Origin of the sequence: Glycomyces xiaoerkulensis (assembly GCF_002798405.1) — a bacterium.
Classification (GTDB): domain Bacteria; phylum Actinomycetota; class Actinomycetes; order Mycobacteriales; family Micromonosporaceae; genus Glycomyces; species Glycomyces xiaoerkulensis.
In genome coordinates, this window is the sequence record NZ_PGGV01000032.1 from 57,374 (window position 1) to 114,882 (window position 57,509).

General features: G+C 70.0%; 52 protein-coding genes and 1 pseudogene (1 of these 53 cut by a window edge). 16 read left to right on the top strand and 37 right to left on the bottom strand.

Translation table 11 applies throughout. The features are described from left to right. Nucleotides 1-125: 125 nt before the first annotated feature. The gene (locus tag CUT39_RS13145; RefSeq protein ID WP_100447316.1) at nt 126-557 is read right to left on the bottom strand and encodes a metallopeptidase family protein; all 432 of its coding nucleotides are present in this window, start codon (nt 555-557) and stop codon (nt 126-128) included. A gap of 79 nt (nt 558-636) precedes the next feature. On the opposite strand from CUT39_RS13145, the gene CUT39_RS13150 reads away from it, so the two are divergent. The 5 genes from CUT39_RS13150 to manA are packed head-to-tail and all read left to right on the top strand — an operon-like array spanning nt 637 to nt 5,061. Next, nucleotides 637-1,041 carry a DUF3499 domain-containing protein gene (locus CUT39_RS13150; RefSeq protein WP_100447318.1) on the top strand — a complete coding sequence of 135 codons (405 nt, stop codon included), beginning with the start codon at nt 637-639 and terminating at the stop codon, nt 1,039-1,041. A gap of 49 nt (nt 1,042-1,090) precedes the next feature. After that, complete coding sequence (locus CUT39_RS13155; RefSeq protein WP_100447320.1) at nt 1,091-2,470, top strand: phosphomannomutase/phosphoglucomutase; 1,380 nt, start codon at nt 1,091-1,093, stop codon at nt 2,468-2,470. Nucleotides 2,471-2,473: 3 nt separating this feature from the next. Next, a complete protein-coding gene (locus CUT39_RS13160) occupies nt 2,474-2,650 on the top strand; it encodes a Trm112 family protein (RefSeq protein WP_100447322.1) in 177 nt (58 codons plus the stop codon). Nucleotides 2,651-2,655: 5 nt separating this feature from the next. Further along, on the top strand, nt 2,656-3,852 hold the full coding sequence (locus CUT39_RS13165) for an SIS domain-containing protein (protein ID WP_100447324.1): 1,197 nt from the start codon (nt 2,656-2,658) through the stop codon (nt 3,850-3,852). Nucleotides 3,853-3,912: 60 nt separating this feature from the next. Next, the gene (gene manA / locus CUT39_RS13170) at nt 3,913-5,061 is read left to right on the top strand and encodes a mannose-6-phosphate isomerase, class I (protein WP_100447326.1); all 1,149 of its coding nucleotides are present in this window, start codon (nt 3,913-3,915) and stop codon (nt 5,059-5,061) included. Between the two features lie 7 nt (nt 5,062-5,068). On the opposite strand, the gene CUT39_RS20810 is transcribed toward manA, so the two are convergent. Continuing rightward, nucleotides 5,069-6,100, bottom strand: a complete 1,032-nt coding sequence (locus tag CUT39_RS20810) for a GNAT family N-acetyltransferase (RefSeq protein ID WP_198587112.1) — start codon at nt 6,098-6,100, stop codon at nt 5,069-5,071. A gap of 330 nt (nt 6,101-6,430) precedes the next feature. On the opposite strand from CUT39_RS20810, the gene ahcY reads away from it, so the two are divergent. The 3 genes and pseudogenes from ahcY (at nt 6,431) to CUT39_RS21835 (ending at nt 10,195) form a co-directional block, all read left to right on the top strand. Continuing rightward, on the top strand, nt 6,431-7,876 hold the full coding sequence (ahcY, locus tag CUT39_RS13180; RefSeq protein WP_100447330.1) for an adenosylhomocysteinase: 1,446 nt from the start codon (nt 6,431-6,433) through the stop codon (nt 7,874-7,876). A gap of 303 nt (nt 7,877-8,179) precedes the next feature. Continuing rightward, a pseudogene (locus CUT39_RS13185) lies at nt 8,180-9,763 on the top strand (pectate lyase family protein); the annotation flags it as partial. 54 nt (nt 9,764-9,817) lie between these two features. Continuing rightward, the gene (locus CUT39_RS21835; RefSeq protein WP_408611146.1) at nt 9,818-10,195 is read left to right on the top strand and encodes a carbohydrate-binding protein; all 378 of its coding nucleotides are present in this window, start codon (nt 9,818-9,820) and stop codon (nt 10,193-10,195) included. 107 nt (nt 10,196-10,302) lie between these two features. Here the strand turns inward: CUT39_RS21835 and moeZ are convergent, their stop codons facing one another. The 4 genes from moeZ to CUT39_RS13205 all read right to left on the bottom strand — a co-directional run bounded on the left by moeZ (nt 10,303) and on the right by CUT39_RS13205 (nt 14,914). After that, nucleotides 10,303-11,481, bottom strand: a complete 1,179-nt coding sequence (gene moeZ / locus CUT39_RS13190; RefSeq protein WP_100447334.1) for an adenylyltransferase/sulfurtransferase MoeZ — start codon at nt 11,479-11,481, stop codon at nt 10,303-10,305. A 72-nt stretch (nt 11,482-11,553) separates the two neighbouring features. Beyond that, nucleotides 11,554-12,417 (bottom strand): DUF3152 domain-containing protein, encoded by an 864-nt coding sequence (locus CUT39_RS13195; RefSeq protein WP_198587113.1) that lies wholly within the window; start codon nt 12,415-12,417, stop codon nt 11,554-11,556. Then, a complete protein-coding gene (locus CUT39_RS13200) occupies nt 12,414-13,415 on the bottom strand; it encodes an alpha/beta fold hydrolase (RefSeq protein ID WP_100447336.1) in 1,002 nt (333 codons plus the stop codon). Before CUT39_RS13200 ends, CUT39_RS13195 begins: the two co-directional genes overlap by 4 nt. Before the next feature lie 5 nt (nt 13,416-13,420). Continuing rightward, a complete protein-coding gene (locus CUT39_RS13205) occupies nt 13,421-14,914 on the bottom strand; it encodes a hypothetical protein (protein WP_100447338.1) in 1,494 nt (497 codons plus the stop codon). A gap of 179 nt (nt 14,915-15,093) precedes the next feature. On the opposite strand from CUT39_RS13205, the gene CUT39_RS13210 reads away from it, so the two are divergent. Further along, nucleotides 15,094-15,726, top strand: a complete 633-nt coding sequence (locus CUT39_RS13210; protein WP_100447340.1) for a TetR/AcrR family transcriptional regulator — start codon at nt 15,094-15,096, stop codon at nt 15,724-15,726. A gap of 152 nt (nt 15,727-15,878) precedes the next feature. Next, nucleotides 15,879-16,106 (top strand): DUF3107 domain-containing protein, encoded by a 228-nt coding sequence (locus CUT39_RS13215; protein ID WP_100447342.1) that lies wholly within the window; start codon nt 15,879-15,881, stop codon nt 16,104-16,106. 46 nt (nt 16,107-16,152) lie between these two features. On the opposite strand, the gene CUT39_RS13220 is transcribed toward CUT39_RS13215, so the two are convergent. The 9 genes from CUT39_RS13220 to CUT39_RS13260 all read right to left on the bottom strand — a co-directional run bounded on the left by CUT39_RS13220 (nt 16,153) and on the right by CUT39_RS13260 (nt 25,838). Then, entirely contained in the window at nt 16,153-17,892 is a 1,740-nt protein-coding gene (locus tag CUT39_RS13220) for an LpqB family beta-propeller domain-containing protein (protein WP_100447344.1), read from the bottom strand. Further along, nucleotides 17,882-19,477 (bottom strand): MtrAB system histidine kinase MtrB, encoded by a 1,596-nt coding sequence (mtrB, locus tag CUT39_RS13225; protein WP_100447346.1) that lies wholly within the window; start codon nt 19,475-19,477, stop codon nt 17,882-17,884. Before mtrB ends, CUT39_RS13220 begins: the two co-directional genes overlap by 11 nt. Next, nucleotides 19,477-20,166 carry an MtrAB system response regulator MtrA gene (mtrA, locus tag CUT39_RS13230; protein WP_026924637.1) on the bottom strand — a complete coding sequence of 230 codons (690 nt, stop codon included), beginning with the start codon at nt 20,164-20,166 and terminating at the stop codon, nt 19,477-19,479. Before mtrA ends, mtrB begins: the two co-directional genes overlap by 1 nt. A gap of 73 nt (nt 20,167-20,239) precedes the next feature. After that, nucleotides 20,240-21,616 carry an NAD(P)/FAD-dependent oxidoreductase gene (locus CUT39_RS13235; protein WP_198587114.1) on the bottom strand — a complete coding sequence of 459 codons (1,377 nt, stop codon included), beginning with the start codon at nt 21,614-21,616 and terminating at the stop codon, nt 20,240-20,242. Between the two features lie 20 nt (nt 21,617-21,636). Further along, nucleotides 21,637-22,254, bottom strand: a complete 618-nt coding sequence (locus CUT39_RS13240) for a hypothetical protein (protein ID WP_100447348.1) — start codon at nt 22,252-22,254, stop codon at nt 21,637-21,639. Beyond that, entirely contained in the window at nt 22,251-23,606 is a 1,356-nt protein-coding gene (locus CUT39_RS13245; RefSeq protein WP_100447350.1) for a DUF58 domain-containing protein, read from the bottom strand. The genes CUT39_RS13240 and CUT39_RS13245 overlap by 4 nt, the downstream gene beginning before the upstream one ends. Further along, a complete protein-coding gene (locus CUT39_RS13250) occupies nt 23,603-24,640 on the bottom strand; it encodes an AAA family ATPase (protein WP_100447352.1) in 1,038 nt (345 codons plus the stop codon). The genes CUT39_RS13245 and CUT39_RS13250 overlap by 4 nt, the downstream gene beginning before the upstream one ends. After that, nucleotides 24,640-25,149 carry a hypothetical protein gene (locus CUT39_RS13255; RefSeq protein ID WP_100447354.1) on the bottom strand — a complete coding sequence of 170 codons (510 nt, stop codon included), beginning with the start codon at nt 25,147-25,149 and terminating at the stop codon, nt 24,640-24,642. The genes CUT39_RS13250 and CUT39_RS13255 overlap by 1 nt, the downstream gene beginning before the upstream one ends. Next, complete coding sequence (locus CUT39_RS13260) at nt 25,146-25,838, bottom strand: DUF4129 domain-containing protein (protein WP_157930676.1); 693 nt, start codon at nt 25,836-25,838, stop codon at nt 25,146-25,148. Before CUT39_RS13260 ends, CUT39_RS13255 begins: the two co-directional genes overlap by 4 nt. 257 nt (nt 25,839-26,095) lie before the next feature. Between CUT39_RS13260 and CUT39_RS13265 the strand changes: the two genes are divergently transcribed. Then, a complete protein-coding gene (locus tag CUT39_RS13265; RefSeq protein WP_100447358.1) occupies nt 26,096-26,644 on the top strand; it encodes a helix-turn-helix domain-containing protein in 549 nt (182 codons plus the stop codon). 504 nt (nt 26,645-27,148) lie between these two features. Here the strand turns inward: CUT39_RS13265 and CUT39_RS13270 are convergent. From CUT39_RS13270 to secA, 9 genes are all read right to left on the bottom strand, one after another. Then, nucleotides 27,149-28,150, bottom strand: coding sequence for a Fic family protein (locus tag CUT39_RS13270; protein ID WP_100447360.1), 1,002 nt, complete (start codon nt 28,148-28,150; stop codon nt 27,149-27,151). Nucleotides 28,151-28,212: 62 nt separating this feature from the next. Next, entirely contained in the window at nt 28,213-30,726 is a 2,514-nt protein-coding gene (locus tag CUT39_RS13275; protein ID WP_100447362.1) for a CHAT domain-containing protein, read from the bottom strand. A 10-nt stretch (nt 30,727-30,736) separates the two neighbouring features. Beyond that, complete coding sequence (locus tag CUT39_RS13280) at nt 30,737-31,270, bottom strand: carboxypeptidase regulatory-like domain-containing protein (RefSeq protein ID WP_157930677.1); 534 nt, start codon at nt 31,268-31,270, stop codon at nt 30,737-30,739. Beyond that, nucleotides 31,257-31,871 carry an RNA polymerase sigma factor gene (locus CUT39_RS13285; protein ID WP_100447366.1) on the bottom strand — a complete coding sequence of 205 codons (615 nt, stop codon included), beginning with the start codon at nt 31,869-31,871 and terminating at the stop codon, nt 31,257-31,259. The genes CUT39_RS13280 and CUT39_RS13285 overlap by 14 nt, the downstream gene beginning before the upstream one ends. A 9-nt stretch (nt 31,872-31,880) precedes the next feature. Continuing rightward, nucleotides 31,881-33,419, bottom strand: a complete 1,539-nt coding sequence (locus tag CUT39_RS13290; RefSeq protein ID WP_100447368.1) for a S8 family peptidase — start codon at nt 33,417-33,419, stop codon at nt 31,881-31,883. A 451-nt stretch (nt 33,420-33,870) separates the two neighbouring features. After that, entirely contained in the window at nt 33,871-34,149 is a 279-nt protein-coding gene (locus CUT39_RS13295) for a DUF397 domain-containing protein (protein ID WP_100447370.1), read from the bottom strand. A gap of 54 nt (nt 34,150-34,203) precedes the next feature. Continuing rightward, the gene (pruA, locus tag CUT39_RS13300) at nt 34,204-35,832 is read right to left on the bottom strand and encodes an L-glutamate gamma-semialdehyde dehydrogenase (RefSeq protein ID WP_100447372.1); all 1,629 of its coding nucleotides are present in this window, start codon (nt 35,830-35,832) and stop codon (nt 34,204-34,206) included. 1,030 nt (nt 35,833-36,862) lie between these two features. Beyond that, the gene (locus tag CUT39_RS21840; RefSeq protein ID WP_408611145.1) at nt 36,863-37,318 is read right to left on the bottom strand and encodes a DUF6912 family protein; all 456 of its coding nucleotides are present in this window, start codon (nt 37,316-37,318) and stop codon (nt 36,863-36,865) included. A gap of 4 nt (nt 37,319-37,322) precedes the next feature. Beyond that, nucleotides 37,323-40,250: a preprotein translocase subunit SecA gene (gene secA, locus CUT39_RS13310; protein ID WP_100447468.1), complete on the bottom strand. Its 2,928-nt coding sequence runs from the start codon at nt 40,248-40,250 to the stop codon at nt 37,323-37,325. 117 nt (nt 40,251-40,367) lie between these two features. Here secA and CUT39_RS13315 point away from each other — a divergent pair, with 117 nt between their 5' ends. From CUT39_RS13315 to CUT39_RS13325, 3 genes are all read left to right on the top strand, one after another. Next, nucleotides 40,368-41,477, top strand: coding sequence for a GNAT family N-acetyltransferase (locus CUT39_RS13315; protein ID WP_100447376.1), 1,110 nt, complete (start codon nt 40,368-40,370; stop codon nt 41,475-41,477). Continuing rightward, nucleotides 41,470-42,453 (top strand): GNAT family N-acetyltransferase, encoded by a 984-nt coding sequence (locus tag CUT39_RS13320; RefSeq protein ID WP_157930678.1) that lies wholly within the window; start codon nt 41,470-41,472, stop codon nt 42,451-42,453. Before CUT39_RS13315 ends, CUT39_RS13320 begins: the two co-directional genes overlap by 8 nt. 74 nt (nt 42,454-42,527) lie before the next feature. Beyond that, nucleotides 42,528-43,685, top strand: coding sequence for a L,D-transpeptidase (locus CUT39_RS13325; RefSeq protein WP_100447379.1), 1,158 nt, complete (start codon nt 42,528-42,530; stop codon nt 43,683-43,685). A 108-nt stretch (nt 43,686-43,793) separates the two neighbouring features. Here the strand turns inward: CUT39_RS13325 and hpf are convergent, their stop codons facing one another. From hpf to CUT39_RS13350, 5 genes are all read right to left on the bottom strand, one after another. After that, nucleotides 43,794-44,525, bottom strand: a complete 732-nt coding sequence (gene hpf, locus CUT39_RS13330) for a ribosome hibernation-promoting factor, HPF/YfiA family (RefSeq protein WP_100447381.1) — start codon at nt 44,523-44,525, stop codon at nt 43,794-43,796. 360 nt (nt 44,526-44,885) lie between these two features. Then, nucleotides 44,886-45,527, bottom strand: a complete 642-nt coding sequence (locus CUT39_RS13335) for a ComF family protein (protein WP_100447383.1) — start codon at nt 45,525-45,527, stop codon at nt 44,886-44,888. A gap of 73 nt (nt 45,528-45,600) precedes the next feature. Beyond that, nucleotides 45,601-46,821 carry an ABC transporter permease gene (locus CUT39_RS13340; protein ID WP_100447385.1) on the bottom strand — a complete coding sequence of 407 codons (1,221 nt, stop codon included), beginning with the start codon at nt 46,819-46,821 and terminating at the stop codon, nt 45,601-45,603. Beyond that, nucleotides 46,821-48,065: a peptidoglycan-binding domain-containing protein gene (locus CUT39_RS13345; protein ID WP_157930680.1), complete on the bottom strand. Its 1,245-nt coding sequence runs from the start codon at nt 48,063-48,065 to the stop codon at nt 46,821-46,823. Before CUT39_RS13345 ends, CUT39_RS13340 begins: the two co-directional genes overlap by 1 nt. Nucleotides 48,066-48,144: 79 nt before the next feature. Beyond that, nucleotides 48,145-48,816 carry a ferritin-like fold-containing protein gene (locus tag CUT39_RS13350; RefSeq protein WP_100447470.1) on the bottom strand — a complete coding sequence of 224 codons (672 nt, stop codon included), beginning with the start codon at nt 48,814-48,816 and terminating at the stop codon, nt 48,145-48,147. Nucleotides 48,817-49,110: 294 nt separating this feature from the next. Between CUT39_RS13350 and CUT39_RS13355 the strand changes: the two genes are divergently transcribed. Together CUT39_RS13355 and CUT39_RS20390 are read left to right on the top strand one after the other, a co-directional pair. Continuing rightward, complete coding sequence (locus CUT39_RS13355; protein ID WP_232805746.1) at nt 49,111-50,649, top strand: DEAD/DEAH box helicase; 1,539 nt, start codon at nt 49,111-49,113, stop codon at nt 50,647-50,649. A 9-nt stretch (nt 50,650-50,658) separates the two neighbouring features. Then, the gene (locus CUT39_RS20390; protein WP_157930681.1) at nt 50,659-50,886 is read left to right on the top strand and encodes a hypothetical protein; all 228 of its coding nucleotides are present in this window, start codon (nt 50,659-50,661) and stop codon (nt 50,884-50,886) included. A gap of 5 nt (nt 50,887-50,891) precedes the next feature. Here the strand turns inward: CUT39_RS20390 and CUT39_RS13360 are convergent, their stop codons facing one another. The 8 genes from CUT39_RS13360 to CUT39_RS13390 all read right to left on the bottom strand — a co-directional run. Then, nucleotides 50,892-51,428: a hypothetical protein gene (locus CUT39_RS13360; RefSeq protein WP_157930682.1), complete on the bottom strand. Its 537-nt coding sequence runs from the start codon at nt 51,426-51,428 to the stop codon at nt 50,892-50,894. Nucleotides 51,429-51,488: 60 nt separating this feature from the next. After that, entirely contained in the window at nt 51,489-52,103 is a 615-nt protein-coding gene (locus CUT39_RS13365; protein ID WP_232805747.1) for a MarC family protein, read from the bottom strand. Nucleotides 52,104-52,156: 53 nt separating this feature from the next. Beyond that, nucleotides 52,157-53,332, bottom strand: coding sequence for a hypothetical protein (locus CUT39_RS13370; protein WP_100447392.1), 1,176 nt, complete (start codon nt 53,330-53,332; stop codon nt 52,157-52,159). Then, nucleotides 53,329-53,874 (bottom strand): SigE family RNA polymerase sigma factor, encoded by a 546-nt coding sequence (locus CUT39_RS13375; RefSeq protein WP_100447393.1) that lies wholly within the window; start codon nt 53,872-53,874, stop codon nt 53,329-53,331. The genes CUT39_RS13370 and CUT39_RS13375 overlap by 4 nt, the downstream gene beginning before the upstream one ends. Nucleotides 53,875-54,030: 156 nt before the next feature. Next, on the bottom strand, nt 54,031-54,858 hold the full coding sequence (locus CUT39_RS13380; RefSeq protein WP_100447395.1) for a PH domain-containing protein: 828 nt from the start codon (nt 54,856-54,858) through the stop codon (nt 54,031-54,033). A 13-nt stretch (nt 54,859-54,871) separates the two neighbouring features. After that, nucleotides 54,872-55,030 (bottom strand): hypothetical protein, encoded by a 159-nt coding sequence (locus CUT39_RS20815; RefSeq protein WP_198587123.1) that lies wholly within the window; start codon nt 55,028-55,030, stop codon nt 54,872-54,874. Nucleotides 55,031-55,358: 328 nt separating this feature from the next. Further along, nucleotides 55,359-56,009: a TrmH family RNA methyltransferase gene (locus CUT39_RS13385; protein WP_100447397.1), complete on the bottom strand. Its 651-nt coding sequence runs from the start codon at nt 56,007-56,009 to the stop codon at nt 55,359-55,361. A gap of 137 nt (nt 56,010-56,146) precedes the next feature. Then, nucleotides 56,147-57,509, bottom strand: partial view of a heavy metal translocating P-type ATPase gene (locus CUT39_RS13390; protein WP_100447399.1) — the 3' portion only. It continues 851 nt past the right edge of the window; only the last 1,363 of its 2,214 coding nucleotides appear in the window; its start codon lies off the right edge, out of view; the stop codon is at nt 56,147-56,149.

A 57,509-nucleotide genomic window follows, 5' to 3' on the forward strand; every position in this document is an offset into this window, starting at 1 on the left:
ACCGGCGTCCGCGGAACCGGTGCTGGAGCAACTGGTCGAGTCCGGACGCGAACGCGTCCCGGTGGCGGCCTGACGAAGGGACCCGACTGAACGCGAAGGGGCAGGACGCACGCGTCCTGCCCCTTTCAAGGCTCCAGGTTCCCCGGCGGCAGGTTCAGCAGCGACACCAGCAGCTCCGCCAGGACGCTGCGCACCAGCATCTCCAGCTCCAGCCGGCCGTCGACCCGCAGCTCGATCGGCCGGCGGTACACCACGATCCGCGGCGCAGCCGCGGTCGTGCCCGGCTGGGCCGGGTAGAGCTTGGCCAGCGGCACCCCGCGGTCCTCGACGATGTCGGCGTCGTAGACGTGCATCGGCGGCGGCACCTCGTCGACGGCGAACTCGATGTGCCCCAGGCTCGCCGAATGCGCCCCGAGAGTGTCGGCCAGGTGCCGCTCGATCGCCACCACCGTGTCCATCACCAGGAAGTCGAACTCCTGGGCGGGAGTGCGCCGCATCGGCAGCGCGCTCGGCGCCAGTGGTCCGCGCATGCCACGCCCGTGGCGATCTCTCCGCATGCGCCCACCATAGCGACCGGGCCGCGGTCTCACTGCTCAGCGCCACCGTGTCCGGCACCACGAGTGGTAGTTTCGTGGGGTGAGGTCGGATCGGCGTTGCTCCCGGAACGGCTGCCGCCAGCCGGCGGTGGCCACTTTGACGTATATCTACTCGGACTCGACCGCTGTGGTCGGCCCGCTCGCGACCACCCGCGAGCCCCACAGCTACGACCTGTGCGATGCGCACGGGCGTCGACTCACCGTGCCCCACGGATGGGAGCTGGTCCGCCACCAGGGCGACTACACCGCGCCCATGCCGACCGACGACGATCTGGTGGCCCTGGCCAACGCCGTCCGCGAGGCCGCCTCCGGCGACCGGGTCGAGCCCGAGCCGCCGGCACCCGACCCCGGTCGGCGCCAAGGCTTCCGAGGATCGCCCCCACCGCCGATGAGTGCGCGGGGTCACCTACGGGTGGTGTCGGGCGACGACGAAACGCACCGCTAGTCTCGACATTGTTCACCGGCCCACCTTTGTGAAAGGCGGACGCACTCCAGTGGCTCCCCAGCTCAGTGAAATCGTGAAGGCCTACGACGTCCGCGGACTCGTCGGCTCGCAACTGACCGCCGAGGTCATGGAGGCGATCGGCGCGGCCGCCGTCGCCGTGACCGGCGAGCGCAGGTGGGCGGTGGGCCACGACATGCGCGACTCGGGCCCCGGATTCGCCGCCGCCTTCGCCCGGGGCGCCACCGCCGCCGGCGCCGACGTCGTCGAGGCCGGGCTGTGCTCGACCGACATGCTCTACTACATCGCCGGCGCCCGCGACGTGGCCGGAGCGATGTTCACCGCCAGCCACAACCCGGCCGAGTACAACGGGCTGAAGATGTGCCTGCCGGCCGCCAGACCCGTCGGCCTCGACACCGGGCTGGCCGACATCCGCGACCGCGCCCAGGCGATCCTCGACGGCGAGCCCGCCCCGCGGGCGGACCGGCCCGGGACGGCGACCGGACAGGACTTCCTGGCCGGATACGCCGCCTACATGCGCGGCCTGGTCGACCTGTCGGGCATCAGACCGCTCAAGGTGGTCGTCGACGCCGGCAACGGCATGGGCGGGCACACCGTCCCGGCCGTGCTCGGCGACCGGCTCCTCGAGGCCCTCCCGCTGGAGATCGACCCGCTCTACTTCGAACTCGACGGGACCTTCCCCAACCACGAGGCCAACCCGCTCGAACCGGCCAACATCGTCGACCTGCAGGCCCGCGTCCGCCGGACCGGCGCCGACCTCGGACTGGCCTTCGACGGCGACGCCGACCGCTGCTTCGTCGTCGACGCCGCCGGCGACCCGGTCACGCCCTCGTCGATCACTGCGCTCATCGCCGCCCGGGAGCTGGCGAAGCACCCCGGCGACGCCATCTGCCACAACCTCATCTGCTCCAGGGCCGTACCCGAGATCATCGCCGAGCACGGCGGCCGGCCGCTGCGCACCCGCGTCGGCCACTCCTACATCAAGGCCGTCATGGCCGACCAGGACGCCGTATTCGGGGGCGAGCACTCCGGCCACTACTACTTCCGCGAATTCTGGTTCGCCGACACCGGCATGCTGGCGGCCATGCACGTCCTGGCCGCCCTCGGCGGCTCGGACAAGCCGCTCGCCGAACTGTCCGAGGAGTTCGTCCGCTACGTCCCCAGCGGCGAGATCAACTCCAAGGTCGCCGACGCGAACTCCAAGATCGAGGAGGTCGCCGCCCACTACGACGCCCAGGACGGGGCCGGGACCGACCGCCTCGACGGCCTCACCGTCACCCTCCCGGACGGCGCCTGGGCGAACCTGCGCCCCTCCAACACCGAACCGCTGCTGCGACTCAACGCCGAGGGCCCCGACCAGGCCTCGATGGAGCGGCTGCGGGACGACATCCTCCGCATCGTAAGGAACTAGACCATGCCCGTTACCCCCGCACCCGTGCTCCTCGAGCTGCTGCGCTGCCCCGAACCCCACCACGCGCCGCTCACCTACGACCGCGAGGCCAACTGCCTCACCTGCTCTCAGTGCGAAAAGGTGTTCCGGGTCGAGGACGGCATCCCCGTGATGCTCCTCGACTCGACGAAGGAGGAATAGACGGCATGGGACCAGACGACGACGGCGTGGCAGGCATCACCGGCGACCGCCGGGCCGATGAGGCCCGGATCTCCGGTGAGCTGAGCGACGCCAGCAATCCCGGCGGCTCCCTGTGGGCCCTGGCCTCGGCGGGCCCGCAGCTCAGGGAATCGGCCGCGCTCGCGGCCGACGCGGGCCTCGGGGTGCTCGCCGACGAGGGCCGCCCCCGTGCGGTGGTCGTGGCCGGCGTCGGCACCGCCGCGCGCACCGGCGACATCCTCTCCACCGTGGCCGGCCCCCGCTGCCCCGTTCCCGTCCTCGGCCACCGCTCCGCCGGCGTGCCCGGGTGGGTCGGCGCGGCCGACGTCGTGCTCGCCGTATCGGCCTCCGGCCGCTCCCCCGAGGCGCTCGCCGCCGCCGAGGCGGCCGCCCGCCGCGGCGCCAGACTGGTCGCCGTCGGCGCCCCCGACTCCGAGCTCCAGGCCGTCGCCGAGCGCGCCCGCTCGCCGTACGTGGCCGTCCCGCGCCGCGCCCCCGCGCGGCTGAGCCTCTGGGCGCTGACCGTGCCGGTGCTCCTGGCCGCCCGCGAACTCGGCCTGGTCCAGATGCCCGAGGCCGACATCGCCGAGACCGCCGCGCGCCTCGACGACGACGCCGAACGGTGCCGGGCCGGGGCCGACGCCTGGGTCAACCCCGCCAAGGAGCTGGCCATGAACCTGGCCGGGTCGATCCCGGTGATCTGGGGGTCGAGCCCGCTGGCCGGGGTCGCCGCCCGCCGCTTCGGCGACATGCTCGCCGCCAACGCGCGCTATCCGGTCGTCTCCGGCGAGCTCGGCGAGGTCGGCCGCGGCCGCGTCGGCCTGCTCGACGGCGTCTTCGGCTCGCTCGCCGAAGGCGAGAGGGACATCTTCGCCGACGAGGAGGAGGGGGATTCGCCCACGCGCCTGCGGATCGTCCTGATGCGCGACGACGGCCTCGACGGCGACGACACCACCCCCAAGCCCGACACCCGCCGCGCCGACGCCGTCGCCAAACTCGCCGAACGCCGCGGCGTGCGCTGCGACGTCATGCCCGCCGAGGGCGGCTGCGCCCTCGAGCGCCTGGCCTCGCTGATCGCCGTCCCCGACTTCGCCTCGGTCTACCTCGCGCTCGCCCACGGCCTCGACCCGATGCGGGTACCGGCCGTCGCCGAGATGAAAGAGGAGGCCGTCGGCGGCGAGTAGCAGCGCCGGACGAGCCGTTACAGTTGGTCCACCGGATTCATACAGTGACGAGGAGCGGACGTGCAGGGGCTTGACGGCGTCATCCGCAACTACGCGTGGGGTTCACAGGTTGACATCGCCAGACTCCAGGGGCGCACCTACCCCGCCGAGATGCCCGAGGCCGAAGAGTGGTTCGGCGCCCATCCCACCGCCCCGTCGATCCTCGACGACGGCCGCCCGCTCGACGACGCCATCGCCTCCGAGCCGGCGCACCTGCTCGGCCGCCGCGTGCTCGACGGCTTCGGCCCGCGCCTGCCGTTCCTGATCAAACTGCTCGCCGCCGACCAGCCGCTGTCGCTCCAGGCCCACCCGAACTCCCGCCAGGCGCACTCGGGCCACCAGCGGGAGCTGCGCATCGGCATCGACGCGGCCTACCGCAACTACGTCGACGGCAACCACAAGCCCGAACTGATCGTCGCGCTCACCGACTTCCGGGCCCTGTGCGGTTTCCGGAAGCCGGAACGGGCGGCCGACCTCATCGCCGCCCTCGGCGTCGCCGGGCTGGAGGGCCTGGTCGCGACGCTGCGCGACCCGCGCGGGGGCCTCAGGCGGGCCGTCACCGACCTGCTGGCGATGAGCCGGGACGAATGCCGCGACCTGATCGACCAGTCCGTCAAGTCCGCCACCGAGATCGGCGCCGCCGACGCGGCCGACCTGACCGAGCTGGCCCACTACTACCCCGACGACCCGGGCGTGCTGGTGAGCATGCTGCTCAACCACGTCACGCTCCGGCCGGGCGAGGCGGTCTACATGCCGGCCGGGAACCTCCACGCCTACCTCGACGGCTTCGGCGTGGAGATCATGGCCGCCAGCGACAACGTCCTGCGCGGCGGCCTGACCAGCAAGCGCATCGACGTGCCGGAACTGCTGCGGGTCCTGGACTTCCGGGCCATGGACGAGCCGCGTGCGCGCAGCCGGGACGCCGGGCCGGTGCGGACCTGGCCGGTCCCGATCGACGACTTCTCGCTGCGGCGCATCGAGGTCGGGACCGAGGAGCGGGCGCTGGACCTCGACGGGCCGCGGATCTGCCTGTGCACCGGCGGGTCGGTGACCGTGGCCGACGACGAGGGCGGGTACGAGCTGTCGCCCGGCCGGGCCGCGTTCTCGGCGGCCACGGCCGGACGGCTCCGGGCCTCGGGGTCCGGCGAGCTGTTCGTGGCCTCGGTGTAGGCCCGTACTAGGCGAGCTTCTTCTGGACCGCGAGCTCGCGGAAGAACGGCCGGTAGCCGATCGCCTCGTTGATGTCGATCATGTGGCTGTTGACCTCGGCGTTCCAGGTGATCACGTAGCGGACCATCGGCCGGTGGCGGCGCAGGCGGCGCTGGTTGGCGATCTTGAGGACCGTGCCGAGGCGCCTGCCGCGGTGCCCGGGGTCGACGATGGTGTCCCCCTGCCAGACCGAGTCCTCGTCGCCGGGGTCGACCCGGATGGAGGTGTAGCCGGCGACCTGGCCGGAGGCCGCGTGCCGCACGGCCGCGGCGATCTCGAGCGCCCCGTGCTCGCGTCGGACCCGCTCGTCGTCGCGGATCCGGTCGACGTCGTAGACGGCCGGGCGGATGTCCAGCTCGCCGATGGGCGGGTCGGTCCACATGCGGGCCTCCATGCGGGCGACGCCCTCGGCGACGTCGTCGGGGACCCGGTCGGTCCATTCGACCAGCTCGTAGCCTTCGGCCCACTTCCAGGCCGCGGCGTAGCGCTCGGTGAGCTCGCCCTCGTCGACGCCGGTCAGGTCGTTGCGGCGGCAGATCTCGGTGTCGCCCACGGCATAGCCGTGCTTCGCGGCGAAGTGCTTCCCGGGCGTCTCGGCCCCGGGCCGGCCGAAGATCTCGTCGACGGCGTAGGCGATGACGGTGTCGCGCCCGTTGCGCTTGACGCGCTCCTCGAGGAACTGGAGCAGGCGGGTGCCGACGCCGTCGCGCCGGCGGTCCGGACGGACCTCCAGGTCGCACTCGGCCATGTGCCGGTTGTCCTTCTCGAACATGTGCAGGGTGATATGGCCGGCCACGTCGCCGTCGGCCACGGCGGCCCAGCGCTCGATCTTCATCGAGGCGGGCGCGGAGAGCAGGCGCAGCCGCGAGGCGGCCGGATTCGGCTCCGGGAAGCCCGCAAGGTCCCGGCGGACGGCGGCGGTCTGCTGGTCGATCCAGGAGCGGACGAGATCGCCGTCGGCCGGATCAATCGGTACCAGGGTTATGTCGGGATTGCTCACAACGACGACGATTCCGGAAAGCGGGGGGCCGCGCAATCGGATTACCGGCGTGTCGGGGCGGTGTCGGAGGGCGCCGGACGCAAAAATGTGCCGGGCGGCCACCCCAGACCGCCCGGCACTCCCCCCGGTTTGGTTCCCCCGCGCGTCACCTGCGATGTTCTGCGACCTATACCGGCCGCCGCACCGCTGTGACGCTGCGTATCTGCAATATTACCCACCGCCCCACGAGTGTCAAGCCGAAACGGGGATTGACACGGATTATTTTTTCCGTGTCCTGTCACACCACGGCGCTGTAAGTCCCGCTCAGGCGCGGCGCGTAGCATTTTCCACATGACGAACACGCTTCGAGCCGACGACTACAAGGTGGCCGATCTCGAGCTGGCCGAGTTCGGTCGCCACGAGATCCGCTTGGCCGAGCACGAGATGCCGGGCCTGATGGCGCTGCGCGGGCGCTACTCCGAGGCCAAGCCGCTGGCGGGGGCCCGCATCACCGGTTCCCTCCACATGACGATCCAGACCGCGGTGCTCATCGAGACCCTGGTCGAGCTGGGCGCGCGCGTCCGCTGGGCCTCCTGCAACATCTACTCGACCCAGGACCACGCCGCGGCCGCGGTCGCGGTCGGCCCCGGCACGCCCGAGGCCCCGCGGGGCGTCCCGGTGTTCGCGTGGAAGGGCGAGACCCTGGAGGAGTACTGGTGGTGCGCCGAACGCGCCTTCGACTGGGGCGAGGAGGAGCCGAGCATGATCCTCGACGACGGCGGCGACGCCACCCTGCTGGTCGTGCAGGGTGCGAAGTTCGAGGCCGCCGGCGCCGTCCCCGAACCTGAGGAGGCCGAGAGCGAGGAGGAGGCCGTGGTGCTGTCGCTGCTGGCGAAGTCGCTCCGGCAGGACCCGGACCGGTTCACCCGCAAGGCCCGGGCGATCCGGGGCGTCACCGAGGAGACCACCACGGGCGTCCACCGGCTCTACGAGATGGAGCGCGACGGCCGGCTGCCGTTCCCGGCCATCAACGTCAACGACTCGGTGACCAAATCGAAGTTCGACAACAAGTACGGGGTGCGGCACTCGCTGCCCGACGGCATCATGCGCGCCACCGACGTCCTCATCGGCGGCAAGACCGCCGTGGTCTGCGGCTACGGGGACGTCGGCAAGGGCTGCGCCGACGCGCTGCGGGGCCAGGGCGCCCGCGTGGTCGTCACCGAGGTGGACCCGATCTGCGCGCTGCAGGCGGCGATGGACGGCTTCCAGGTCCTCACGCTCGAGGACGTGCTGGAGTCGGCCGACATCTTTATCACCGCCACCGGCAACCGCGACATCATCTCGGCCGACCACATGCGGCGCATGAAGCACCAGGCGATCGTCGGCAACATCGGCCACTTCGACAACGAGATCGACATGGCCGGGCTGGCCGCCGAGCCGGGCATCGAGAAACTCGAGATCAAGCCGCAGGTCCACGAGTGGCGGTTCTCCGACGGGCACTCGGTCCTCGTGCTCAGCGAGGGCCGCCTGCTGAACCTCGGCAACGCCACCGGGCACCCGAGCTTCGTGATGAGCAACAGCTTCACGAACCAGGTGCTGGCCCAGATCGAGCTGCACACCGAGACCGAGCGCTACCCGGTCGGGGTGTACACCCTGCCCAAGCACCTCGACGAGGACGTGGCGCGGCTGCACCTCGACGCCCTCGGCGTGAGGCTGACCCGCATGACCAAGACCCAGGCCGACTACATCGGCGTCGATGTCGACGGCCCCTACAAGGGCGACCACTACCGGTACTAGGCCGTTCGCGGCCCGAAGAGGCCCCGGCGCGGCTCGTCGGCCGCGCCGGGGCCTCGGCCGTTTCACCGGCGCGCGCCGGGCAAACGATTGCTCTCGGTCAAGGAGCACCTCCGCCCCTATCACTCGCCGGCCTCCGCCGAACCGGTCCAACGGGCATGAATCGGGCGAATCTCCATGCTGGACGGGATCGAGCGCGCAAAACTTTCTGCAACCGGTTGCGCCAAAACCCTTGACCCGGGGAAAGCCCTTTCTTTAGCCTCATTTATATACATCGATAAATATCCCCTTTAGGAGGCGGAACCGATGCGACGATCGATAGCAGTTCGACTCGGGACGGCGGTGGCCACGGCGGCCGTGGTCGCGGCCGGTGTGGCGCTGTCAATAACACAGGCGTCCGCCGCGACCGGCAGCGCCACCGGGTTCGCGACCCAGAACGGCGGGACCACCGGCGGCGCGGGCGGACAGACGGTGCAGGCCAGCACGGGCACCGAGATCCACGCGGCCCTGTGCGACCGGGCCAGCACCAGCACCCCGGTCATCATCGAGGTCGAAGGGACCATCAACCACGGCAACACCACCAAGGTGTCGGGCGACAGTTGCGACACCGACGACGACCGGATCGAGCTCAAGCGGATCAGCAACGTCACCATCATCGGGGTCGGCGGCGGTGCCGTCTTCGACGAGCTGGGCATCCACATCCGCGAGTCGAGCAACATCATCATCCAGAACGTGACGGTCCGGAACGTCAAGAAGTCGGGCTCGCCCACCTCCAACGGCGGCGACGCCATCGGCATGGAGGCCGACGTCCGCAACGTCTGGGTCGACCACGTCACCCTGGAGGCCTCGGGCGGAGAGGACGAGGGCTACGACGGGCTGTTCGACCTGAAGAACAACACCCGGTACGTGACGCTGTCCTACAGCATCCTGCGCGACTCCGGCCGCGGCGGCCTCATCGGCTCCAGCTCGGGTGACACCTCGAACGGGTACATCACCTTCCACCACAACCGGTACGAGAACATCGACTCCCGCACTCCCCTGCTGCGGGCCGGGACGGCGCACAGCTACAACAACCAGTTCACGGGCCTGGTCAAGTCCGGCATCAACTCCCGGGTCGGCGCCGAGGTCAAGGTGGAGAACAACTACTTCGAGGACTCAAAGGACGTCCTCGGCACCTTCTACACCGACGATATGGGCTACTGGGAGGTCAGCGGCAACATCTACGACAACGTGACCTGGTCGAGCGACGGCAGCGACAACCACCCCGCCGGCCCCGATCCGCAGTCGACCACCACGGTCAACCTCCCGTACTCCTACGACCTGGACGACGCCGGCTGCGTGCCGGAGGTCCTGGACCAGACGGCGGGCGCCGGCCGGGGCCTGCGGGTGTCGGACGGCAACTGCTCCTCGGAGCCTCCCACCGACGAGCCCAGCGCGGACCCGACCGACGATCCGACCGACGACCCGACCGATGAGCCCACTGACGAGCCCACCGACGAGCCGACCGACGAGCCGACCGATCCCGGCGGCACCAACCTCAGCATCGGGGCCGGGTCCGACGGCTCCAGCAAGGCGAGCGGGACCAGCTACGGCAACGTCCGGGACGGGGACATGAGCACCTACTGGTCGCCGACGGGCTCGACCGGCCGCATCTCGATCAAGTGGGACGAGGACCCCACCGTGTCCTCGATCATCATCCGCGAGGCGGCCGGGTCCGAAGGCAACATCGGTTCCTGGCAGGTGGTCGACCACGACAGCGGTGACGTCCTGACCACCGGCAGCGGGGCGGGCGTCATCGGCTTCTCCCCGGTGACGCTGCGCAAGATCGACTTCGTGATCACCGGTTCCAGCGGCACCCCGCAGGTCGCCGAGTTCGAGACCTACGCCGGCAGCCCGCCGGACGACCCGACCGACGAGCCGACGGACGATCCGACCGACGAGCCCGTGCAGACCCGGTTCGAGGCCGAGGACGCCTCCGCGACCTGCGACGGCGCCATCGAGTCCGAGCACGCCGGGTTCTCCGGCAGCGGCTTCTGCAACACCGAGAACACCACGGGGGTGGCCGCGCAGTTCGAGATCACCGCCGAGGGCGGCACCGCCGAGATCACCGTCCGGTACGCCAACGGCGGCTCGGGCGACCGTCCGGCGGACGTGATCGTCAACGGCTCCACGGCGACCACGGCGACGTTCGCCGACACCGGCGCGTGGACGAACTGGGCCACCGAGACGGTCACCGTGCCGCTGAACGCCGGCGACAACACCGTCCGGCTCGAGGCCACCGGCTCCGACGGCCTGCCGAACGTCGACTACCTGGAGATCTAGCTCGGCGGCACCCCGCACGCAGCCGAGTGCGAGACCTGCGCCCCGCCGCGGCGCAGGGGCGGCAGAAGGCCCGGTCCGTTGGGACCGGGCCTTCGCTCGCTGCGGTGCTAGTAGGTCGGCAGGCTGGGGTCGACCTGGTTGATCCAGCCGAGGACGCCGCCTTGGACGTGGACGGCGTTCTTGAGGCCGGCGGCCTTCGCGGCGGCCAGCGCCTCGGCGGAGCGGACTCCGGCCTTGCAGTAGAAGACGGCCTGCCGCTCGGTCGGCAGATCGCTCAGCGCGGCCCCGGAGACGATGTCGCCCTTGGGGATCAGCCGCGAGCCGGGGATCTTGACGATCTCGTACTCCGCGGGCTCGCGGACGTCGATCAGGTCGATGTCGCGGCCGTCCTTGATCCAGGACTCGAGCTCGCGGGCGGTGATGGTGGAGCCGGCGGCGGCCTCGGCGGCCTCGTCGGTGACCGCGCCGCAGAAGTCCTCGTAGTCGATCAGTTCGGTGACGGTCGGGTTCTCGCCGCAGAGCTCGCAGTTCGGGTCCTTGCGGACGTTGATCTTGCGGTACTCCATCTCCAGGCCGTCGTAGACCATCAGCTTGCCGACCAGGGGCTCGCCGATGCCGGTGATGACCTTGATGGCCTCGTTGACCTGGATCGAACCGATGGAGGCGCACAGGACGCCCAGGACGCCGCCTTCGGCGCAGCTCGGAACCATGCCGGGCGGCGGCGGCTCGGGGTACAGGCACCGGTAGCAGGGTCCTTGGTCGGCCCAGAAGACGCTGGCCTGGCCGTCGAAGCGGAAGATCGAGCCCCAGACGTAGGGCTTGCCCAGCAGCACGGCGGCGTCGTTGACCATGTAGCGGGTGGCGAAGTTGTCGGTGCCGTCGACGATGAGGTCGTACTGGTCGAAGATGTCCATGACGTTGTCGTTGTCCAGAGCGGTGTCGTGGATGACGACGTTCACGTTCGGGTTGACCTCGCCGATGCTGGCCGCCGCGGACTCGGCCTTGGGGCGGCCGATGTCGGACTGGCCGTGGATGACCTGGCGCTGCAGGTTCGATTCGTCGACGGTGTCGAAGTCGACGATGCCGAGGGTTCCGACCCCGGCGGCGGCGAGGTACAGCAGCGTCGGGGACCCCAGTCCACCGGCGCCGACGCACAGCACGCGGGCGTTCTTGAGGCGTTTCTGGCCTTCCATCCCGACGTCGGGGATGATCAGGTGGCGCGAATAGCGGCGCACCTCGTCGACCGAGAGATCGGCTGCGGGCTCGACTAGCGGCGGCAAACTCATATATCCAATAATGCCTGCCCAGTGTGTGGAAATTCCGGCGGCAGGGGGTGTGTGGGTGGTCTCACCCGGGTATCAGCGGTCGGCGTACTCGTCGGGGGGCAGTGCGGGCCCGCCGTACTCCCCGGCCGGGCCCTCCAGGTAGGTCTCGCCGTCGGGGTAGGGCCAGGCGTTGCTTTCGCATCCGGCGAGCTGGAAGGTCTGCTGGGCCATCACCGGGGACTTCTCGCCTTCTTCGGGGCACACCTCGTGGGGGTGGCCGAGGCGGTGGCCGATCTCGTGGTTGACCACGTATTGGCGGTAGGTCTCCAGCGTGCCGTCCCAATGGCCGACGGCGGTGATCCAGCGTGCGGAGTTGATGACGACCCGGTCGCCGTTGCGGCAGGAGACCCGCGTGCCCGGGTGCCGGCACAGGGCCGAGCGCTGCTCGGGGCTGGCCAGGTAGACGGTGAAGTCGGCGCCGCTCTTGCCGACCTGCTCGAAACGCCAGCCGCCGCCGGCGGTCCAGGAGCGCTCGTCGGCGAGGGTGGCGTGGACGAAGTCGCTGAACCGGTCGACGTCGATCTCGAGGCCGTCTTCGACGGCGACGTTGTATCGCAGCAGCTCGCCGGAGTCGCCGAGGACGTCCCCGGGGCGGGCCGGGGCGTAGCTCCAGGTGCCGGTGCCCGAGTAGTAGAGCGGGGGCGGGGTGGGTTCGGGGGCCTCGGTGGGTCCGGTGATGTCGGATCCGGGGTCGGCCTCGATGTCGCGGTAGGTGGTCACGGCCCCGGTGGTGGGGCGGGTGTCGGCCTCCATCGCGCGGGGGAAGGGGCCGCGGTCGCCGACCGAGGTGGAGAGGGCGAAGCCGCTGCCGGCCGCCGCCATGACGATCAGGACCGCCACCAGTGCGAAGCGCTGCTTCCTTCGCAGGCGTCGGCGCGCCGATGATCCTTCCGTCACAACCGTGAGTTTAGGCCAGCGACGGTCCGTGGCGGACCGGCCCCGCGGGATCGGCGGCTCTCCTCGATCAGTGCGGCCATCGCGCGGGCGACCGCGGTCGGCAGCTCCATCATCGGCACGTGCCCGGCCCGGTTGAGGATGAGCAGCCGGGAGTCGCGGATGACCGCGCCGGTCTCGGGGGCGGAGCGGACGTCGATGACGCGGTCCTGCTTGCCCCACACGACCAGCGTGGGCGCCTCGATCCTGCGGGCGAGGCGCCACAGCGAGTGGCTGCCGGGCACGAAGGCCTGCAGGAAGGAGGCCATCAGGCCGCGGTAGGTGGAGATGTAGGCACTGGAGTTCCACGGCACGGCCAGCCGCCGGCGGGCCTCGGCGATCGCCTCGCGGCGACGCTGCGGGTGGATGCGCTCGGGGTCGGCCCAGGTGCCGAGGATGATCTCGTCGACCACCTGCTGGGGGGTGCGCGAGCGCATCGCCCGGTCGGCCAGGCGGGACAGGTTCGGCAGCATCAGCATGGGCACGAACTTGGCCTGGTGGGACCGGCGGGGGTTGCCGAAGGGCATCGCCGGGGCGATGAGGGTGATGGTCCGGATGAGGTGCGGGCGGGTGGCGGCGAGGTACACCGACACGGCCCCGCCCAGGGAATGCCCGGCGAGGTGGACCGGGCCGCGCCCGGATTCGATGATCCAGGCCGCCACGTCCTGCGCCAGGGAGGGGATGGTGACCCGGCGCATCGGGGCGGAGTGGCCGAAGCCGGGGAGGTCGACCGCGTCGGCCGCGACGTGGTCGGAGAGCGTGTCGGCCAGGTCGGTCCAGTTCTGCGCCGAGCCGCCGAGCCCGTGCACGAACACCGCCGGTTCGGCGTCCGGGCTCGTGGCGGGGGTGTGCCGGATGAACAGGCGCCGGCGGCTCAGCTCGTGCTCGATGCCGGGCCACGGCGGGTGCGGCCGCGTGAGGGTTCGGACCTCGCTCGCCTCCACCAGCCGTGCGCGCCTCATGGATCCTAGTGTGCCACTTCGGCCGCCAATGCGGACAGTGTCGCCGAAACGACGGCGCGGGAACGCTCGGCGGTGACCACGGCGGCGCCCGCCAGGCGCCGGACCGAGGTGCCGTCCATCCACAGCACGGTGACGACCGCGGTCTTGACCGGGCCGGTAGTCACGATCGAGGCGTGCTCCACTTCGACCCGTGTCTCGGTCGCTCCGAAGTAGGGTCGCAGCGCCTCCACAGTGGCCGCGGCGGCGGCGTGCTGCACGTGCCAGTCGATCGGCGGGACGGTCACCGCGCCGGCCGACTCGTGGCCGCCGATCGCGAGGGTGACGCCGACCTCGGCGTCGAGCCCGGACGAGTCGATCTCGACCCTCTGCAGCTCGACGGCGCCGACGACGGGGAGTTCGGCCTCGGCGGGCTCGGCGGGTTCGAGTTCGGCCCGGGGCTGCTCGCCGTCCTCGTCGGTCGTCTGCGGCCCGGGATCGGTGGCGCGGTGCTCGGCGACGACCGCCGAGACCGCGGCGTGGACGGCGTCGGGGTCGACCCCGTCCTCCAGTTCCAGGCGGAGGCTGGAGCCGCCGTCGCGGGCGGTCACGTGGTAGGCGTCGCGCACCCCGGGGACCTGGCGGACGGCCGCCAGGAGCGGCTCGTCGCCTCCGGCGGGCTCTTCGTCGGGCGAGACCGGCGGAGTGGGCTCGGCGACCGGCTGGCGCGGCGCCGGCGGAGTGCGCGGCGGAGCCTGCTCGGTCACCGGCGGCGACGGCAGGGGCGGGGTGCTGGGGGTCGGGGTCGGGTCGGGAGACGGCGTGCGGCTCGGCGTCTCCTGGCGGAAGCCCTCGGCAACCTGCTGCGGGCCGGTGTGCGGGCCCGGTTCGGCTTCGGACGGGGGCTGCGCCGGGGTGGCCGGAGGGGCCTGGTGCGAGCCGTCGGGAGCGCCCGGGGCGGGCGGGCTCGGCGTGCCGTGCTGCCGCTGGTTCGTCCCCTGCGGCGGTGCGCTCGGCGGTTCGCTCGGTGCGTCGCCCCGGTTCGGCGGCGTGCCGACCGCGTTGTCGGCACCCTGCGGCGGCGCGCTGGGCGGGTGGTTCGCACCCTGCGGCGGCGCGCTGGGCCCCTGGTTCGCACCTGGCGGCGCGAACTGTGAATCCTGCTGCGTACGGAGCTGATCCTGCCGACGGTGGGGAGCCTGCGGGATGGGGTCGAACTGCTCCCCCGGGGCGGGCCGCCTGGTGGCCGGCACCGTCGGGCCGGTCTCGGCGATCTCGACCGGTACGTTCGGCACCTGTCCGGTCGGCTCCTCGCTGTATCGGTGGCGGCGGCCCCGATCGGGGTCGAACCGGTACTGCTCAGGGGCCTGCCCGTACCCCTGCTGCGCCTGCCCGACTCTGCCGGGCTCCTCGGCCTCGGCGGGTTCCTCCGCCGGACCCCACGAGCGGCCCAGACGGCGGCGCGCCGGCTTCTCGTCCCCCGCCGGACGTTGCGGCTCTTCCGGTCGGTTCTGGTCATACACGGCTTAGCAACTCCTTCGTCTTCCCGACCTGAAGGTACCTTGGGGACACGAGCGCCGTGAAGCCGCGCTTGGCGGCCCCGTACGCTGGGAAGCTGATTTCAGGTTTCTCTAAACTACGTTCGGGCCGCAAGGGAAGGCCGCTGACGGATGCGCGACACGACGCGAAGAGAGGTGCCACGGTGAACAGCGCCGGAGAAGGCAGAGTCCGACTGCCCAGGAGCGAACGCCGGGCGCAGTTGCTGCAGGCGGCCCAGGAAGTGTTCGTCTCCCGCGGCTACCACGCGACCTCCATGGACGACATCGCCGACCGCGCGGGCGTGTCCAAGCCCGTGCTCTACCAGCACTTCACTTCGAAACTGGATCTGTACCTGGCGTTGCTCGACGGGCGCGCGACCGAGCTGGTCGCCCGCATCCGGGAGGCGATGGACCGCTCCGAGGACAACAAGGAGCGGGTCAACCAGGCCATGCGCGCCTACTTCGACTTCGTCGACGCCCAGGGGGAGGCGTTCCGGCTGGTGTTCGAATCCGACCAGCGCAACGATCCGGCCGTGGCCGAGCGGGTCCTGCGCATGGAGGCCGAGTGCGTGGCGGCGCTGTCCGACACGATCATGGCCGACACCCAGGTCGACAAGGACCGTGCCGAAATGCTGGCCACGGGGCTGGTCGGGGCCGCCGAGGTGGCCGCGCGCAAGTGGATCGCCTCGGGCCGGGTGGTGCCGAAGGACGAGGCCATCCAGCTCATGGCCACGCTCGCCTGGCGGGGCATCTCCCACTTCCCGCTCGAAGGCGGAGCCGAGAGCGGGAACGAGTAGGCACGGTCCGCTCGAAGGCGGAGCCGAGAGCGGAAACGACCGACCCCGCGTTGTTCGCTGCGGGCGCACCCTCGGTGACCGACCCCCGCTCCCGCCCCGAGTAACCTTGCCTCGTCCGCAGACGTCAGAGGAAATCTGTTTGAGGAGGGCCCGTGGAGGTCAAGATCGGTGTCCAGCACGCCCCGCGTGAACTGGTCCTGGAGAGCAAGCTGTCGTCGAAGGACGTGGCCGAGACGATCGACAAGGCCGTCAGCGAGGGCGGCATCCTGCGCCTCGAGGACGACAAGGGCCGGCAGGTGCTCGTCCCGGTCGAAAAGGTCGCCTACGTGGAGATCGCCGCCCAGTCGCCTCGCCCGGTCGGATTCACCGTCGACTCTTAGGCATCAGCTTTTCGCGCGGCCCGGGGCGGTGCCCCGGGCCGCGCCGCTAGTCGAGGAGCGTGAACGGGGCCGTGCCGGCCGTGGGCTGGCCGTCGCCCTCGTCGCCGACCGGCTGCAGGGTTGAGGTGTGGACGCGGTACAGGCCCCCGTTGATGGCCACGTAGACCGGCTCGCCGCGGATCTGGTCGGACTCGGTCGGATCGGCCGGATTCGCCGCCACCTGCTCGATGGTCGGGAACGGCGAGGTCCCCGACTGGGCCTCGACCCGTGAATTGTCGATCGCGACCTGGAACAACTGCTCGTCACCGGGGCCGTCCCCCGCCACCCAGACGAAGTTCTCCGAGCTCCAGGCGACGTCGGTGACGTCGCCGATGCTCAGGCCGATCCGGCGGCTGGTCTCCTGGATCTGGAAGTTGCCGTCGGCGTTCTGGCTCAGCGGCACCGCCCAGGCGCGGCCGTCCTCGACGTAGAGGATCCGGCGGCCGTCGGGGGCCGGGGCGAGCGAGGAGACCTCCTCGCCGCCGAGCACCTGGATCGAACCGTCCGCGACGGTGACGGCGGTCAGGACGCCGTCGTCGATCAGCAGCACCGTCTCCTCGTCGAGCCAGTGCGGATCGCGCAGGTCGCCCTCGAGTTCGTCGACCGTCTCCATGTCGTCGCCACCGGTCCCGATCCGGAGGCGGGCCTCGTCGTCCTCGGCCACGACGGCCGCGATCCGGCCGTCCTCGGCTGGGGCCGCCTCGCGGAGCCCGGGCGCCTCGAAGCCGACCCAGTCGTGTTCGGCCGAGGCGCGGCCGACCGAGTCGTTGCGGACCAGCCAGACGGTGTCCTCGGCGATGAAGTAGCCGGTCTGGTCCCGGATGCGGGGGATCGCGTTCCATCCGCGCCATTCGTCGAGTTCGCCGGAGGCGACCGTCTCTCCCCCGATGCGCAGCTCGAACGGCCCGGTCAGGCGGAGGCTCCAGGCGACCTGGGCGGCGATGGCCTCGATGTTCTGCTCGCTCACGTCGGCGACGTCGCCCGGGGTCAGGTCGATGACGTCGGTGCCGTCCTCCTCGCCGACCTCGCCGGTCGTGCCGATGGGGATGGCCGAGATCGAGGACTGGTTGGCCCAGTCGGAGGGGCCGAGCAGGAGCCATTCGAGGCGGAGGTTCCGCTCGGTCGCCTCGTCGAGTCGGCCGTATATCCACCGCAGGTCGGACACCACCAGGTCGTTGCGGCCGGAGGCCGGGAAGTATAGGGGCGCCTGCTCGTAGGCGTCGTCGAACTGGTCGTAGAGGAGCGTCACCTGGCTGGGCAGCTCCATGATCGTCCACTCGCCGCCCGGCTGCGAGCGTTCGAGGGCGAACTCGGCCTCGTAGTCGCGGGGCGCGGAGTACATGCTGACGCGGCCGTCGGGCTGGTAGGAGCCGGCGACCGAGCCGGTGACGGTGACGGTGGCGGTGTTGATGTCGCCGCTCTCGTCGGTGTCGTATTCGACGCCCTCGAGCAGGTCGATCCCGGCCGAGGAGCCGGAGAACTCCTTGCGGGTCTCGGTGAACTCGTTGAGGCGCTCGTCGAGGGCGGCGGTGTCCGGGTCGCCGGAGGCGGCCCGGAGGAAGTGCTCGACGGTGGTGCGGGCGTTGTCGGTGGGCCGGAACTGCTCGACCTCGACCGAGGAGGGCGCCTCGAAGTCGGTGGGGGCCTCCTGGACCACCTCCGGCCCGGAGCCGTCCGGGATGCCGCAGGAGGCGAGCAGGGGCGCGGCCAGCCAGACGGCGGACGCGGCGGCGAGTCTAGTTCGCATCTGGGGCCTCCCGGTCGAGTTGCAGCGGGATCGGGGAGGAGACCACCCGGTTGCCCGACTGGAGCGGCAGGGTGAGCACGAACAGGGTGCCGCGGCCGGGCGCTCCGGTGGCCTCGAGCCTGCCGGAGTGGAGCTTGGCGTCCTCCAGGCTGATGGCCAGGCCGAGTCCGGTGCCGCCGGTCTTGCGGGCGCGCGACGGGTCGGCCCGCCAGAAGCGGTCGAAGACCCGGTCGGCGTGGCCGGGCTTGAGCCCGACACCGTGGTCGCGCACGCCGATCGCGACCGCCGTCTCCGACTCGGCGACGGTGACCTCGACGGGCTTGCCCTCGGCGTGCTCGATCGCGTTCGAGACGAGGTTCCGCAGGACGCGCTGGACGCGCCGCGAATCGACCTCGGCGACCACCCGGCGGGCGGGCCTGGCCACCTCCACGGTGACGCCGCATTCCTCGGCCAGGCCGTCGAACGTCCGCACGACGTCCTCGACCAGCGGATTCACATCGACGGCGTCGACCTCGAGCGAGGCGAACCCGGAGTCGAACCTGGAGATCTCCAGCAGCTCGGTCAGCAGCTCCTCGAAGCGGTCGATCTCGTTCTGCAGCAGCTCGGTGGACCGCTTCGTGACCTCGTCGAAGTCGTCGCGGAGATCGTAGAGCAGGTCGGCGGCCATCCGGATCGTCGCCAGCGGCGTGCGCAGCTCGTGCGAGACGTCCGAGGTGAACCGGCGCTGCATCATCGACATCTCCTCCAGGCGCCGGATCTGGCTCTGGAGGTTCTCGGCCATGAGGTTGAACGAGCCGGCCAGTCTGGCGAGGTCGTCGGAGCCGCGGACCTCCATGCGCTCGTGCAGGAGCCCGGCGGCGAGCCGCTGCGAGGTGCGCGCGGCCTCCCGCACCGGGGTCACCACCAGGCGCGTGACCAGCGCGGCGATGACGCCGAGCAGCAGCACCAGAGCCACGCCGGCCAGCGCCAGGTTGGTGCGGAGCAGCCCGATGGCGTCCTGCTGGGACGAGAGCGGGTAGAACGCGTAGAGCTCGTAGTCGACGCTGAGGTCGATGTGAGCGCCCACGACCAGGTACGGCATGGTCTCGGCGCCCTCGAAGTCGTAGCTGCCGTACTGGCTGACGACGTTGCCGTCGCGGACGAGCTCGGCCATGTCGACCGAGGGGGCGGCGACCTCGCCGACCGGGTGGGACTTGGTGACCTGCCCGTCGGAGGTGCGCATGAGGATGACCGGGGCGAAGACCGGGTCCTCGGCGAGCTCGTTGACCACCCCCTGCATGCTGGGGGCGAGGGCGGTGTCGGCCGAGGAGGTGTAGGTCTGGAGTTCCTCGGCCGCGAATTCGACGGCGTTGGCGGTCTCGTCGACGGCGGTGTCCTGCCGGTCGCTGAGCAGCCCGGAGGTGACCGACCCGGCCACGACGAAACTGAAGGTGAGCACCAGGACGGTGGAGGCTACGAGCGTGGCGGTGACGACCCGCAGTTGGAGGGAGGCGCGGTAGGCGGAGAGGGTGGGTTCGGCCGCGCGGGCGGCGAGGTTCCGCGCTCGCCCGCCGAAGTCGCGGAGTCGGGAGAGGGTCCGGCGCACTAGCCCAATCCGGCTTTGTAGCCGACCCCGCGGACGGTCTGGATGAGCTGCGGACGCTCGGGGTCGGGTTCGATCTTGGCGCGCAGGCGCTGCACGTGGACGTTGACCAGGCGGGTGTCGGCCGAGTGCCGGTACCCCCAGACCTGCTCCAGGAGCACCTGCCTGGTGAAGACCTGGCGGGGCTTGCGGGCAAGGGCCACCAGCAGGTCGAATTCGAGCGGGGTCAGTTTCACCTCGGCGCCGTTGAGGGTCACCTGGTGGGCGGGGACGTCGATCTGGACTTGGAGGCCGGGTTTGCCGATCTCCAGGCGTTCGGGCGTGACGTCGTCGCCGCGGCGCAGGCGGGCGCGGATGCGGGCGACCAGTTCCTTGGGTTTGAACGGCTTGACGATGTAGTCGTCGGCGCCTGACTCGAGGCCGAGAACGACGTCGACGGTGTCGGATTTGGCGGTGAGCATCACGATGGGGACGCCTGATTCGCCGCGGATCGCCTTGGCGACGTCGATGCCGCTCATGCCGGGCAGCATGAGGTCGAGCAGGACGATGTCGGGGCGGTGTTCCTTGAACGCGGCGAGGGCCTTCTCGCCGTCGGTGACGAATGTGGGGGTGAAACCTTCGGTCCGGAGGATGATGCCGAGCATCTCCGCCAGGGCCGGGTCGTCGTCAACGACGAGTACGCGTGCTCTCATGGACACCAGTTTTCCACCTCACAAAAGCCGAGAGCACCACGGGTGGTCACCCGTGGTGCTCCAACTGTATCGGCTAATCGGTCGTGGGTTTGGCCCTGACCGGGTCGGCGCCTGCGGCGATGGCCTCGAACGGCTCGCGTCCGAGGCCGATCTCGCCGAGCTGGACCATCTCGCGTTTGGTGAAGAATCCGACGATCCAGTCGGCCAGGATGCGGCCCTTGCGGCCGACGCCGGGCACCCGCGACAGGTGGTAGCCGCGGTGCATGAGCCAGGCGAGCATGCCCTTGGCCTTGAATCCGTAGGTGTTGGCGACGCCCTTGTAGAGGCCGAGGCCGGCCACCGAGCCGATGTATTTGTGGTGGTACGGCTTGAGGGCCGCGCCGACGTGGGCGGCGTGGACGTTGTCGGCCAACCGCGTGGCCTGGCGGACGGCGTGCTGGGCGCTGGGCGTGCAGTAGGGCAGCGGGAAGTCGGTGGTGTCCGGCACCTGGGCGGAGTCGCCGGCGCCCCAGGCGCCTTCGACGACCTCGCCGGTCTGGTCGGTGGCGGCCTCGACGCCGGTGGCGACCTGGAGGCGGGTGTTGACCTCGAGGTGGCCCTTGGGGCCGATGGGCAGGTCGGACTTCTTGAGCAGCGGGTTGGGCATGACGCCCGCGGTCCAGATGATGGTGTCGGAGTCGAACTCCTCGCCGTCGGTGAGGACGACGTGGCCGCCTTCGCAGGACTTCAGGGTGGTGCCGAGGCGGATGTCGATGCCGCGCTTGGTGAGCTGGCGGGCGGCGTAGGCGCCCATCTGGGGGCCGACCTCGGGCAGGATCTTGTCGGCGTATTCGACGAGGTACCACTTGATCTCGTCGGGGTCGATCTCCGGGTAGTTGTCGACGATCGAGGCGGTGAGGTCCTCGAGTTCGCCGAGGGTCTCGGCGCCGGCGAAGCCGCCGCCGACGGTCACGAAGGTGAGGGCCTTGCGGCGGAGGTCGGGGTCCTCGGTGGCGGCGGCGACGTCGAAGCGCTGGAGGACGTGGTTGCGCAGCCAGATCGCCTCGCCCATGGTCTTGATGCCGATGGCGGTGTCGGCGAGGCCGGGGATGGGCAGGGGGCGGGAGACCGAGCCGGGGGCGAGGACGACCTGGTCGTATTCGACCTCGCGGGTGGGTCCCGCGAGCGGCTGGACGACCAGGCGCCGCTCGGCGTGGTGGATCTCGGTGACGCCGCCGGTGAGGATCGTGCAGTGCTTGAGCGCCTGGCGCAGGGGCACGACGCCGTGGCGGGGCGAGATGTTCCCGGCAGCCGCTTCGGGCAGGAACGGCTGGTAGGTCATGTGCTGGTTGGGGTCGATGACCATCAGTTCGACGTGGCCGCGCTTGATGTCGCTTCGCAGCTTCTTGCTCAAGCGTTCGGCGACGTAAAAACCGACGTGACCGGCACCTATCACGACAATACGTTTCACGTGTTCAAGTCTGACCGGCTCTAGCTGGGGTTGTGTAGCGAACGCGCGAGGACGTAGATCACTGTGAGGGCGGCCATGATGCCGACGCCGACGGCCACGGCCGCGGGGATGGCGGCGAAATAGGAGGTGAACAGCGCGAAGGCGACGGTCAGCGAAACCGTGGCAATGGTGACGATCCCCAGGTGCCGGGCCCAGGTGAGGATGATCTCAGCATCCACGTCGGTAGTGGTGCGGAAACGCTGTGCGATCGCGGCGGTCGCGTGTCCGGCGTAGAGCAGGAGCGCGACCGAGGCGGCGAGCCAGAGACCGGCGGTGTGGGCCGGGTCCACGGCGCTGGCGATGATCCAGGCGGCGATGACGAACCCGGTGGTCGCCAGCGGGGCGACGCCGCCGGGGGCGAGCGCGGCGAACAGGGCGGCGGCGGCCGCGACACCGGCGAAGGCGGCGGAGGTGGCCCAGCTCGGCGGTACGGCGAGTTCGGCGGCGGCGAAGTAGGCCAGGCCGACGGTGAGGCGCAGCAGCACCGCGGCCGGGGCGATCCGCCGCAGCCAGGTGCCGAGGCGTCGCCGTCCGTTGCGGGCGCGGAGCAGGGCGCCTTCGCGGAGGGCCTGGAGCAGGCCGCGTTCGATGTCGGTCACCGGTATCGCCTCCGGGTCAACTGGGCGAGGACGGAGTCGAGGGAGGCCGAGTCCTCCCAGGGCTCGACGGGGACGCCGAGCTCGCGCAGCTCCATGATGGTGTTCTCGCGGCCGAGCCGCCAGATCCGCTCGGCGTGGTGCGTCCAGTGGGTGCGGGTCGGCGGGGAGACGTGGCCGGGCAGGGTGTCGACGCACAGCACCGGTCGGCCGGAGCGGGCCAGCTCGGCGACCAGTCCGATCGAGCGTTCGGCCAGCAGGGGCGTGAAGACCACGTGGAGGCTGCGCTGCTTGTTGAGCATGCGGCGGAGCATCGCGATCGACGGCGGGAGCGGGTCGGGCGGGATGTCGACCGAGGCGAGCCAGCGCAGGAGGGCGAGGTTGTGGCGGCGTCCGGCGCCGGCTCTCATGCGGCGGGCGCGGGCGCCGAACTCGATGCAGCCGACGCGGTCGCCTTGGACCGCGTAGTGGGCGGCGACGGCGCCGGCGGCCCGGACGGTGAGGTCGGCGACCGAGGCGCTGCCGTCGACGCCGCCGGACCGGCCGGCCTCGAGCTGGAGGTCGAGGATGAGGGTGACGTCGGTGTCGCGCTCGGAGAGGGTGGCGTTGACGTACAGGTCCTGCGACCGGGCCGAGGTGCGCCAGTCGATGCGGCGCAGACGGTCGCCCGGCTGGTAGAGGCGGACTTCGGCGAGTTCGCCGGAGTCGCCGAGGCGCCGGGAGCGGTGGACGCCGGCGACGCCGTCGGCGAACGGCAGGGATTCGGCCGATTCGAACCAGTCGGGCACCGGCAGCACCCAGATCATCGTGCCCGGGAGGGTCTGGACGGTGGTCTCGATGAGGCCGCCGCAGGCGAAGGACTGCGTCTGGACGGGGCCGATGTGGTGGCCGCCCCAGCGTTCGGCGCGGCCGGCGACGACCATTTCGCGGGTGGTGGCCGGCCCGATGCGTTCGGCGAAGTCGCCGCGGCCGGTGTGGAGGTCGATCCAGGGGTCGGCGACGGCGGTGACCAGCGTGGTGACCGGGACCGGCTCGGGGTTGGCGACCCGGAGCGCCGCCGAGGCGGTCTCGCCTTCGGCGCAGGTCTGGTCGTCGGTGTCGAGGGTCCCGCGGGGCGGCCGCTGCGGCCGCCGGTGCAGCAGCAGGGCGGTGCCGACCGCGAAGGGCGCGGCGAGCAGGACCAGGTCGACCCGTCCGAACACGACCGATGCGAGCAGGCAGAACGCCGGTACGGCGAAGGCCCGGGACAGGGAGGCGGTGCGCCGCCACTCGACGGGGCGCTCCGGGGTCTTCCTGCGCAGCGGCCGGGGGTTGTCGGTGGGCAGGTTCAGGGCGGGGTCGACTGCGAGGCTCATTGCTGCTGGAGGTGGCTGTAGCTGGGTGCCTGGGCCGTCTGCGGTGCCTCCACGGCCCGGCAGATGTCGTCGACGATGGTCGCGGGGTCGATGCGGCGCATCCACAGTTCGGGGCGGAGGGTGATCCGGTGGGTGAGCGCGGCCGAGGCGACGCCCTTGACGTCGTCGGGGGTGACGAAGTCGCGGCCGTCGAGGACGGCGAGCGCGCGGGAGGCGAGCATGAGCGCGAGCGATCCGCGCGGCGAGGCGCCGGCCTGGAGTTGGGAGTGGCGGCGGGAGGCGGCGACGATGGCGACCATGTAGCGGCCGACGGAGTCCTCGACGGTGACGTGTTCGAGGGCCTGCTGCATCTTGACGAGGGTGGCGGCGTCGATGACGGGGTCGAGGTCGGTCTCCTCGCGGCCGCGTCCGATGCGGCGCTGGAGGACCTCCCATTCCTCGTTCTCGTCGGGGTAGCCGAAGGAGACGCGGAGGAGGAACCGGTCGAGTTGGGCCTCGGGGAGCTGGTAGGTGCCTTCGAACTCGATGGGGTTGGAGGTGGCCAGGACGGTGAACGGCCGCTCCAGCCCGTAGGTCTCGCCTTCGACGGAGACCTGGCGCTCCTGCATGGCTTCGAGCAGGGCCGACTGCGTCTTGGGCGGGGTCCGGTTGATCTCGTCGGCGAGCAGCAGGTTGGTGTGGACCGGGCCCTTGCGGTAGACGAATTCGCCGGTCTTCTGGTTGTAGAGGAACGATCCGGTCACGTCCGCCGGCAGCAGGTCGGGCGTGAACTGGAGGCGGCGGAAGTCGAGTCCGAGGCTCTGGGCGAAGCACCGGGCGGTGAGGGTCTTGCCGAGCCCGGGCAGGTCTTCGAGCAGGATGTGCCCGCCGGCGAGGATGCCGGCCAGGACGAGTTTGAGCGGCTCCTCCTTGCCGACGATGACCGACTGCACGGCCTTGAGGACCGCTTGGCTGTGGGTGGAGACCTCGTCGAGGCTGATCGGAGCGACGCGTGCATCGCGCGGAGCTGTTCCGGTTTCTGCGTTGCCGGCCATTAAATCTCCTCGATGTTTCGTAGGTACTGGTCGAGCTGCCAGTCGGTGGGGCAGTCGGCGACGGGTCGGGTGAGGAAGGCGTAGGTGCGCTCGCCGAGCACGGCTCGGCACTGGTCCGGGTGGTCGGTCAGCGACAGGCCCCGACGCAGGCGGAGCCGCTCGTCGACCAGCTCGACGAGGTCCCGCTTGGCGGCGCTGGTCTCGAACTGCCCGGGTTTGGTCTCGGCGAAGATGAACCGGTCTTCCCACCGGTTGACTTGGATGAAGGGGCGCCAGGTGGGGGTGTTGACGGTGTGCACCACCAGGTCGGGCGGCGCCTCGGTGTCGGCCCGCATGGAGGAGACGATGGCGCCGGAGGCCAGTGCGGCCAGCGCGAGCAGGAGGAGCTGCCAGAGCGCGGGGTCGATCCCGGACAGGCGGGCCATGGACCAGAAGAGCAGCGCGGCGGCGACGCAGCCGGCCGCGGGCCAGAAGCGGAGCCGTCCGAAGGGCGCGAGGAACTCCTTCATCGGGCCTCCCGGACGCCGAGTTGGCGTTGCAGGTCGACCAGGGCGTCGCGGGCCCGGTCGCGGTCGGTCTCGTCGACGTCGTGCGGCGAGTAGCGCGCCCGCAGGTAGGCGCCGGACAGCCGCGACAGGGACGACCGTTCCAGGTCGTGGTGGTCCAGGAGCTTCTGGACCAGGTCGGAGGGCGTATCGGAGGCCTCGCGCGAGATCCCCACGGCCTCGCTGGCCCGCTCGAAGTGCACCCAGCAGGCCATGATCGCCGACCGGGGGTCGGTCCCGACGTCGATCTCGGAGAGTCCGGCGGCGACCGCCTCTTCTACGAGTCTGATGTCCCGCCGCTGGTGGTGGGTCTCGCTCTCGACTTCGGGGACGGTGATCTCGGAGCGGATCAGCCACGAGACGATCCTGCGGGTGAGGAACACCAGCAGCAGGGCGGCGGGGACGCCGACGAAGATCGCCAGCAGCAGCCAGGACACCCACGGTGGGAGCTGCGCGCCTTCTTCGTCCTGCGGCTGCGGGAGCGCTTCGGTGGTCTGGGTGGGGCTGTCCTCGATGAAGAGCTCTTCGGCCTCCTGCGTGGGGCGCTCCCAGTCGAGGTCGCGCTCGCCCCATTGGAGCCCGGATCCCTGCGCGGCGATCCCGACGACGATGAGTCCGGCCACGACCAGCAGCACCGGCGCCCAGCGACGCATCAGCATCCTCCGCCGGCGCGGGGGCGCGGGCGGGTACGCGCTTGCTCCGCCGGCTGGGCGGCTGTGTGGTTCATGGGGACCTCGAAGGGGCGTCTTCGTACCGGTGCGACGGCTTCCACCATATGCCCTCCCCTCACCCCATCCGCATCGACCGCTCCTCGCCTGCAGGGTTCACCGATGGCGAGTCCGCGCACCCGAGCCGCCTTTGTTGCGTTTATTTCGATTATTTCGTATGATTCGAGTAGGAGGTGTTCCGAATGACCAGCATCGGGTCCGTCAGCTCCGTCGAGCCGGACGACGTCGACGCCGAGGCCGCACAGCGAGCCTTGCGCCGAATCAAGGACTACCTGGCGAAGCATCCGTCGGAGCCGGAGACGATCGAGGTCCTCGTCGAACACGGGGAGCCTTCGCTCGTCCTGCCTCGCCCCGCCGTCACACTCTTCGCGCAGATTCTCGCTCAGCTCGCCGAGGGCCGAGGGGTATCGGTGATCCCGTCGCAGGCGGAACTCACCACCCAGCAGGCCGCGGACCTGCTCGGTGTCTCCCGCCCCTATCTGATCGGGCTGCTCGAAGGCGGCGACATCCCTCACCGCAAGGTCGGTCGACACCGCAGAGTCGCTCTCTCGGATCTGTTGGTCTACAAGCGAACAGACGACGAGAAGCGTCGGGAGGCGGCCGACGACCTGGGAGCCCTGGGTCAAGAGCTGGGGAGGTTATCGACTTCGGGGCCGAACGAGTCCCGGCCTGCCTCCGATGCGTCGCACACTCCTGCCACAACCCTTCCGAAACGATCGGCGGCGCGCTGACCCAACTCGAACGCTCTGGACTGATCGAATCGACCGCAGAACTCCGGTCAACCTGAAGCGTCTCGCGCTCCGCAAGCCGACGACCAGGGCGAACAGGTGACAAGGTCCCGAGCCTTTGATACCCGAGTGGCGGCCAAATTAAAATTCGTCTCGCGGCCATCTTAAAACAGAGGTGGCGGCCAGATTAAAATAGAGTCCCGTATGCTCTCGAAGCTCCTCGCAGTACCGATCTCGGCGCCCTGGGGGAATTCGGCCCGAGTGACGCGTGCCATGCGGAGACATACCCCAAAAGTGTTCGCAGACGCGAAATTAATTGTACCGAACAAATTCGGGGACACCGATCAAGCGCCGAAGCAAACGAAGGGGTGCCAGGGGCGGTTCTCCCCCACCGCAGCCAGGGCCTCGGCCGGAGTCGCTCCGGCGGCGCAGCGGCGGTGGTAGTCGATCATCATCTCGGCGGCCACGTCGGCGAGGACTCGACCGAGGCTCGAGACGACGGTGAAGCTATCGGCGCTTGTATCGCGAAGCCCGGTATTCCTCCACCGCTTCAGCGCTGCTGACCCACTGCCCGGATTCGTTCTTCGCCGCCCGCAGGCGTCCTCGAATCGCCGCCGCTCTGAGCGCCGGCTCGCCGAGGTCGTCGGACGCCAGGCTCGCCAGGGGCGCCAGATGGGTGGAGGTGGCGAGCGCAGGCAGCGCGAATCGCTCAATGCTGTCGAGCACCTGCCGCGCGAGGAGTTCGGCCAGGCTCGAGATCCTGCCCGCATCCGCCGACTGCAGGGCGTCCAAGTACCGGTCACGGCGCCGCTTCTCGATGACGATGGGCACGAAACCCCGCCTGACCAGCAATAGATTCAGCAAAAGGCGGCCGGTACGGCCGTTGCCGTCCAAGAACGGATGGATCAGCTCGAACCGGTGGTGGAGATAGGCAAGGCGCTCCACGGCATGCTTCCCCGGGATGCCGTCGAAATCGCAGGCTTCGTCGACCCAGGTACGCGTCAGCGAGTCGACCTCGGTCCATGACGGCGGTTTCATGCCGCCTGGAAACTCGGCGATCTGATGGCGGCGGAAGGATCCGGGACCTTCTTCGGGACTCGCATGGGGGTGCGGTGCCACCTCCCAGACCAGTCGCATGGTTTGAAAGTGCAGGTGGCGGACCTCCTGCATAGTTACCAGCGGCGCCTCGTCCGTTTGCACGCGTCCATCCGCCGCCTGGGCGTAGACCCACTTGGCGGCGTCCGCATAGCCTCGCACCTCCAGGTACTCGGCCATGGGCTTCGCATGCGCGGTCCGATCCCGCTCGAGTAGCTGCTCGACATCGCTCAGGGCCAGCGTGTTCCCTTCGATCGCGGTGCTGTGGTGGGTATCCCGGTGCCACAGATCCGACCAGACGTCGGCGGCTTGGTCCGCGCCCGGAAGTCCTCCGTAAACCTCATGCAGCTCGGCGACCGCGGTGTCGAGGCGCGCATACAGCGTCTCCCGCGACGGCCTTCCCCGCGGCGACATGGCCCTCCAAAAGTGTTCGCATACGAGGAATTAATTGTACCGAACAAATTCGGGGGCCCCTGTCAAGCGCCGAAGCAGACGAAGGGATGCCAGGGGCGGTTCTCCCCCACCGCAGCCAGGGCCTCGGCCGGAGTCGCTCCGGCGGCGCAGCGGCGGTGGTAGTCGATCATCATCTCGGCGGCCAGGTCGTCGGGGACGCGGCCGAGGCTGGACACGACGGTGGAAGTTCCTGCGTGGAGCAGCGCCGCGGTGAAGCCGAGAGTCTCGTTCCCGACCGCGACGGTCGAGCGGCCGAGGTCGCAGGAGGACAGGACCACATGGCCGGGAGGCTGGTCGAGGCCGAGGAGCTCGTAGGCGTTGAGCGGGCCTTGACCGAAGTCGAGACGGGAGAAGAGGACGTTGTCGGGCTCGTGGTGGCCGTGGGCGGCGAGGTGGGCGACCGAAGCTCCGTCCAGGGCCTTCAGTACGAGTTCGGGGTCGGAGTCATCGGCCGGCATCAGGTTCGCGCCCGGATAGAGTCCTCCGATCGCGCTGATCTCGGTTCCAGCGGTATTCAAACGTGGCCCCGCGGCGGCCAGCGGCGGACCGTTGGGCCTCCGCCGAGTCGTTGCACGCCACCAGGCTTCGGCCGAGGGGGAGACGGTGATCGCTCTGCCGCGCAGCGGGGGCAGGAGCGGCCAAGGCACCCAGGCCAGTTTGCTATGAGGCACGATCACCACGTCACGATCACCGATCAGTTCACTGATCGGGTCCCAGATGCCTCTGGAAAGGATTTCGGCATTCCGGCGAACGGAAGCCTCGACGCTTTGCCGCAGGCGGTCCGGGAGAGGGTATGGTGCGCCGAGCGCATCGAGGTCGGCTCCTAGTCGCCGCCCGGACTCGACGGCCTCCTCCAATTTCATCAACTGGACATTCCGCAGTCCGCCCACCCCTGCCACGAGCGCCACCAGGTGATCGTTGATCCCATAGAGACTGACGATCACCGTTCCACGCTCTTCAGCCAGGAGCTGAATCTGTTCCGGTGTAATGCGTTCGGCCTGCAGGCGGGGACCCGGCTTGCTCCGGTCGTACGCACGGATCTCCTCTTCCAGCTCACGGACCCGCCGCATCGCCTCCGTGTCATCGCGTCCATCCATCTGAATGTCCCACAGCCGCTGACGGGCTTGCCGGAGCCGACCGATGGATTCTCGGGCGTCCGGGTCGGCGCTTGACTTCACCGGAGGAATACGTAGGGCCTGTGCGCGGCACCGCTCGGCCCATGCGAACATCCAAGCAGGATCTCCGTCTTCAGTGGCCCAGTGCAGGCCGCGGCTGGCCAACTGAATTCCTATGGCTGACACCCCGGCCTGGAACTCGATCGACCCGAATTCAGTTCGATATTCGTCGAGCTTGTTCAGTCCGGCCTGGAGCTCGGGAAAGGGATCGTCGTCCTCGGCCCTGGCCAGTTCGGCCAATGCGAGATGCCGTGCCAGAGTTGCCGACAGAGCGCCATATCCGTGGCTTTCGACTGGCCTCTCCAGGTGCTCTTGCGCCGTTTCGAACGCTTGATCTCGGATGTAGGAGCGCGCGGCGAGAATTCGAGCCTGCTCCATCCGCATAGTCCAACCGCGGTTGTCGAGCGCGGCGCAGAGCATCTCGACCTTGGTCGAGAAGTCCGAACCGGCCCGTTCGGAGTCGAAGAGCGCCTGAAGCGCAAGCAGCTTCGAAAGAAACGCCCACGTCTCGATCCCCATTCCGTAAAATGTCTCCATCGCCCGATGTGCCCAGAGTTCGGCCTCGGCGTAGTCCGTGGCCTCCAAGGCGACGATCGCGCGGAAGAACTCACCCGTAGCGGCGGTCCGCAAGTCGCCCTGCAACCGAACGCCGGCGATCGCTTCTTCCCACAGCTCCGCCGACTGACGGTACATGCCGACTCTCATCAGTGCATCGGCGTAAGCGGAGACCAGCCGGGCCTCGTGTTCGGGAGCGTGCTCCCGATAAAGACGCCTGAGATCCTCGAACTCCCTGATCGCACGGGTGACCTCGCCGAGCTCCAGCCACAGGAGTGCGCCCATGTGGCGGGCCTTGATCAGGTTTATGGTTCCCCCTAGAGCTGCGAACAGCTCCTGGGCCCGCTGGGTACTTTCCAGACCTTTTTGGAAATTGCCGAGATCCCGCCATACACCGGCGCGATTCATGTAAAGCCCGGCATACAGCCAATCCGGACCCCGCCGTTCAAGTATCGGCTCGGCCTTGTGAAACCATTCCAACGCCTCAGCGAGGCGCCCGTTCTGCCAGAGAATCAGGGCTCTCTGGTGCACGACGATGCCGCGATCCCGCGGGTCGACGAATTCCTCCGCTTGGTCGAGCATCCTCATGCCTTTCCAAGCCTGCCCTGAGAAGGTGAGCCCGGCGGCGCGGCTGGCCAATAGCCTTGCAATCAGCCGCGCACGGGAGGTACCCGGCGTGGGGGTGCGCTCTGGATCCCATTGGAGCAGTGCCAGGGCCTGGTTGTGAGCTTCGGCCGCTTCGATCACGCGGCCACGACTCTGCAGTCGCCGGCCGCGATCGTACAAACGCCAGGCGCGGGGGAGCATTCTTCAAATGCTACAACCGCACAGCGGGTGTTACGACCACCGCAGGCAATCCTTCCCTCTGCAGTTCCTCATCAGGCCGGATGACCAGTTGGAACATTTCTCCCTGAGGCAGCCCGTCGAGGACGAACCTGCCGCTTTCCTCGGTCACGGCCCGTCGTACACCCTCTGGACTGCGCAGCTCGACCTCGTACGTGCCCTCGGGCCCGATCCAGCCATCCAGCCGCACCTCCCCCGGCGTGGCCGGGCGAGGCGTGACCATGACGGTCAACGCCTCGCAGTCGAAGGTTATGGACGCCGGGTCACCCTGGCCCACAGCCACTTCGGTCTCACCTCGAACGAGCGTCGGTTCCGGTGGCCGAGCCACCCCCGCTACGCGGGCATCCAGCTCGGCCTCCAACTGCAAGGCGAACAGCACACGCTCGTTAAGATCATCGGGTATCGGATCATCTCGATTATGGAGCTCGTCGATCACCGCCAGAATACGCTGATCGCAGGAGTCCAACGGCTCGCTCTCACCCTGAGACTCAGGTTCACGCCGCATCATCGTCCCGCTCCTCACCTCTGCTCCAAGCCGGATCGGCCAGTAGCGTCCTTCTCAGTTTGTTCAAGCAGCGTCCCCTCGTGGGGCCGATGCTTCCCCTCTTCATCCCCAGTGCTTCGGCGATGTCGTCGTAATCCGGCCGATCGACGGCGGCCACATAGGCCAGCAGTCGTCGGCACCTGTCATCCTGGGCAAGGAAGGCACGTCGCACGGATTCGTGCTCGGCGCTGCGGACCAAGTCCTCCTCAACGCCGTCGATCATCGGTTCTTGAATATCCACTGGATCGCTCACGACTTCACGTCGAGAACGACCCGCCAGCCTCCAGGCTTCGCGTCGGACGGTGGTGAGCATCCACTTCGTCAGCGCAAGCGGATGCTCCAGCTCAGTGCTCGGACGCCAGAGGCGGAGCCATGCAGTCTGGACGGCGTCGGCGGCGCTTTCTCGGTCGAGACCCGCCCGACGGGCCACTCGCCAGAGAAGCACGTTGAGCTCCTCGACCAAGGTGCGCTGCGCTCCCTCATCACCTGCGCGCGCCGCCACGTACAGTTGCGCGCGCCGGTCGTAATCCACAGCGGCCGCAGAATGAGCGGAAGTCGCGTTCATGGCTCCAGGCTAACGGTTCTTCAACCGCTCGATCGCCCCACGAGCGCGAGCGGCGGCCTTCGCCGAATCCTCCACCACATCCGGACCGAGTTCCGCCATAGTGTTGACCAGGAACGAGGCAGCGATCGGCGCGGCGAAGGAGGTGCCTCCCCAAACCGCAAACCCTGAGGAGAAGTCGTCGGGATCATGACTCTCCCGGTGCCGGTCCGCGAAGGTCGCCCTCGTCCGCCGGTCCGGCATCAGCGAGCCTCTCGCTTCCTGGGGGAAGGTGCTCACCAATCCGGCCCCGGTCGCGAAGCAGGACACCCAGGGCCCGTCGTTGGAGAACATCGCCACATTCCGGTTCGGGTTGAGGGCACCGACACTGAGGACCGGTGCCGAATCATCCGGGCGTGGGAATGCTGCGAACGCGGCGGGGAAGAACGGCCTGTCGGACGATTGATTTCCCGCAGCCGCGACGACGGTGACTCCAAGGGAGGTGAGCCGCTGGATAGCGACGCCCATCCAGGTCTCGGGTTCGTCATCGGGATCCTCATCGACATAGCCCATAGCCAGGACGACCACATCGGCGGCGACGGCCTCGGGATCGCCTCCACGAGCAGCCTCAACCTGGTCCGCCACGTGGTGCAACGCTCCTACCAGCTCATGTTCGTAGGCGAGACCATCATTGTGGACGACACGCAGCGAGTACACCTGGGCATCGGGTGCCATCTGCCGTATTAGACCGGTCATGAACGTTCCGTGACCGAAGTGGGTTGCGACCTCACCAAGTAGTGTGTCCTCGTGGACGGGCCCCTCCCACGGATCATCAAGGGGCGGCGCCGGACTGTCCGAGCCCTCGGCAAGTTTGTGTTGGAATTCCTCATCGACCAGCACAAACGCATCCTCGTCGGACCTGCGGTCCGCGACAGTGAACGCGGAATGGCTCTGGGGCACACCAGAGTCGACAATGGCGACTTTGACGCGATTGTCCTTCGGCCGGCGAAGCGGCATCGGATTCACCATGTCGACCGGGATCCGGCCAAGCGGCTTCAGCGGACTCGAGTCAGGCGGTTCGGCACCGCTGATGTTGGGAGACATGCAGGCCACCAGCAGGTGCTCCAGTCTCACTCGGTCGGTGACCTCTGAGGCCAGCCGCCCCTCGTTGGTAGCGGTACGGAGCGATTGAAGCAGTGCCCATGCGTCAACAGCAGTGGGGTCCCCTTGTCCGGTAAGGGAAACCGGCACTCTGTGCGATCCTTGACCGGGGGTGATGGTGCGGCCCGCTTCACATTCCAATCGCAACCCGATCGGCCTGACGGCGCCTTCAAGGCGACGGCGCAGCGAGTCGTCCATGATGATCGACTCATCGACGAGGAGCCGGTCGTATCGGTAGATCGTGCCGACGGGCATTGCCGTGCCTGGGGCCCGAACCGCCTGACCCGGCCGCAGGACTCGGCCACTGTGCCGGTCAAGCGTCGGCGGAGACAAACTGGGCACGCCGGTCATGCGGTCGCGCTGGTCGTTTCGCTCTAGATGGGGTTCTTCATGGCTGAAGACCAAACGCATGGGAGCTCCTCTCGGGTCGGGGGTGTATGCAGTTGTGTAACGAGGAGAACGATACTTGTCATTGATGCTCCTCGCTGTCCCTGAGGCGCATGGTCCCAGGTCGGTTGTTCAGGCCCGGGGGCACTCAAGCCCGGAACGCGGCCGTTGTCATGTGCTGGACCGGTATCAACCGCGTTCACCGGTAAAGAGCGCTCATCGTGACCGCAGATACAGCGCCCCGCAGAATTTTCCTCGGAATTCTGCGCAGGCGGGTGCGCGACCGGGTCGAATACCGTGCCGGTCAGCGGTTCGTGAAGGAACAGGGCCGCATCGATGGCGCCCCTGGTCGGCGGCACTGGAGGCCGGGTCCGCCCGCGCCGGGCGAGTCGTTCGGGCACAGGGCGAGTAGGCGTACTGCCGGTCAGCGGAGCCGCGTGTCCGCGGCCCGAGAAGGGGCTCTACGGGCCGGCGGCTAGCGGTCGTCCTCGATCACTTCGACGATCGGCTCGTTCTCCCAGCTCTCGATGTCGAACTCGCCGTCCTTGACGCCCTCGACGAAGGCCTTCCACTCCGAGGGGGTGTAGATGAGGACGTCGCCGTCGGGGTCCTCGGCCAGGCGCAGCGCCACCATGCCGTTGTCGGCGTAGCCGATCTCCAGCGCCGCGGGCGTCCCGTCCTCGCGCGTCGTCCGCTCCCAGCGGGCCGATGAGGTGTCGAACTCTCCCTTGAGCGGGTGCTCACGCTTCGTCATCACCCAAGGATAAAGGGACCCGGAGCCGACGCCCCGGGCCCCTTCCGGTGAGACTCAGCCCTGGTGCGGGTAGCGGTAATCGGTCGGCGGAACGAAGTTCTCCTTGATCGACCTGGGGCTCACCCAGCGCACCATGTTCTGCCACGAACCGGCCTTGTCGTTCGTACCCGAACCGCTGGAGCCGCCGAACGGCTGCTGGTTCACCACCGCGCCGGTCGGCTTGTCGTTGATGTAGTAGTTGCCGGCGCTGAAGCGCAGCTCCTCGCTGGCCCACGCGATCGCCTTCCGGTCGGTGGCGAACAGCGCGCCGGTCAGCGCGAACGGCGCGACGTGGGCGGCCTGCTTCACTACCGACTCGAATTCGTCGTCGTCGTAGACGTACACCGCGTTGATCGGCCCGAAGTACTCCTGGGTGAACATCTCGTGGTTCGGGTCGCTGACCTCGACCAGGGTCGGTTCGACGAAGTAGCCCTCGGAGTCGTCGGCGCCGCCGCCGGTCACCACGCGGGCCTTGTCGTCGTTCCGCAGGCGGTCGAACAGCGCCGTGTGCTTGGCGTACGCCCGGTCGTCGATCACCGCGCCGCCGAAGTTCGAGAAGTCCCGGACGTCGCCGTAGGTGATCCCCTCGGTCATGCCCACCACGATGTCGCGCAGGCCCTTGTTCCACAGCGAGGCCGGGACGTAGGTGCGCGAGACCGCCGAGCACTTCTGGCCCTGGTACTCGTAGGAGCCGCGGACCATCGCCACCGCCAGGTGCTGCGGGTCGGCGCTCGGGTGGGCGACGATGAAGTCCTTGCCGCCGGTCTCCCCGATGATGCGCGGGTAGGCGTGGTAGCCGTCGATGTTCTCGCCGACCGACCGCCACAGGTTCTTGAAGGTGCGCACCGAGCCGGTGAAGTGCAGCCCGGCCAGGTCCGGGTCGTTCAGGGCCACGTTCGACACCGACTCGCCGTAGCCGGTCACCATGTTGATCACGCCCGGCGGCAGGCCGGCCTCCAGCAGGATCCGCATGAAGAAGTGGGCCGCGAACTGCTGGGTCGGCGAGGGCTTCCACACCACGGTGTTGCCCATGATCGCCGGGGCGGTCGGCAGGTTGCCGGCGATGGCCGTGAAGTTGAACGGGGTGATCGCCGTGACGAACCCGTCGAGCGGGCGGTGGTCGGTGCGGTTCCACATGCCCTTGGACGACTGGGGCTGCTTGCGGTAGATCTCCTCGGCGAAGGCCACGTTGAAGCGCAGGAAGTCGATCAGCTCGCACGCCGAGTCGATCTCGGCCTGTGCGGCGGTCTTGGACTGGCCCAGCATCGTCGCACCGTTGATGACGTCGCGGTACGGGCCGGAGAGGAGCTCGGCGGCGCGCAGAAAGATCGCGGCCCGGTCGGCGAAGTCGGTGCGGGTCCACTCCGCGCGCGCGGCTTTCGCGGCGGCGACGGCGTCGGCCACCTCGGAGTCGGTGGACTCGTGGGCGAGGCCGAGGACGTGCGCGTGGCGGTGCGGCTGGACCACCTTGAGCTCGGCGCCGCTGCCGCGGCGCCACTGGCCGGCGATGTTCATGTCGAGGTCGAGCTGCGTTCCCGCGAGCTCGTCGAGCTTCTTTTGGAGGCTCTCGCGCTCGGGGGTGCCCGGTGCGTAGTCGTACACCGGTTCATTCTTCGGGGTGGGGACGGCAAACAAGGCATCCATCGCACTCTCCCATTGATTCGATGGCCATCTACGGGCATAGCCCATTATTCCAGAGGCTACCCCACGGCTTCCCTCCTCGTCATCCTCGCACAGTTCGCACCCCGTGACCCGGTGCGATGTGAACAAAAGCCGACCCCGCCGATTGGAGCCCCGCGGGCGCCCGTACGTACGCTTGGCCGGTGACCGATACACAGGATTCGCCGCCGACCGGCGAGGTCGACCTGGCCCGGGCGCCGAAGCGGGAACCGCGCTGGGCGGCGGTCGTGCTCGGGGTCGGCGCGCTCGCCTCGCTCGGCGGGGTGCTGTACTCGCTCTACTCCCTCACCGGCATGGCCGACGGGCTCGACCAGACCGGCGTCATGATCCTGGCGCTGAGCCTGTTCAGCCCCGTCATCGTCGCCATGTTCGCCGGGGCCGTCGGCGGAGTGACGGCCGCTCGCCTGGACCGGCCGCGGCTGCCGGCGACCGCACTCGGGTCCGCCGCGGTCGGCCTGCTCGCCGGCGCGACGGCCTATGCGCTGTTCAGCGTCGACGCCGCCATCGCGCTGGCGCTGGCCCTGCTGCTGTTCGGGTCCGCGCTCGTCGGCGGAGCGCTGGCGATGCCGCGGGGGCGGATGCCCGTCGTCGCCGGACTGGGGGCCGCGCTGGTGCTGCTGATGTCCATGTTCCTGCGCGGGCTGCTGGACTCGGCCTCCAGGAGCCTGTTCAGCGACCCGCTCGACCGGTACAACCTGCTGGGCGCCATCGCCCCGTTCGCCGTCGGCCTGCTGTGCGGGTTCGCGGCATTCGGGCTGCTGCGCGCGGCGCGGTCCGGCTCCAAGCTCTACGGCCACCTGTTCGCCGGTGCGCTCCCGGGCCTGATCTGGTTCCTGGCGACCATCGTCGCCCAGATCGGCGTCGAGGTAGTGCTCGCGCTCGGGGCCGACCGGGTCGCCCCGGCCGACGAGGCGTCCCTGGCGCTCACCTTCCAGTGGCAGTACAACGGGTCCATGACCGTGCTGTTCGCCGGAGCGGTCTGCTCGGTACTCGCCTACGGCCTGCTGCTGCCCAAGACCCCCAAGAGCTCGTTAAGCTCCGACGGGGCGTACCAGTCCAGGACGTGCCGCTCCACCTCGTCCAGGTCGGGCGGGTCGGAGGCGGCGATCGCCTCGGCCGCGTCGGCGTCGTCGACGTGGACCGCCGCGACCCTCGCCAGCTTGACCACCCCGTCCAGGTCCGCCGCGGTCCCCTCCCGCTCGGACAGGAGGCGCTCGGGCACGTCGGCCGACACCACCGCCCGGCGCGGCACCTGCCCGACCAGGAGGGCCACCGCCGCCAGCGCGGCGTCGGCGAACGCGGTGTACTCCAGGTCCTCCAGGCCGGCATCGGGCGCGGCCGCGCGCAGCTCGGCGGTCACCATGTGCACCGGCGCGGCCGGCCCCAGTTCGCCGGAGTCGGCCAGCGTCCGCAGCATCGCGAGGTTCGCGGGAACGTAGATGCGGGTCATGCGCTTATTGTGCGGGGGCGCCGGGCGCGCCGTGGCAGCGCTTGTACTTCTTGCCCGAGCCGCACGGGCACGGCGCGTTCCGAGCCGGCTCGTTCGACGTCTGCCGCTGGTTGGGGTTGGCCTGCTGCGCCGGCGGCTTGGTGGTGGCCTTGCGCGGCCCGGCCGAGCGGGCGGCCTTGGACGCGACCTTGGCGCTGCCCTTGCTGCCGACGCCCGGGGTGCGCTGGACGTCCCGCTTCTTGCCGCCCTGCAGGGCCTTCGGCGGGCGCACGGCCGAGTCGCCCGAGGCGTCGGTGTCGCGCACCTGCGTGGCCCCGGTGCCGGCGGCGCCGTCGATGGCGGGTGCGCTCAGGCGCAACTGGTCGGGGCGCTGCAGCGGCTCCAGGCCCCGGATCTCGGCCACCGGTTCGGAGGACTTGCCGGACTCGGCACCCTCGGCGGGGCGCTTGAGCTCGGCGTTCATCAGGAACCGGACGGTGTCCTCCTTGATGCCGTCGAGCATGGTCTGGAACATGTCGTAGGCCTCGCGCTGGTACTCGATGACCGGGTCGCGCTGGGCGTAGGCGCGCAGGCTGATGCCCTGCTTGAGGTAGTCGACCTCGTAGAGGTGCTCGCGCCACTTGCGGTCGATCGTCTGGAGCATGACGCGGCGCTCGAGTCTGCGCAGCACGTCGGCGCCGAACTCCTCCTCGCGCTGGGCGTAGGCGGCGTGGGCGTCCTCCTGGACGGCCTCGAGCAGCGTGTCGGGCTCGAGCTTGTCGATGCCGCCGACGCGCTCGATGAGCTCGTCCTTGGTGAGGCGGATCGGGTAGAGCTGCTTGAAGGCGCTCCACAGCTCGTCGAGGTCCCAGTCCTCGGCGTAGCCGTCGGCGGTGGCGCCGGCGACGTAGGCCTCGAGCACGTCGTCGATCATGTGCGAGACCTGGTCGGAGACGTCGTCGCCGCGCAGGACCGAGCGCCGCTCGTCGTAGATGACGGTGCGCTGCTTGTTCATGACCTCGTCGTACTTGAGGACGTTCTTGCGGATCTCGGCGTTGTGGCCTTCGATCTGGGACTGCGCCGACTCGATCTGCTTGGTGACGAGCTTGGATTCGATCGGGACGTCGTCGGGGACGCGGAGCCGGTTCATCATGCCGCGCACCGCGTCGGCGTTGAACCGCTTCATCAGGTCGTCCGACAGCGACAGGTAGAAGCGGGACTCGCCGGGGTCGCCCTGGCGGCCGGCGCGGCCGCGGAGCTGGTTGTCGATGCGGCGGGACTCGTGCCGCTCGGTGCCGAGCACGTACAGGCCGCCCACGTCCCGGACCTCGTCGGCTTCGGCGGCGCTGATCTCCTCGAACTTCTTGAGGGTCTCCTCCCAGGCCTGGGCGTAGGTCTCCTCGTCGGCCTCGTCGACGCCGCGCTGACGCAGTTCGGCGGCGGCCAGGTACTCGGGGTTGCCGCCGAGCATGATGTCGGTGCCGCGGCCGGCCATGTTGGTGGCGACGGTGACCGCGCCCTTCTGGCCGGCCTGGGCGATGATGTCGGCCTCGCGGGAGTGGTTCTTGGCGTTGAGGACGTTGTGCTTGACGCCGCGCTTCTTCAGCGCCCGGGCGAGCATCTCGGACTTCTCGACCGAGACGGTGCCGACCAGGACCGGCTGGCCGGTCTCGTGGCGCTCGACGATGTCGTCGACGACGGCGGCGTACTTCGCCTCCTCGGTCTTGTAGATGACGTCGGAGCGGTCGGCGCGGATCATCGGCTTGTTGGTGGGGATGGTGACGACGCCGACGTCGTAGACGCGGTGGAACTCGGCGGCCTCGGTCTGGGCGGTACCGGTGATGCCGGCGAGCTTGTCGTACATGCGGAAGTAGTTCTGCAGGGTGGTGGTCGCGAAGGTCTGGTTCTCCTGCTTGATCTCCACCCCTTCCTTCGCCTCGATGGCCTGGTGGATGCCCTCGTTGAAGCGGCGGCCCGGGAGGACGCGACCGGTGAACTCGTCGACGATGAGGACCTCGCCGCCCTCGGAGACGATGTACTCGCGGTTGGGCTCGAACAGCTCCTTGGCCTTGATGGCGTTGTTGAGGTAGCCGACCAGGGGGGTGTTGACCGAGTCGTAGAGGTTTTCGATGCCGAGCCGGTCTTCGACCTTGGCGACGCCCTCCTCGGTGATGGCGATCGTGCGCTTGCCCTCGTCGACCTCGTAGTGCTGGTCGGGGCGCATCCCGTTCACGATCCGGGCGAACTCGGTGTACCAGCGCTGCTGGTGCTCGGCGGGGCCGGAGATGAGGATCGGGGTGCGGGCCTCGTCGATCAGGATCGAGTCGACCTCGTCGACGATGGCGTAGTTGTGGCCGCGCTGCACCAGGTTGTCGATCGAACCGGCCATGTTGTCGCGGAGGTAGTCGAACGCCAGCTCGCTGTTGGTGCCGTAAGTGACGTCGCACTCGTAGGCCTCGCGGTGCCTGTCCGAGCCCTCGCCGGGCAGCACGACGCCGACGCTCAGGCCCAGGAAGCGGTGGATCTCACCCATCCACTCGGCGTCGCGGCGCACCAGGTAGTCGTTGACGGTGACCTGGTGGACGCCCTCGCCGCTCAGGGCGTTGAGGTAGACCGGGAGCGTGGACACGAGGGTCTTGCCCTCACCGGTCTTCATCTCGGCGATGTTGCCCTGGTGGAGGGCGACTCCGCCCATGAGCTGCACGTGGAAGTGCCGCATCCCGCGGACGCGCTTGGCGGCCTCCCGGACGGTGGCGAACGCCTCCGGGAGCAGGTCGTCGAGGGTCTCGCCGTCGGCGAGGCGCTTTTTGAACTCGTCGGTCAGGCCGCGGAGCTCCGCGTCGGTCATCGACTCGTACTCGGGTTCCATCGAGTCGATGGCGTCGGCAATGGCGTGGAGCCGCCTGATGGCGCGGCCCTCGCCGGCCCGCAGGACCCTTTCGAACAATGACACGGTGAAGTCAGCTCCCAGCAACGTCTTGGCCACGGATCAAGGGTGGATTTCGCGTTCAATAGTACGCGTCGAAACCTGGTCGACCTCCGGACGGCCGCTGCGGCACAATCGTTCGGTATGGATCCGGTCACCCTCCAAGCAGAAGGCCTGCGGCTCGTCCCCTGGGAGGCGCGGCACCTCCCCGATCTGCAGCGCGTCTACGACGACCCGCTCGTCGAGCGGTTCCTGGTCATGCCGCTGCCGTGGACCGGGCAGGAGCGCGACCGGTTCCTCGAGGTGTGCCGGCGGCACTGGCGGGCCGGCAATCCGCGCTGGGCGATCGTCGACGAGGCCGGGGCCCTGCTCGGGTCGGCGGCGCTGTCGCACTCGTTCGCCCGCGAAGCCTCGATCACCTACGTCACCGCGCCCTGGGCGCGGGGCCGGGGCGTGGCGCAGCGGGCGATCCGCGCGGCGGTGCGGTTCGCGTTCGACAACCTGGCCATGCAGCGCGTCTCCTGGGACGCGATCGTGGGCAACCACGCCTCCCGGCTGGCGGCGGTCCGCACCGGCTTCACCGTCGAGGGCATCGCCCGGAACGGGGTCTACCAGCGCGGCACGCCGCGGGACTGCTGGATCGGCGGGATCGTCCCCGGCGAGCTGCGTGGCCCCGACGACCCGCCGGCCGACTACGCGGTGCTCAAGGCGCAGGCGGGGTTCTTCATGGCCGAGCAGCCGGTGCTGGGGACCGACGTGGCCGGGCTGCGGCTGCGGCCGCTGCGCGAGGGCGACCTCGACGACGTGGCCGCGACCTGCGCGGACGAGGAGACGCAGCGGTACACCAGCGTGCCGGCCGGGTACACGCGCTCCGACGCCGACGATTTCCTCCGGCTGACGCGGTCGAGATGGGACCGCGGCACGAACGTCTACTATGTTCTGGCCGATGACGCCGACCGGTTCTGCGGGGCGGTCGAGCTGTCGCTCGGCGAGCCCGGTGAGGCCGAGATCGGCTACATGTGTTCGCCGTGGGCCCGCGGCCGCGGCTGGACGAGCGCGGGGGTGAAGCGGATCTGCCGCCTGGGGTTCGAGGAGCTCGCGCTGGAGAAGGTCGACTGGCGGGCGGTGGTCGGCAACGAGGCGTCCCGGAGGGTGGCCGAGAAGGCCGGGTTCGTCGTGGAAGGCACGAGGCGGCATTTTCTGCACAGACCGGGCGAACGGCTTGACTCGTGGGTCGGCTCCCTGCTTGGCTGAGGGCGTGTATGTCATCGAGCCGGTCACGACGGCGGCTTTCACTCTGCGCCAGGCGGACGACGATGCGAAGATCGAATGCGGGTTCGAACCCGACCTGGTGGCGGTCGCGCCCGAGGGCGACGGGCTTTGGGGGGCGATGCGCCTGACCGAGGCCGACGGGGTCGTGTCGGTCCGGTTCTGGGTGGCCCCCGAGCAGCGCGGCAGAAAGCTCGGCGCGGCCATGCTGAAGGCGGCGGCGCCGCCGCTGTTCGCCTCGGGGGTCCGCCGGATCGAGACGCGCCCGCCGGTGCGGGAGCCGGCGGCGATCCGCGCGGCCATGCGGGCCGGGTTCCGCCCCGATTCGGGGGTGATCCGCGGCGGCGCGTACGACGGGGGCGACGCGCTCGGGCTGGGGCTGCTGGCCGGCGACGGCCGCGGACCGGCACCCAGGGTGCTGCCCGACCTGGCCGGCGGGGAGCTGACCGACGGCACGGTCTCGCTGCGGCCGCTGCGGCCGGACGACTTCGAGGCCCATCTGCGGCACCGCACCAGCCCCGACGTGTACTCGGGGGCGGCGCTGCCGCTGCCGCCGAGCGTCGGCGAGGTGGTCGAGATGTGCGAGTGGCGGGCGGCGGTGGACTGGCTGCTGGGTCGGGCGGCGCTGATGGTCATCGACGACGGCGCCGGCTACCGGGGCACGATCGGGCTCTACGACGTGGCGCGGCTGATCGGCACGGCGATGATCGGCTACGACCTGAGTGCCGACGCCCGCGGCAAGGGCTACGCGACCGGGGCGGTCCGGCTGATCTGCCGGTGGGCGTTCGAGGAGGTCGGACTGGACCGGGTCTGGGCCGGAACCGACGTCCACAACGCCGCCTCGCAGGCGGTGCTGCGGCGTACGGGCTTCAGGCTGGAGGGCGTCGAGCGGGGCGGACTCCCGTCGGTGGACGGAACCAGGCGGGACACCTTGGTCTGGGCCACACTTTCCCGGACCTGAACCGCAACCTTCCCCGGTGTGATGCGCGTCCAATATATAGTGAACAGGTCGCATCATTCAGTGGAGGAATCCCCTTGAAGTTCTTGCCCGCCCGCGTGCTCGCGGCCACCATCGTGCTGCTGTTCGCCGGTGCCTGCGGCGCACCGCAGCAGGGTGCCTTCACCCCTGCCCCCATCGTCCCCGAGATCGGTTTGGAGGCAGGCGATCCGCAGGACCCGACCGAATCGTTCACCCTTACCGCCGTCGACGGGATCCTCGAGGAGGTTTCGGTCACCTCCGACCGCGCCAAGACCATCGAGGGCGCCTTCAGCGAGGACCTCACCGAATGGACCTCCGAAACGGTCATGGACGCCGGAAGCACCTATACCGTGACCGCCATGGCCGTCAGCTCCGACGGCACCGTGACCTCCATCGAAGAGGAATTCGTCACCGAGAGCCGCGACGACTCCGGCTTCGCCGTACTCGACGTGACCCCCGCCATCGAGGGCGAGACCGTCGGCGTCGGCGCGCCGATCATCGTCACCTTCACCGAGGCCGCCCCCGACCGCGCCCGGGTCGAGCAGCAGCTCCGGGTGGAGTCCGAGAAGGACCACGAGGGCGCCTGGCGGTGGATCAGCGACTCGCAGGTGATCTACCGGACCAAGGAGTACTGGGAGCCGCACCAGACGGTGACCTTCACCGCCGCGTTCGACGGCGCCCTCCTCGGCGACGGCGCCTGGGGCGGCGAGGACCACTCGGTGGACATCGAGGTCGGCGCCTCCCAGATCACCTACGCCGATGTGAGCTCCCACAGCATGACCGTGGAGATCGACGGCGAGGTCGCCAAGGAGATCCCCATCAGCTACGGCTCGGGTTCGGAGTGGGAGTACCACACCGCCACCGGCGTGCACCTGGTGATGTCGAAGGTCGAGCACAAGGTGATGGTGGCGCCCGGCAAGGACGAGGACGACCCCGACTACTACGAGACCCCGGTCAACTGGGCCACCCGCATCAACGCCTCCGGCGAGTTCATCCACGGCGCGCCGTGGTCGGAGTGGGCCCAGGGCAACACCAACGTCTCGCACGGCTGTCTGAACGCGAGCGACGAGAACGCGAAGTGGTTCTACGAGATCGCCCAGCGCGGCGACCCGGTCGAGGTCGTCGGCTCCCCGCGCGAGATGCCGTGGACGAACGGCTGGGGCTACTGGATCCTGTCGTGGGAGGAATGGCAGCAGGGCTCGGCGCTCGAGTAGACGGCTCCGGACGCACCGGAGGCCCCGAGCGTTCGCTCGGGGCCTCTCGGCCGGTCCGGATGCCACCCCTCAAAGCATCCGGACCGATGGGACAGGTCTCGGTGGCGGCTACAGGTCGAGCCGCAGCAGCCCGTAATCGTAGGCGCGGCGGCGGTAGACGACCGACGGTTTGCCGCTCTCCTTGTCGTGGAACAGGTAGAAGTCGTGTCCCACGAGCTCCATGTTCTCGAGGGCGTCGTCGACGGTCATCGGCTCCCCCGGGTGGATCTTCTCGCGGGCGATCCGTCCGGGCAGGTGCTCCTCGACCAGGCCCTCGTAGTGGTCGACATCCTCAGAGATGAAGTGCGCGTTCGCGTAGTCCTCGCGTTCGGGGCCGGCTCCCACGCCTCTCGGCTCGGTGAGCGTTCCGCGGCTGCTCATCGGTTGGGCCCTGCCGGCGCGCCCCTGCCGGTAACCACCGTGCTCCATCTGCGCGGCCGCCGTGGCCTCGGCCAGTGAGATCGGCCGCGACTTGCCGCCGCGGTGGACCCGCTTGCGGTCGGAGGCCTTCCGCAACTGGTGGCCGAGCTTGGTGCAGGCCACTTCGAATGCGGAGCGGAAGTCCCCGGAGCTGGCCTCGGCCCGCATCACCGCGCCGTTGGGGCGGCAAGTGATCTCGACGCGCTGGGCATGGTCGTTCTGACGGGGGTTGGGCTCGTGGTACAGCTCGACGTCGATGTCGATCGCGTCGCCGTCGTACCGTGCCAGGTACTTGGCGATCTTGGCTTCGATCTTCTCTTCGACGAGCTCCCGGTAGTGGTCGGGAACCTCTACGTTACGGCCCTTGACGACGATTTCCACCTCTGAACCTCCCAGGTGCATTCCGCGGGTACGGCGATGCTGACGATGTTCTGCTAGCTGGGTCCGGAGCCGGTAGCCCGGTACGGCGGAAGGAAGAAACCTCCTCTCGACGGGGGACGACAGGCGGTCCGGGTAGCTCTCCGGCAGGGAGAATTCACTTCCGGTACAGCGGTAAGCCACCTGTTCCCGGCCGTCTCGTTACCGATCTGAGATTTTGAGACTATCCCTTGGATCACCGAAAGTCGACCCCCTTGATATTGGAATTCTCCAACGCCGGGGGGCGTGCGCGCGCGCATTTCACCAGAGTGACGGCAACTTTTCGCAAGTGCGTCCAAACCGTGAGCAATACCGTCGCCTCACTCATCGTGCCGCCAGCGCTACCGCCAGTGGCACCGCGACGCCGGCCCGTCGCAGGACCGCGGCCGCGGCCGCGAGCGTGGCGCCGGTGGTGACGACGTCGTCGACCAGGACCGCCGGCCGCCCGGAGGCGGCCAGCGCGGCGGCCCTGCCGGGGACGGCCTCGAGGCTCCGCCGGGCCGCACTGCGCCGCTGCGCGGGGGTCAGGCCGACCGAGTCGGGCCGGGGACCGGCGGTGAGGCAGCGTCGCACCTCCCCCGCCGGGCGGCACAGGGCGGCGACGTGGTCGAAGCCGCGTTCGCGCCGGGCGGCGCGGGTGGGCGGGATCGGTACGAGCACGGCTCCGGGCGCCTCCTCGGCGGTGAGCGCGAGCGGGCGCCGGAGGAGGCCGGACAGGGTGGGGGCGAGCTCGCGGCGGCGGCGCTCCTTGTATTCGTTGATCGCCTCGGCCAGGACACCGTCGTAGGCGCCGGCCACGACCACCGGCGGTGCCTCGCGCTCGCGCGGGATGGCGAGTCGGGGCGGGCCGGCGGGGAGCGCGTCGCCGCAGGGGGCGCACAGTCCCCCGGCGGCGGACGGCTCCCGTCGGCAGGCCGCGCAGGCGGCGGGCAGGAACAGTTCCCGGAGGGCCTCGGCGATCGTCACGTCCGGCGTAACGAGGGAGGTGGGGGCCCGGTCACTGGCAGGCGAATGACCGGGCCCGGTCCAGGGGCGGCCCTCAGGTTCTGAGGGTGATGGCGGGCGGGATGCGGGAGGCGCGCCAGGCGGGGTAGACCCCGGCGACGACGCCGACGGCCCCGCCGACGGCCGGTCCGGCGGCGAACAGGACCGGTTCGAACACCACCTGCCAGTCCCGGGCGAGCGAGACGAGCGCGACCACGTTCACCCCCAGCACGGTCCCGACCAGCCCGCCGATCAGGCCGATGAGGGTCGACTCCCACACGAACTGCATCGCCACCGCCCGCCGCGCGGCCCCGACCGCGCGGCGCAGGCCGATCTCGCTGCGGCGCTCCATGACGCTGACCAGGGCGGTGTTGGACACCGAGACCGCCCCGATCACCAGCGAGACCGCGGCCAGGCCCAGCAGGAGCGCCTGCATCTCGTTCTCCACGCCCTTGCGGAAGCTCCGCAGGTCGCCGGGTTTGGACACCGAGAGGCTGCCCGGCCCCTCGGGGAAGACGGCCACCGGTGCGGTGGCGGCGACCTTGTCGGCCGCGCCCAGGTCGGTGCGGATGTACACCTCCGCGGGCGAGTAGTCCTCGTCGGCGCCGGTGCACGGGCCCGGCGGGACGACGATCGCGTTGGTCAGCTTCGCCTCCCCTTCGGGCGCCTCGAACACGCCGATCAGGGCGTGCCCGACCCCGTCGAGGTAGACCATCGGGGCGCCTTCGAGGGAGCCGTAGCCCAGGTCGCGGGCCGCCGAGGTGTCGATGACCGCGACCCGGTCGCCGCGCTCGACGTGCCCGGAATCGAACGGGCCTCCCGCGGTGAAGTCGAACCCGTAGGCGGCCATCGCGCCCGGTTCGGCGCCGAACACCGGGAAGCCGCGGGTGTAGTAGCCCTCGGCCGTCCGCGAGGCCGGCACGTCCTCGCCGGAGGCGCACAGGACGCCCGCCTCGACCACCCCGGCGATGCCCCGCACCCGCCGGGCCGACTCCAGGCTCGGCGCGTGTCCGGCATCGCGCATCGAGTTCGAGAACGACACGGTCACCTCGGTGGCCTCGGTCGCGTCGAACCGCTCGGCGATCGCCGCCGCCGAGGTCGAGGACAGCCCCACCGTGGCGACGGTGGCCGCGATGCCCAACGCGATCCCGATCGCGGTCATCCAGGTCCGCACCGACCGGCCGCGGAGACTGGCCAGGGCCTCGTGGGCGATCCCGAGGCCCACGGCCCCGAAGCGGCGGCCGGACCCGGCCCTACGGGCCCGCCGGCGCGCCATCAGCGGCCGTCCCGATCCCGCCAGGCCACCACGACCCGGTCGCCGCCTTCGAGCTCGCCTCCGACCGGCTCGACGGCCCCGCGGCCCTCGTGCCGCACGGTCACCTCCACCTCCACGTGCCGCTCGGCCTCGCCCTCGCCTGCCTGGACGGTCACCAGCGTCGCCCCGGCCGCGTCGGTCCACAGCGCCGACAGCGGCACGATCAGCGCCCCCTCCTCGCTGCGGGCCCGCACCAGCACCACCTCCTGCTCGGTGCCCGGCACCAGCTCGCCGGCATCGTCGAGGTCGGACTCGGACAGCTCGAACACCGCGACCGTCCGCTCGACCGGCTCGGCCGACTCGGCGGCCCACGGGTCGGCCTGTTCGGGCTCGACCTCCCGCCGCTCCAGCTCGGGCGCGGCCGCCTCCAGCCCGTCGAAGGGACCGGAGCCGTACTCGAGCTCGGCGTCCTCGCCGAACTTCGCCAGCTCGGCGGCCTCGGCCTCCGACAGCTCGGCCTCCAGCTTCCAGTCGCCGGAGACCAGGGTCATCACCGTGCCCTCCACCGGCGCCGACTGCTCGGCCCCGACCTCGCCGACCTGCATCGGCAGCTCGGGCAGGAACACCGCCTCCGAGGCCGGCAACCGCACCCGCTCGACGGTGCCGGTCCGCGCCCCGCCGCCCTCGGGCGGCACCTCGCCCTCGGCCGGGTCGGGCTCGACCGCCGCGGCGACCGTGTCCGCCTCATAGCCGAGGTTCTCGTAGAGCCGCTCGACGTCGTCGGCGGTCCGCGCACCGAACTCCCCGGTCACCGGGGTCCCGTAGAACCAGGACAGGGCCCGCTGCAACTGCTCCACATCCGGACCCGAATCGCCCTCGGCCAGATCGCGGTAGGCCGGCACGTCCCCCGGCAGCGCGATCATCGGCCGCCCCGACACCTCCAGCAGCACCGTCCCGGCGCCCACCTCGTCACCGGCCTCCAGCGGGACCCCCGAGGCCAGCGCGACCTCCGCCCCCGCAGGGGCCGACGGGGCGCCGACGGCGAAGCCCCCGGTCCGGTCGAGCTCGGCGCTCAACGACACCGTGTCGACCAGCCGCCCCTGCTCGACCGGAACGGTGACGACGCTGTCGGCCGGTTCAGCGGTCGCCTCGGCCCGCTGCGCCGGGGTGCGGGCCTGCGCCGCGAAGTACCAAGCCGCCCCAGTGGCACCCAACAGCGCCACCGCCAGCACCCCGCTCACCACATGGCTACTCGAAAGCCGCATTCCAAGCTCCACCTCCGCTCCCATGACGCGTACCGCCGCAGGCGGAGTTGCGGTGCGTGAATCTCGATTCGGTAACGGCTCAGTTGTTGAGGCCGACCGACCGCATGCGTTCCTGGTGGGCTCGGGTGAGGACGCGGAGCACCGATTCGAAGGAGTCGTCGCCGCCGATGAGATCGGCGAGGCTCTCGTGGGTGGAGGCGACGGCTTGGGCGCGGTTGATGCCCTCTCCGACCAGGCGCCGGGCCCACAGCGAGAGCCGGCCGGAGGCGGTGGGGTCGTCTTCGACCGCGGCCCGGATCTCTCCGGCGGCGAACTCGGCCGCGGTGCCTTCGGCGAGGACCTGGTCGATCAGGCGCCGGTCGGCGTCGTCGAGCCTGGCGGCGACGGCGCGGAAGAAGTCGTCGGCGACCGCGTCGCCGACGTAGACCTTGACGAGGGCTTCGAACCAGTCGCGGGGGGCGGTCTTGGCGTCGAAGGCGCGGAATGCCTCGCGGAAGGGGTCCATGGCGTCGGCCGGTTCGACGCCGAGTTCGGTCAGGCGGTCGGCCAGGAGCCGGAAGTTGCGGATCTCACCTACGGCCGCTTCGGACAGGTGGGCGCGGCGGCCCAGGTCGGGGGCCAGGCGGGCGTCGACGGCCATTCGTTCGAACGCGAGCAGTTCGCCGAGGGCAAGCAGCCCAAGGAGATCGATGACGGCCTCGCGGCTGGGGCGCCACTGGCCGGGGCCGGACTGGTCGGTTGGTTCGGACACCACGGCAGGTTACCACCGGGCCTGGAGGGGCACTCGCTTCCGAGGGCGCGCGAGCGGCGCAACGAGACGTTCCGCTCGCGACCGCGTACGATGGTGGTTGAGGCTGCGGCCCTTAAGTGGCAAAATCCCTGAACAACGCAGTCCTCGAAGCGGCTACGACGCCTGCGCGTCGCAGCGCGATTGTTAAGCGGCGACACACCGATGTCCGGGGGGTCGTCGCCGCTGTGTAGACGAGACAGAATGTGGCGCTGAGTTCCCGGACCTCTCAAAGTTCTCCGCCACGAGGTGAACAGAGTGAACGAAGTGAACAAGGACGGGCCCCGGCAGAGCGGGCCGACCTTCGCCGATCTAGGCGTGCGCGAAGAGACCGTGGAAGCGCTGGGCGCGCTCGGAATCGAGCGGGCTTTCGCCATCCAGGACTACGCGATCCCCATTGCCCTGCGCGGCTCCGACATCATCGGCCAGGCCCCCACCGGTACTGGAAAGACATTCGGATTCGGCCTGCCCATCATCGACCGCATCCGGTCCTCCGAGGAAGGCTCCGACGGTCGTCCGCAGGCGCTCATCCTCGTGCCCACCCGCGAGCTGGGCCTCCAGGTCGCGAGGGACCTCGAGGACGCCGGCAAGACCCGGTCGATCCGGGTCCTGCCGATCTACGGCGGCCGCGCCTACGAGCCCCAGATCGAGTCGCTGCGCCGCGGCGTCGACATCATCGTCGGCACCCCGGGGCGGCTGCTCGACCTGTACAAGTCCAAGCACCTGAAGCTGGACGCGGTGGCCCACTGCGTCCTCGACGAGGCCGACCGCATGCTCGACCTCGGCTTCTCCGAGGACGTCGAGCGCATCCTGGGGCTGCTGCCCGAGCAGCGCCAGACGATGCTGTTCAGCGCGACCATGCCCGACACGATCATGTCCCTGTGCCGCCGGCACATGAACCGGCCGGTCACGGTGACCGCCGACGTGACCGGGCCCGACCAGGAAGCGGCCTCGAAGACGCGTCAACTGGTGTACATGACCCACGCGCTCAACAAGGTCGAAGTGGCCGCCCGGATCCTGCAGGCGCGGGGCCGGGGCCTGACGATCATGTTCTGCCGCACCAAGCGGGCCGCGCAGAAGCTCTCCGACGAGCTCGACTTCCGCGGATTCGCGGTCGGTTCGGTCCACGGCGACCTGGGGCAGAACGCCCGCGAGCGGGCGCTGCGGGCCTTCCGCTCGGGCAAGATCGACGTGCTGGTGGCCACCGACGTGGCCGCTCGCGGCCTCGACGTCCCGGCGATCACGCACGTGATCAACTACGACTCGCCCGAGGACGCCGAGAGCTACATCCACCGGATCGGACGCACCGGCCGCGCTGGCGCCGACGGCATCGCGGTCACCTTCCTGACCTGGGAGGACGTGGCCCGCTGGAAGATCATCGTCAAGGCCAACAACCTGGACCTGGGCGACCCGGTGGAGACCTACCACACCTCCGAGCACCTGTACACCGACCTCGACATCCCCGAGGGCGCCCCGCCGGCGCTGCCGAGCGAGGAGCGCAAGCGCGACGGCCTGGGCGCCGAGCGCGAGGAGAACGTCGAGGGCGGTGGCGGCAAGCCGCGCGGACGCGGACGCGGTCGCGGCGGTCAGCGCCGCCCCGAGGGCGGCGGCCAGGGCGGCGGAGGGAACCGCCGGCGGCGCCGCAGTCGCGGAGGGAAGCCCGCGCAGCCGCGCCAGGCTCAGGCCCAGCGCGCCCCGGAGACGGGGAGCGGGTCCGGTTCCGACGGTGCGCCCCCTCGGCGGCGCCGCCGTCGCCGCCGCTCCGGCGGTTCCGGCGACCGGCCGGGTGAGCAGTAGGCGCCGCTCATGAGCGGTGAAGGGACCTACGAGGGACCGCCTGCGAACGTCCCGCCGCCTCCGGGGTGGCGGGTCGAGACGGTGGCGGTCCCCGATGCGCCCCGGCGGATGCCGAAGCAGGACCACGCGGCCATCGACGCTGCCGAGCAGCGCGCCAAGCTGGTGACGCACTGGGCGGCGCTGGTGGCGGTGATGCTCATGTTCATCGTGGTCGTCATCGGCATCGTGCGCCTCTGACCGGCCTAGAGGTCGACCTTCGGCTCCCAGACCATGGTCGAGCCGGTGTCGCCCGACATGACGACCATCCAGGCCGCCAGGCCGAGCAGGGCGAAGACGATCAGGCCCAGGACCAGCATGAAGATCCGGCGGCCGGAGGCGGCCGGGTCCTCGCCCGGTGGCGGGGCGGCCTCGCCCTCCTCCTCGTCGGCGGGCGCCGGCTCGCCGTTGCGGGCCGCTGCCGTGCGGCGGCCGCGTTCGAGCGCGGCGAACAGCCACCAGACCGGGATGAGCCCGACGAGGATCCACAGCAGGCGCCAGCCGTAGTCGTGGTGCTCGGATACGTTCGCGGGCCAGTTGCCCGCGCCGTAGCTGAAGTCGGCGAGCTGCTCGCCGCTCCAGATGGCGCCGTACACGACGGCCGGGGCGATGAAGGTCAGGGCGGCGACGACCCATCCGATGCGTCGGCGCAGGGGCGGCACGAACAGGTAGATCAGTCCGAACAGCACCAGCAGCGGGACGAGGATGACGGGAGCGTGCACCGCGAGCGGGTGTATGGGCAAGTCAAGGATCGTACTCATAGGTCCAATTGAACCTCATGGAGAACGGCGCCGGTGTCCGGCTCAGGCGTTCTGGAACACCTCGACGTAGCCCATCACCGCATCGGCGATGAGCTGTACCGCGATCGCGGCCAGCAGCACGCCGGAGATGCGCGTGAGGACCTCGATGCCGCCGCGCCGCAGGACCTTCACCAGCACGCCGGAGAAGCGCATCACCAGATAGATCACCACGTGGATGAACACGATCGCCAGCGCCACCCAGAGGTAGTCCACAGTGCTGGTCGCCTGCTGCACGAACAGGATGACCGCCACGATCGCACCCGGGCCGGCCAGCAGCGGCGTCCCGAGCGGGACCAGCGCGATGTTGGAGGTGCTGTGGTGGTGCGACTCGTCGGCCTCGCCGGTCAGCAACTGGAGGCTGACCAGGAGCAGCAGCAGGCCGCCGGCGCCCTGCAGGGCCGCCAGGTCGATGCCGAGGTAGTTGATGATCTGCTGGCCCAGCAGCGCGAACAGCGTGATGACGCCGAGAGACAGGGCCGTGGCCTGGACGGCGGCGCGCCCGCGTTCGCGGCGGTCCATCGTCCCGGTCAGGGCCAGGTAGATCGGCACGATCCCGGGCGGGTCCATGATGACGAACAGCGTCACCACGACGGTGATGATGTACTCCAGTTCCCCCACGCCGCGAGTATGTCAGGGCCGGGATGCGGCGGCGCGACGCTCGCGTACGGCTGTTAGATGTAGCTCTGCACCGGCCGCAGTGCGCCCTCGGGCGGGGTGAGGCTGGACCGGGTGACCGAACCGTCCTCGGCGAATTCGATCATGGCCCAGGTCTCGTCACCGGTGTCGAAGCTCATCGCCCAGCGGTCGCCCGGATCGACGAGGACGTTCTCCTTGTCGTAGAAGCCGTCCCGCTCGGCGTCGGGTTCGGTCTCCTGGAGGAGTTCCCCGCCCTCGGGGGGATCGGGCAGTTGCGGCATGTCGGCCGAGGCCCGCTCCACCAGGTCGGTGACGGGCGCGCCGCCGGAGGCCGATCGGAGGTGCGAGCGCATCTCCTGGTCGCCGAAGTCGCCGCATTCCTCGGATTCGGAGGCGCCGAAGCCCGGTTCGAGGTCGGAGACGCACATGTACGACGGGTCGTTCCAGTCGAGGACGACCGCGGACTCGTATCCGGCCGTGCCGATCGAGTCCAGACCCCAGTCGAACTGGTCCTCGAAGTAGTATTGGCCGCCTTCGCCGCCGGTGGTGCCGAACAGGTCGGCCGATACGACGACGACGTCGTCGCTCCAGTCCTGGAGGGTGACCTCGTAGGACAGTTCGAACGTGATCGGCTCGGGCTCCTCGGGCAGGTCGGTCGGGTGGATCCGGTAGCTCTGGCGCTCCACGTCGTCGCTGTAGGTGGCGATCGTGAACGAGGTGGCCTGGGAGTTGACGCCCAGGTGGTGGTCCTCGGGCACGTCCTGGAAGGTGGACCCTTCGCCGCCGCCGGGCGGCATCACCGTGACCGCGGAGGGCTCGTCGATGAGGTAGGCGTCCTGGACGCGGAAGACCGACAGCGGGTCGGTCTCCACCGGCAGCGGCACGAAGTCGTCTTCGGCGGTGAGCACCCCGTACTCGCCGCCGCGTTCGGCCACGAACTCGACGTCGAGGTCCCGCTGGACTTCGTCGGCGCTGGTCGGCGGGATCGTCGGGTCGCGATCGAGGACGTCGGTCAGCGGATTCCACATCACGACGGCCGCGCCCAGGACGAGCAGGCCGAGACCGCCCGCGCCCGCGGCGACGCGGCGCCAGCGGCGGATGCGCCGCGCGCCGGAGATGGCGGCGTCGGCCATGCGGTCGTCCGGCACGAAGGGGGTCCCGGCGCGGGAGGCGAACTCGGCGCGCAGTAGGTCCTCGAAGTCATCGTTCACGCCGCCTCCTCCGACCGCGCGGAAAGGCCGAGGGCGGTGGCCGGGCTGCCCAGGCGCTTCCGCAGCCCGGCCAGGGCCCTCGATGCCTGGCTCTTGACGGTGCCGGTGGAGATGCCGAGGATCTCGGCGATCTGGGCGTCGGTGCGGTTCTCGTAGTACCGCAGGACCAGGACGGCCCGCTGGCGCTTGGGGAGGGCCGCGACGTGGCGCCACATGGCGTCGCGCACGGCGGTGCGCTCGGCGAAGTCGCGGGAGGCGTCGGGGCGGTCGTCGACGATCTCGGAGGGCTTCTCCCGGTTGGAGCGCTTGCGCCACCAGGAGGCGTTGGTGTTGTAAAGGACCCGCCGGGCGTAGGCGTCCACCGAATCGGTGGTCCGTATCCTGCCCCACGCCAGGTAGGTCTTCGTCAAGGTCGTCTGCACCAAGTCCTCCGCTGTCGCCCAGTTCCCCGTAAGGAGATACGCGGCGCGGTGCAGCGAAGCCGAGCGCGCCGCTACGTACTCGCGGAACTCCTCGTCCTGGGACGATTTGGTCTCGCTCACGCGTCTCCCTAAGGGGTCCGAACGACAGACGTCATACCCCCGGCGGAAGGTTGCTTCGCGGCTGGGAATTCTGCCAAACCGGTAGTGCTCGGGGCAACCGAGGGTGCCATGTCGCGCAGTATACGCAGGAAGCGCCAACCGCGGGGTCCGGCGGGTTCACGCGTCGGCGCCGGATTCCTTCCGCTCCTCCTCGTCGAGCAGCTCCTCTTCCTCGTCGCTCTCGCGGGCGTCGACCGCCTCGGGCTCGTACATCTCCTCGCACATCTGCAGGTACAGCTCGTTGGGGTTCGGCAGGTGCGGGACGTTGCGGAGCGCCTGGTCCTGACCTGCGGATTCGATGATGAACTCGCCGTAGTTGAGCATCCGGCCCATCGGGGTCTGGGCGTACTTCATGTCGGTGACGCGGCCGAGCGGCATCATCGCGACCGAGCGGGTGATGACGCCCTGGATCAGCATGATCCGCTTGTTGGTGAGGATGAAGCGGTCCATGTACCAGTCGAGGATCTTCCAGCCGACGTAGCCGAGGATCGCCAGCCACACGATGACGGTGACGGTGAGGGCCGTGTCGCGCGAGGTGTCCTCCCACTTCATGAGCAATCCGGAGGCGAAGCCCATGATGAAGGTCGCGAGGGTCCCGATGATGTACCAGGGCATCAGGTGGATCCAGTGGCGGCGCCACTCGCCGCGGTACTTCTCGGTGGGGAAGAGGTAGCGGGCCGAGATCGGCGACGGGACGTCGGGGACGGTCGGGGCGCGACCGAAGGAGGCGAAGAGGCCGCCGGGGGGACTGTCGTCGAAGCGGACGCCGTCGATGTCGGCGGCGGCCGCGGCCGGGGCGCCCCCGACCGTGGCTCCGGTCTCGAACTCGCGCGTGGCGTCGTCGTCTTGGGGTACGGGGTTCTCGGCGGGCTCGCGGGGGGCGGGTGGCTCCAGCGGCTCGGTGTCCTTCTTGTCTCCCGAGCCGCCCGCACCGGTGTCGGTCATCGCTCGGGCGTCCTCAGGTCACCAGGTTGGTGAGGAACGTGGCGAAGCCCTCGCCGACGTCGCCGATGGCGCCGGCGATCGTGTTGACGACGCCGCCCGCCTCGGTCGGCCTGAAGGCGATAAAGAACACCAGGAACGCCAGTCCGCCCCAGGTTAGAATCTTCTTCAACATCCTCACCCTCCCATCAAAGGGACCTGGCCAAACATTCGTCCCGCACAGGCTCGGTTCAGTTTATCGTACGAATATGACAGGACCTACGACTTTGCCTCGGGCGGCCCGGTGCCTGCCGACCACCCGCAAAGCCTAGCGCCTCCGCCCCACTGGCGTGCGACTTCGCTGTCCGCCTGCGGAGCAACATATCCGCTGTTCCACGACGCAGCCTACCTTAAGTAGCCTTCCATTGGCACAATGTAGCCACAAAGGCCGCCGGGCCCTAGGAAAGCGTCAGGTATCCGACACCGGGGGTCCACTCCAGTGTGCCCCAGCGGGCGGCGAAGCGCTATCCCCCGAGCGGACGCTGTCCGAACACGTGCTCCCGGATCCACGCGTGCATGGCGATCCCGCTGGCCACGCCCGCGTTGATCGAGCGCGTCGATCCGAATTGGGAGATCGAGCAGACCGTCCGGCACACCTCGCGGACCGGCCCCGACAGGCCGGGGCCCTCCTGGCCGAAGACGAGGACCGCCTTCCGCGGCAGCGGTGCGGTCTCGATCGGCACCGATCCGGGGAGGTTGTCGATGCCGACCACGGCCAGCTCCTCGGCCTTCGCCCAGGCGAGGAACGCCTCCACCGTCGAGTGATGGGCCACGTGCTGGTACCGGTCGGTGACCATCGCGCCGCGGCGGTTCCAGCGGCGCTTGCCGATGATGTGGACGGCCTTCGCCCCGAAGGCGTTGGCGTTGCGCACCACGGTGCCGATGTTGAAGTCGTGCCGCCAGTTCTCGATCGCGACGTGGAAGTCGTGGCGGCGCTCGTCGAGGTCGGCCACGATGGCCTCGCGGCGCCAGTAGCGGTAGGGATCGACGACGTTGCGGCGGTCGCCGTGCTCGAGCAGCTCGGGGTCGTAGCGGGGGTCGTCGGGCCAGGGCCTCTCCCACGGGCCGACGCCGACCTCGTCCGGGCCGCTGTCCTCATCTCTCACGCGCACCATTGGACCACGCCGGATCGCGCCGCCCCGGCGGCTACGGGGGAAACCGACCGGGGCGACACGAAACATACTAACTACCGGTTGCGTGCGACCAGGCACACACCTAATTGAATCCCCTTGCACCGTAAAGAGATCCGATTCTACTTGGCACCTGACCCACCACTGTGCACTCCCTTAACAGGCACCCCAGCCGTCGCGGCCTCGGCCTTGAACGAACGCAGGCGCTGGGAGTTGGCGACCACCGAGACGCTCGAGAAGGCCATCGCCAGGCCCGCGATCATCGGGTTGAGCAGTCCGAGGGACGCCAGCGGGATCGCGGCGACGTTGTATCCGAACGCCCAGCCGAGGTTCTGGCGGATGGTTCGCAAGGTGCGCCGGGCCAACCGGATCGCGTCGACCGCGACCAGCAGGTCGCCGCGCACCAGGGTCATGTCGCCGGCGGCGATCGCCACGTCGGTGCCGGTGCCCATGGCGATCCCCAGGTCGGCGGCGGCCAGCGCGGCAGCGTCGTTGACGCCGTCGCCGACCATCGCCACGACCTTGCCGTCGGCCTGGAGGCGGGCGATGTGGTCGAGCTTGTCCTCGGGCATGACCTCGGCGATGACCTGCTCGATGCCGACCTCGGCGGCGACCGACTCGGCCACCGGTGCCGCGTCGCCGGTCAGCAGGACCGGGGTCAGGCCGAGCCGGCGCAGTTCGGCGACGGCGCGGGCGCTGCCGGGCTTGACGGTGTCGGCGACGGCGACGGTGCCGATCGGTTCGCCGTCGACGGCGACCTCCACGACGGTGGCGGTGTCGCGGCCGCCGTTGCCGCCGGCCGGTCGGCCGACGGTGACGGTTCTGCCCTCGACCCGGCCGGTGACGCCGACGCCGGGGCGTCCGGCGAAGTCGGCCACGTCGGGGAGGTCGCCGAACCGGGCGCGGGCGGCCGCGGCGATGGCGCGGGCGATCGGGTGCTCGGAGGCGTCCTCGACCGCTCCGGCGTAGCGCAGGGTCTCGTCGCCGGAGTGGTCGACGACGCTCATCTCGCCGCTGGTGACGGTCCCGGTCTTGTCCAGGACGACCGTGTCGATCCTCCGGGTCGATTCGAGGATCTCGGGGCCCGCGATGAGGATCCCCTCCTTGGCGGCGCGGGAGGTGCCGATCATCAGGGCCATGGGCGTGGCCAGGCCGAGGGCGCACGGGCAGGCGATGACCAGGACCGCGACTGCGGCGGTGACGGCCGGCCCGAGGTCCCCCGCGGCGGCCCACGCCGCGAGCGCGCCGGCGGCGATGAGGACGACGATGGGGACGAAGACCGCGGAGATGCGGTCGGCCAGTCGCTGGACGGCGGCCTTGGAGGCCTGGGCGTCCTCGACCATGCGGGCCATCTGGGAAAGCTGGGTGTCGCCGCCGACGCGGGTGGCGCGCACGACCAGGCGCCCGGAGGCGTTGACGGTGGCGCCGGTGACGGTGTCGCCCTCGGCGACCTCGATCGGCACCGACTCGCCGGTGAGCATCGAC

Excerpts from the sequence above, each read along its gene's own strand:
- CUT39_RS13145 (WP_100447316.1), bottom strand. The coding sequence starts at position 557 with ATGCGGAGAGATCGCCACGGGCGTGGCATGCGCGGACCACTGGCGCCG.
- CUT39_RS13160 (WP_100447322.1), top strand. The coding sequence starts at position 2,474 with ATGCCCGTTACCCCCGCACCCGTGCTCCTCGAGCTGCTGCGCTGCCCC.
- CUT39_RS13165 (WP_100447324.1), top strand. The coding sequence starts at position 2,656 with ATGGGACCAGACGACGACGGCGTGGCAGGCATCACCGGCGACCGCCGG.
- ahcY (WP_100447330.1), top strand. The coding sequence starts at position 6,431 with ATGACGAACACGCTTCGAGCCGACGACTACAAGGTGGCCGATCTCGAG.
- moeZ (WP_100447334.1), bottom strand. The coding sequence starts at position 11,481 with ATGAGTTTGCCGCCGCTAGTCGAGCCCGCAGCCGATCTCTCGGTCGAC.
- CUT39_RS13200 (WP_100447336.1), bottom strand. The coding sequence starts at position 13,415 with ATGAGGCGCGCACGGCTGGTGGAGGCGAGCGAGGTCCGAACCCTCACG.
- CUT39_RS13220 (WP_100447344.1), bottom strand. The coding sequence starts at position 17,892 with ATGCGAACTAGACTCGCCGCCGCGTCCGCCGTCTGGCTGGCCGCGCCC.
- mtrA (WP_026924637.1), bottom strand. The coding sequence starts at position 20,166 with ATGAGAGCACGCGTACTCGTCGTTGACGACGACCCGGCCCTGGCGGAG.
- CUT39_RS13245 (WP_100447350.1), bottom strand. The coding sequence starts at position 23,606 with ATGAGCCTCGCAGTCGACCCCGCCCTGAACCTGCCCACCGACAACCCC.
- CUT39_RS13250 (WP_100447352.1), bottom strand. The coding sequence starts at position 24,640 with ATGGCCGGCAACGCAGAAACCGGAACAGCTCCGCGCGATGCACGCGTC.
- CUT39_RS13255 (WP_100447354.1), bottom strand. The coding sequence starts at position 25,149 with ATGAAGGAGTTCCTCGCGCCCTTCGGACGGCTCCGCTTCTGGCCCGCG.
- CUT39_RS13260 (WP_157930676.1), bottom strand. The coding sequence starts at position 25,838 with ATGCGTCGCTGGGCGCCGGTGCTGCTGGTCGTGGCCGGACTCATCGTC.
- CUT39_RS13265 (WP_100447358.1), top strand. The coding sequence starts at position 26,096 with ATGACCAGCATCGGGTCCGTCAGCTCCGTCGAGCCGGACGACGTCGAC.
- CUT39_RS13270 (WP_100447360.1), bottom strand. The coding sequence starts at position 28,150 with ATGTCGCCGCGGGGAAGGCCGTCGCGGGAGACGCTGTATGCGCGCCTC.
- CUT39_RS13275 (WP_100447362.1), bottom strand. The coding sequence starts at position 30,726 with ATGCTCCCCCGCGCCTGGCGTTTGTACGATCGCGGCCGGCGACTGCAG.
- CUT39_RS13280 (WP_157930677.1), bottom strand. The coding sequence starts at position 31,270 with ATGATGCGGCGTGAACCTGAGTCTCAGGGTGAGAGCGAGCCGTTGGAC.
- CUT39_RS13285 (WP_100447366.1), bottom strand. The coding sequence starts at position 31,871 with ATGAACGCGACTTCCGCTCATTCTGCGGCCGCTGTGGATTACGACCGG.
- CUT39_RS13290 (WP_100447368.1), bottom strand. The coding sequence starts at position 33,419 with ATGCGTTTGGTCTTCAGCCATGAAGAACCCCATCTAGAGCGAAACGAC.
- CUT39_RS13295 (WP_100447370.1), bottom strand. The coding sequence starts at position 34,149 with ATGACGAAGCGTGAGCACCCGCTCAAGGGAGAGTTCGACACCTCATCG.
- pruA (WP_100447372.1), bottom strand. The coding sequence starts at position 35,832 with ATGGATGCCTTGTTTGCCGTCCCCACCCCGAAGAATGAACCGGTGTAC.
- CUT39_RS21840 (WP_408611145.1), bottom strand. The coding sequence starts at position 37,318 with ATGACCCGCATCTACGTTCCCGCGAACCTCGCGATGCTGCGGACGCTG.
- CUT39_RS13315 (WP_100447376.1), top strand. The coding sequence starts at position 40,368 with ATGGATCCGGTCACCCTCCAAGCAGAAGGCCTGCGGCTCGTCCCCTGG.
- CUT39_RS13340 (WP_100447385.1), bottom strand. The coding sequence starts at position 46,821 with ATGGCGCGCCGGCGGGCCCGTAGGGCCGGGTCCGGCCGCCGCTTCGGG.
- CUT39_RS13345 (WP_157930680.1), bottom strand. The coding sequence starts at position 48,065 with ATGCGGCTTTCGAGTAGCCATGTGGTGAGCGGGGTGCTGGCGGTGGCG.
- CUT39_RS20390 (WP_157930681.1), top strand. The coding sequence starts at position 50,659 with ATGAGCGGTGAAGGGACCTACGAGGGACCGCCTGCGAACGTCCCGCCG.
- CUT39_RS13380 (WP_100447395.1), bottom strand. The coding sequence starts at position 54,858 with ATGACCGACACCGGTGCGGGCGGCTCGGGAGACAAGAAGGACACCGAG.
- CUT39_RS20815 (WP_198587123.1), bottom strand. The coding sequence starts at position 55,030 with ATGTTGAAGAAGATTCTAACCTGGGGCGGACTGGCGTTCCTGGTGTTC.
- CUT39_RS13385 (WP_100447397.1), bottom strand. The coding sequence starts at position 56,009 with ATGGTGCGCGTGAGAGATGAGGACAGCGGCCCGGACGAGGTCGGCGTC.